Origin of the sequence: Alkanindiges illinoisensis (assembly GCF_004377485.1) — a bacterium.
Lineage (GTDB): Bacteria > Pseudomonadota > Gammaproteobacteria > Pseudomonadales > Moraxellaceae > Alkanindiges > Alkanindiges illinoisensis_A.
Genome location: NZ_SNTY01000058.1, coordinates 1 through 57,671, shown reverse-complemented (window position 1 = coordinate 57,671; position 57,671 = coordinate 1). Strand labels below are relative to the sequence as shown.

At 46.7% G+C, this 57,671-nt stretch carries 56 protein-coding genes, 3 tRNA genes, 2 pseudogenes and 1 riboswitch (1 of these 62 running past the window's edge); of the genes and pseudogenes, 43 read left to right on the top strand and 18 right to left on the bottom strand.

The window, feature by feature from the left end:
* From E2B99_RS11595 to E2B99_RS11585, 3 genes are all read right to left on the bottom strand, one after another.
* On the bottom strand, positions 1-169 hold the 5' portion of the coding sequence (locus tag E2B99_RS11595) for a Fe2+-dependent dioxygenase (RefSeq protein ID WP_134245089.1). Its footprint begins 515 nt before the window's first position; only the first 169 of its 684 coding nucleotides appear in the window; it begins with the start codon at positions 167-169; its stop codon lies beyond the left edge, outside the window.
* A gap of 173 nt (positions 170-342) precedes the next feature.
* Positions 343-2,604, bottom strand: a complete 2,262-nt coding sequence (locus tag E2B99_RS11590; RefSeq protein ID WP_134245088.1) for a TonB-dependent receptor — start codon at positions 2,602-2,604, stop codon at positions 343-345.
* A gap of 107 nt (positions 2,605-2,711) precedes the next feature.
* Complete coding sequence (locus E2B99_RS11585) at positions 2,712-4,217, bottom strand: ATP-dependent DNA helicase (protein WP_134245087.1); 1,506 nt, start codon at positions 4,215-4,217, stop codon at positions 2,712-2,714.
* Positions 4,218-4,525: 308 nt separating this feature from the next.
* Here E2B99_RS11585 and E2B99_RS11580 point away from each other — a divergent pair, with 308 nt between their 5' ends.
* Positions 4,526-4,927 carry an RcnB family protein gene (locus E2B99_RS11580; protein ID WP_134245086.1) on the top strand — a complete coding sequence of 134 codons (402 nt, stop codon included), beginning with the start codon at positions 4,526-4,528 and terminating at the stop codon, positions 4,925-4,927.
* A 47-nt stretch (positions 4,928-4,974) separates the two neighbouring features.
* Positions 4,975-5,421 (top strand): RcnB family protein, encoded by a 447-nt coding sequence (locus E2B99_RS11575; protein WP_134245085.1) that lies wholly within the window; start codon positions 4,975-4,977, stop codon positions 5,419-5,421.
* Between the two features lie 121 nt (positions 5,422-5,542).
* Here the strand turns inward: E2B99_RS11575 and E2B99_RS11570 are convergent, their stop codons facing one another.
* The 3 genes from E2B99_RS11570 to E2B99_RS11560 form a co-directional block, all read right to left on the bottom strand.
* The gene (locus E2B99_RS11570) at positions 5,543-7,324 is read right to left on the bottom strand and encodes an acyl-CoA dehydrogenase C-terminal domain-containing protein (protein ID WP_134245084.1); all 1,782 of its coding nucleotides are present in this window, start codon (positions 7,322-7,324) and stop codon (positions 5,543-5,545) included.
* Between the two features lie 217 nt (positions 7,325-7,541).
* A complete protein-coding gene (locus tag E2B99_RS11565; protein WP_134245083.1) occupies positions 7,542-9,341 on the bottom strand; it encodes an acyl-CoA dehydrogenase C-terminal domain-containing protein in 1,800 nt (599 codons plus the stop codon).
* 335 nt (positions 9,342-9,676) lie between these two features.
* On the bottom strand, positions 9,677-10,027 hold the full coding sequence (locus tag E2B99_RS11560) for a hypothetical protein (RefSeq protein ID WP_134245082.1): 351 nt from the start codon (positions 10,025-10,027) through the stop codon (positions 9,677-9,679).
* A gap of 163 nt (positions 10,028-10,190) precedes the next feature.
* Between E2B99_RS11560 and baeS the strand changes: the two genes are divergently transcribed.
* Complete coding sequence (baeS, locus tag E2B99_RS11555) at positions 10,191-11,774, top strand: sensor histidine kinase efflux regulator BaeS (protein ID WP_134245081.1); 1,584 nt, start codon at positions 10,191-10,193, stop codon at positions 11,772-11,774.
* Positions 11,775-11,816: 42 nt separating this feature from the next.
* Positions 11,817-12,500, top strand: a complete 684-nt coding sequence (locus E2B99_RS11550) for a response regulator (RefSeq protein WP_134245080.1) — start codon at positions 11,817-11,819, stop codon at positions 12,498-12,500.
* A 75-nt stretch (positions 12,501-12,575) separates the two neighbouring features.
* Here E2B99_RS11550 and E2B99_RS11545 read toward each other — a convergent pair whose 3' ends face one another.
* Positions 12,576-14,006 carry a protein adenylyltransferase SelO gene (locus E2B99_RS11545; RefSeq protein ID WP_134245079.1) on the bottom strand — a complete coding sequence of 477 codons (1,431 nt, stop codon included), beginning with the start codon at positions 14,004-14,006 and terminating at the stop codon, positions 12,576-12,578.
* Positions 14,007-14,224: 218 nt separating this feature from the next.
* Between E2B99_RS11545 and E2B99_RS11540 the strand changes: the two genes are divergently transcribed.
* Positions 14,225-14,581 carry a DUF1304 domain-containing protein gene (locus E2B99_RS11540; protein ID WP_134245212.1) on the top strand — a complete coding sequence of 119 codons (357 nt, stop codon included), beginning with the start codon at positions 14,225-14,227 and terminating at the stop codon, positions 14,579-14,581.
* 67 nt (positions 14,582-14,648) lie between these two features.
* Here the strand turns inward: E2B99_RS11540 and E2B99_RS11535 are convergent, their stop codons facing one another.
* On the bottom strand, positions 14,649-15,827 hold the full coding sequence (locus E2B99_RS11535) for an acyl-CoA desaturase (RefSeq protein ID WP_134245078.1): 1,179 nt from the start codon (positions 15,825-15,827) through the stop codon (positions 14,649-14,651).
* A gap of 211 nt (positions 15,828-16,038) precedes the next feature.
* Between E2B99_RS11535 and E2B99_RS11530 the strand changes: the two genes are divergently transcribed.
* The gene (locus E2B99_RS11530; protein ID WP_134245077.1) at positions 16,039-16,617 is read left to right on the top strand and encodes an META domain-containing protein; all 579 of its coding nucleotides are present in this window, start codon (positions 16,039-16,041) and stop codon (positions 16,615-16,617) included.
* Positions 16,618-16,639: 22 nt separating this feature from the next.
* Here E2B99_RS11530 and E2B99_RS11525 read toward each other — a convergent pair whose 3' ends face one another.
* The 3 genes from E2B99_RS11525 to E2B99_RS11515 form a co-directional block, all read right to left on the bottom strand.
* Positions 16,640-17,371: a glycerophosphodiester phosphodiesterase gene (locus tag E2B99_RS11525; protein ID WP_134245076.1), complete on the bottom strand. Its 732-nt coding sequence runs from the start codon at positions 17,369-17,371 to the stop codon at positions 16,640-16,642.
* A 205-nt stretch (positions 17,372-17,576) separates the two neighbouring features.
* Complete coding sequence (locus E2B99_RS11520; RefSeq protein ID WP_134245075.1) at positions 17,577-18,143, bottom strand: cob(I)yrinic acid a,c-diamide adenosyltransferase; 567 nt, start codon at positions 18,141-18,143, stop codon at positions 17,577-17,579.
* 144 nt (positions 18,144-18,287) lie between these two features.
* Positions 18,288-20,156, bottom strand: a complete 1,869-nt coding sequence (locus E2B99_RS11515; protein ID WP_134245074.1) for a TonB-dependent receptor plug domain-containing protein — start codon at positions 20,154-20,156, stop codon at positions 18,288-18,290.
* Between the two features lie 41 nt (positions 20,157-20,197).
* Positions 20,198-20,431, bottom strand: a riboswitch (cobalamin riboswitch).
* Positions 20,432-20,623: 192 nt separating this feature from the next.
* On the opposite strand from E2B99_RS11515, the gene E2B99_RS11510 reads away from it, so the two are divergent.
* The 6 genes from E2B99_RS11510 to E2B99_RS11485 all read left to right on the top strand — a co-directional run bounded on the left by E2B99_RS11510 (position 20,624) and on the right by E2B99_RS11485 (position 24,559).
* Positions 20,624-21,058 carry an OsmC family protein gene (locus E2B99_RS11510; protein WP_134245073.1) on the top strand — a complete coding sequence of 145 codons (435 nt, stop codon included), beginning with the start codon at positions 20,624-20,626 and terminating at the stop codon, positions 21,056-21,058.
* Between the two features lie 222 nt (positions 21,059-21,280).
* Positions 21,281-21,934, top strand: coding sequence for a phosphoribosylanthranilate isomerase (locus tag E2B99_RS11505; protein WP_134245072.1), 654 nt, complete (start codon positions 21,281-21,283; stop codon positions 21,932-21,934).
* Positions 21,935-21,947: 13 nt separating this feature from the next.
* On the top strand, positions 21,948-23,174 hold the full coding sequence (trpB, locus tag E2B99_RS11500; RefSeq protein WP_134245210.1) for a tryptophan synthase subunit beta: 1,227 nt from the start codon (positions 21,948-21,950) through the stop codon (positions 23,172-23,174).
* Between the two features lie 56 nt (positions 23,175-23,230).
* A complete protein-coding gene (locus tag E2B99_RS11495) occupies positions 23,231-23,725 on the top strand; it encodes a DUF1543 domain-containing protein (RefSeq protein ID WP_134245071.1) in 495 nt (164 codons plus the stop codon).
* Between the two features lie 239 nt (positions 23,726-23,964).
* The gene (locus E2B99_RS11490) at positions 23,965-24,246 is read left to right on the top strand and encodes a type II toxin-antitoxin system RelE/ParE family toxin (protein ID WP_134245070.1); all 282 of its coding nucleotides are present in this window, start codon (positions 23,965-23,967) and stop codon (positions 24,244-24,246) included.
* Positions 24,247-24,274: 28 nt separating this feature from the next.
* Positions 24,275-24,559, top strand: a complete 285-nt coding sequence (locus tag E2B99_RS11485; RefSeq protein ID WP_134245069.1) for a HigA family addiction module antitoxin — start codon at positions 24,275-24,277, stop codon at positions 24,557-24,559.
* A gap of 118 nt (positions 24,560-24,677) precedes the next feature.
* Here E2B99_RS11485 and E2B99_RS11480 read toward each other — a convergent pair whose 3' ends face one another.
* A complete protein-coding gene (locus E2B99_RS11480) occupies positions 24,678-25,562 on the bottom strand; it encodes a metal-dependent hydrolase (RefSeq protein ID WP_134245068.1) in 885 nt (294 codons plus the stop codon).
* Between the two features lie 96 nt (positions 25,563-25,658).
* Between E2B99_RS11480 and E2B99_RS11475 the strand changes: the two genes are divergently transcribed.
* Together E2B99_RS11475 and E2B99_RS11470 are read left to right on the top strand one after the other, a co-directional pair.
* Entirely contained in the window at positions 25,659-26,678 is a 1,020-nt protein-coding gene (locus tag E2B99_RS11475) for an AraC family transcriptional regulator (protein WP_134245067.1), read from the top strand.
* A 134-nt stretch (positions 26,679-26,812) separates the two neighbouring features.
* On the top strand, positions 26,813-27,802 hold the full coding sequence (locus E2B99_RS11470) for a DUF2804 domain-containing protein (RefSeq protein WP_134245066.1): 990 nt from the start codon (positions 26,813-26,815) through the stop codon (positions 27,800-27,802).
* 71 nt (positions 27,803-27,873) lie between these two features.
* Here the strand turns inward: E2B99_RS11470 and E2B99_RS11465 are convergent, their stop codons facing one another.
* Positions 27,874-28,542 carry an O-methyltransferase gene (locus tag E2B99_RS11465; RefSeq protein WP_134245065.1) on the bottom strand — a complete coding sequence of 223 codons (669 nt, stop codon included), beginning with the start codon at positions 28,540-28,542 and terminating at the stop codon, positions 27,874-27,876.
* A 134-nt stretch (positions 28,543-28,676) separates the two neighbouring features.
* Positions 28,677-29,867, bottom strand: a pseudogene (locus E2B99_RS11460) (Na+/H+ antiporter NhaC family protein).
* A gap of 223 nt (positions 29,868-30,090) precedes the next feature.
* On the opposite strand from E2B99_RS11460, the gene trpA reads away from it, so the two are divergent.
* The 5 genes from trpA (at position 30,091) to E2B99_RS11435 (ending at position 35,105) form a co-directional block, all read left to right on the top strand.
* Entirely contained in the window at positions 30,091-30,894 is an 804-nt protein-coding gene (gene trpA / locus E2B99_RS11455) for a tryptophan synthase subunit alpha (protein WP_134245064.1), read from the top strand.
* Positions 30,891-31,790, top strand: a complete 900-nt coding sequence (gene accD / locus E2B99_RS11450; protein ID WP_134245063.1) for an acetyl-CoA carboxylase, carboxyltransferase subunit beta — start codon at positions 30,891-30,893, stop codon at positions 31,788-31,790. The genes trpA and accD overlap by 4 nt, the downstream gene beginning before the upstream one ends.
* A 10-nt stretch (positions 31,791-31,800) precedes the next feature.
* Positions 31,801-33,177, top strand: a complete 1,377-nt coding sequence (gene folC, locus E2B99_RS11445; protein ID WP_134245062.1) for a bifunctional tetrahydrofolate synthase/dihydrofolate synthase — start codon at positions 31,801-31,803, stop codon at positions 33,175-33,177.
* Positions 33,168-34,514, top strand: a complete 1,347-nt coding sequence (locus E2B99_RS11440; RefSeq protein ID WP_134245061.1) for an SPOR domain-containing protein — start codon at positions 33,168-33,170, stop codon at positions 34,512-34,514. Before folC ends, E2B99_RS11440 begins: the two co-directional genes overlap by 10 nt.
* 192 nt (positions 34,515-34,706) lie before the next feature.
* Positions 34,707-35,105 (top strand): GFA family protein, encoded by a 399-nt coding sequence (locus E2B99_RS11435; RefSeq protein WP_134245060.1) that lies wholly within the window; start codon positions 34,707-34,709, stop codon positions 35,103-35,105.
* 207 nt (positions 35,106-35,312) lie between these two features.
* Here E2B99_RS11435 and E2B99_RS11430 read toward each other — a convergent pair whose 3' ends face one another.
* Both E2B99_RS11430 and E2B99_RS11425 read right to left on the bottom strand, forming a co-directional pair.
* The gene (locus tag E2B99_RS11430) at positions 35,313-35,801 is read right to left on the bottom strand and encodes a dual specificity protein phosphatase family protein (protein WP_166739041.1); all 489 of its coding nucleotides are present in this window, start codon (positions 35,799-35,801) and stop codon (positions 35,313-35,315) included.
* A 261-nt stretch (positions 35,802-36,062) separates the two neighbouring features.
* Positions 36,063-36,701 (bottom strand): peroxiredoxin, encoded by a 639-nt coding sequence (locus E2B99_RS11425; protein WP_134245058.1) that lies wholly within the window; start codon positions 36,699-36,701, stop codon positions 36,063-36,065.
* A gap of 311 nt (positions 36,702-37,012) precedes the next feature.
* On the opposite strand from E2B99_RS11425, the gene secA reads away from it, so the two are divergent.
* The 8 genes from secA to E2B99_RS11385 all read left to right on the top strand — a co-directional run bounded on the left by secA (position 37,013) and on the right by E2B99_RS11385 (position 44,454).
* On the top strand, positions 37,013-39,766 hold the full coding sequence (gene secA, locus E2B99_RS11420) for a preprotein translocase subunit SecA (RefSeq protein WP_134245057.1): 2,754 nt from the start codon (positions 37,013-37,015) through the stop codon (positions 39,764-39,766).
* 151 nt (positions 39,767-39,917) lie between these two features.
* On the top strand, positions 39,918-40,397 hold the full coding sequence (locus E2B99_RS11415) for an MliC family protein (RefSeq protein ID WP_134245056.1): 480 nt from the start codon (positions 39,918-39,920) through the stop codon (positions 40,395-40,397).
* 177 nt (positions 40,398-40,574) lie between these two features.
* Complete coding sequence (gene argJ, locus E2B99_RS11410) at positions 40,575-41,795, top strand: bifunctional glutamate N-acetyltransferase/amino-acid acetyltransferase ArgJ (protein ID WP_134245055.1); 1,221 nt, start codon at positions 40,575-40,577, stop codon at positions 41,793-41,795.
* A 206-nt stretch (positions 41,796-42,001) separates the two neighbouring features.
* Positions 42,002-42,583: a peroxiredoxin gene (locus E2B99_RS11405; RefSeq protein ID WP_134245054.1), complete on the top strand. Its 582-nt coding sequence runs from the start codon at positions 42,002-42,004 to the stop codon at positions 42,581-42,583.
* Positions 42,584-42,881: 298 nt separating this feature from the next.
* Positions 42,882-43,946, top strand: a complete 1,065-nt coding sequence (nadA, locus tag E2B99_RS11400; RefSeq protein WP_134245053.1) for a quinolinate synthase NadA — start codon at positions 42,882-42,884, stop codon at positions 43,944-43,946.
* Between the two features lie 151 nt (positions 43,947-44,097).
* A tRNA-Pro gene (locus E2B99_RS11395) sits at positions 44,098-44,174 on the top strand.
* Between the two features lie 68 nt (positions 44,175-44,242).
* Positions 44,243-44,319, top strand: a tRNA-Arg gene (locus tag E2B99_RS11390).
* A 59-nt stretch (positions 44,320-44,378) separates the two neighbouring features.
* Positions 44,379-44,454, top strand: a tRNA-His gene (locus E2B99_RS11385).
* A gap of 793 nt (positions 44,455-45,247) precedes the next feature.
* Here the strand turns inward: E2B99_RS11385 and E2B99_RS11380 are convergent.
* Both E2B99_RS11380 and E2B99_RS11375 read right to left on the bottom strand, forming a co-directional pair.
* Positions 45,248-46,303 (bottom strand): phage portal protein, encoded by a 1,056-nt coding sequence (locus tag E2B99_RS11380; protein ID WP_134245052.1) that lies wholly within the window; start codon positions 46,301-46,303, stop codon positions 45,248-45,250.
* Positions 46,300-48,075, bottom strand: a complete 1,776-nt coding sequence (locus E2B99_RS11375) for a terminase ATPase subunit family protein (protein WP_134245051.1) — start codon at positions 48,073-48,075, stop codon at positions 46,300-46,302. The genes E2B99_RS11380 and E2B99_RS11375 overlap by 4 nt, the downstream gene beginning before the upstream one ends.
* Positions 48,076-48,256: 181 nt before the next feature.
* Between E2B99_RS11375 and E2B99_RS11370 the strand changes: the two genes are divergently transcribed.
* From E2B99_RS11370 to E2B99_RS14935, 16 genes and pseudogenes are all read left to right on the top strand, one after another.
* Positions 48,257-49,105, top strand: a complete 849-nt coding sequence (locus E2B99_RS11370; protein WP_134245050.1) for a GPO family capsid scaffolding protein — start codon at positions 48,257-48,259, stop codon at positions 49,103-49,105.
* Between the two features lie 75 nt (positions 49,106-49,180).
* Complete coding sequence (locus E2B99_RS11365) at positions 49,181-50,185, top strand: phage major capsid protein, P2 family (protein WP_134245049.1); 1,005 nt, start codon at positions 49,181-49,183, stop codon at positions 50,183-50,185.
* 10 nt (positions 50,186-50,195) lie between these two features.
* Positions 50,196-50,933 (top strand): phage terminase small subunit, encoded by a 738-nt coding sequence (gpM, locus tag E2B99_RS11360; protein WP_134245048.1) that lies wholly within the window; start codon positions 50,196-50,198, stop codon positions 50,931-50,933.
* Positions 50,934-51,037: 104 nt separating this feature from the next.
* Entirely contained in the window at positions 51,038-51,490 is a 453-nt protein-coding gene (locus E2B99_RS11355; protein WP_134245047.1) for a head completion/stabilization protein, read from the top strand.
* On the top strand, positions 51,487-51,720 hold the full coding sequence (locus E2B99_RS11350) for a hypothetical protein (protein WP_134245046.1): 234 nt from the start codon (positions 51,487-51,489) through the stop codon (positions 51,718-51,720). Before E2B99_RS11355 ends, E2B99_RS11350 begins: the two co-directional genes overlap by 4 nt.
* Before the next feature lie 7 nt (positions 51,721-51,727).
* Entirely contained in the window at positions 51,728-51,940 is a 213-nt protein-coding gene (locus tag E2B99_RS11345; RefSeq protein WP_134245045.1) for a tail protein X, read from the top strand.
* Positions 51,941-51,945: 5 nt separating this feature from the next.
* Complete coding sequence (locus tag E2B99_RS11340; protein ID WP_134245044.1) at positions 51,946-52,299, top strand: putative holin; 354 nt, start codon at positions 51,946-51,948, stop codon at positions 52,297-52,299.
* Positions 52,296-52,565, top strand: a complete 270-nt coding sequence (locus E2B99_RS11335) for a phage holin family protein (protein ID WP_134245043.1) — start codon at positions 52,296-52,298, stop codon at positions 52,563-52,565. The genes E2B99_RS11340 and E2B99_RS11335 overlap by 4 nt, the downstream gene beginning before the upstream one ends.
* Complete coding sequence (locus E2B99_RS11330; protein ID WP_134245042.1) at positions 52,562-53,410, top strand: N-acetylmuramidase domain-containing protein; 849 nt, start codon at positions 52,562-52,564, stop codon at positions 53,408-53,410. Before E2B99_RS11335 ends, E2B99_RS11330 begins: the two co-directional genes overlap by 4 nt.
* On the top strand, positions 53,407-53,907 hold the full coding sequence (locus E2B99_RS11325; protein WP_134245041.1) for a phage tail protein: 501 nt from the start codon (positions 53,407-53,409) through the stop codon (positions 53,905-53,907). The genes E2B99_RS11330 and E2B99_RS11325 overlap by 4 nt, the downstream gene beginning before the upstream one ends.
* Positions 53,907-54,359 (top strand): phage virion morphogenesis protein, encoded by a 453-nt coding sequence (locus E2B99_RS11320; protein ID WP_134245040.1) that lies wholly within the window; start codon positions 53,907-53,909, stop codon positions 54,357-54,359. Before E2B99_RS11325 ends, E2B99_RS11320 begins: the two co-directional genes overlap by 1 nt.
* A gap of 71 nt (positions 54,360-54,430) precedes the next feature.
* Entirely contained in the window at positions 54,431-55,093 is a 663-nt protein-coding gene (locus tag E2B99_RS11315; protein WP_134245039.1) for a phage baseplate assembly protein V, read from the top strand.
* On the top strand, positions 55,090-55,434 hold the full coding sequence (locus tag E2B99_RS11310) for a GPW/gp25 family protein (RefSeq protein ID WP_134245038.1): 345 nt from the start codon (positions 55,090-55,092) through the stop codon (positions 55,432-55,434). Before E2B99_RS11315 ends, E2B99_RS11310 begins: the two co-directional genes overlap by 4 nt.
* The gene (locus E2B99_RS11305) at positions 55,431-56,342 is read left to right on the top strand and encodes a baseplate assembly protein (protein ID WP_134245037.1); all 912 of its coding nucleotides are present in this window, start codon (positions 55,431-55,433) and stop codon (positions 56,340-56,342) included. Before E2B99_RS11310 ends, E2B99_RS11305 begins: the two co-directional genes overlap by 4 nt.
* A gap of 3 nt (positions 56,343-56,345) precedes the next feature.
* Complete coding sequence (locus E2B99_RS11300; RefSeq protein WP_134245036.1) at positions 56,346-56,945, top strand: phage tail protein I; 600 nt, start codon at positions 56,346-56,348, stop codon at positions 56,943-56,945.
* Positions 56,945-57,671: pseudogene (locus tag E2B99_RS14935) on the top strand (pyocin knob domain-containing protein); the annotation flags it as partial. The gene E2B99_RS11300 and the pseudogene E2B99_RS14935, both read left to right, overlap by 1 nt.

Below are 57,671 nucleotides of genomic sequence, written 5' to 3'. Positions count from 1 at the left end.
TTAAAAAATGGGTGAGGGGAGAATCTTCTGGCAATTGCTGATTTTTCTTGACCGCAGCAGACAATGTTCCGGCAGTAAGCTTGCCATTGGTCCAGTCAGCCTGATCCATGCGCTGGCGAAATTCCTTGACTTGCTCTGCTGTCAGGACATTGGGAATGTGATGAATCAAGACTGCGCCCTCAGATAGCCCTAATAAGAATGACCATGATAAACAGTGATCAACAGGCCTTCATCCTAAATGAAGGGGATAAATAAAAATAGCCTCGCAGCGGAGGCTATTTAGGGATTACATTTCAGCATTATAGCGAAATCCCATAAAATAATTATGGGATTTTAGGCTCATTAATACTTGAAGTTCAGCGACAAGATTGCACTGCGGCCTTCAGCTTCGGTGGCATAGTGCGATGCATAGGCTTTAGTGAAATAGCGCTTGTCTGACAGGTTATTGACATTGAGCTGCAGGTTGACGTTTTTGTTCACGATATATTGTGCCATGGCGTCATAACGGGTGTAGGCCGGCACATATTTGGTGTTGGCTGGATCACCATATACTTTGTCCATGTAGAACATGCCAGCGCCCAGATTCACCTGTGGCAATACCTGATAGGTTGTCCATACAGATGCACTGTTCTTGGCAACGTTTTGTACCTGATTGCCATTATTGAGGCCAGCAACGTATTTTGGTGCAGCAGTAGTACCTATGTTTACTGCGCCACCATCAACCAGTTCGCTCTCCAGATAAGTATAACCGGCGAAGATTGCCCATTGCTCGGTAATATTACCAGTCAGGCCAAGCTCAACACCATCAACGCGGGTTTCACCAATATTCTGGGTATTACCACTGGCATCGGTAGTACGGGTATTGGTTTTTTCAGTACGGAAAATCGCAGCGGTTGCATTGAGTTTATCGTCAAGGAAATTCCACTTGGTGCCAATTTCCATGGTCTGAACTTCTTCAGGCTTCAGGTTCTGGTTGGCAGAGCTAATGTTCTCGGAACCATCGCCAGCATCCACACCCACCGGATTGGCAGAAGTTGCGTAGCTGGCATAAATACTGCCGTTTTCAACAGGCTTAAAAGTTACACCAGCCTGATAGGTGACAAAGTCATCATCACGGCTAACAGGGACTGGAGCAGGTACGCCGCGCTGGGTTGCAGTGCCTTCAGTTTCAAATTTGTCCCAGCGCACGCCAAGATCCAGTAGCCACTGGGGAGTAAGGGTAATATTGTCCAGTAAATACACGCCAGTATTTTCAGTGTTGATATAGGTGGCGCGTTTGTTGGCAATCCGGCTACCGAGCCATGGATCACTGGAGTTTGGATTAGTCAGGCTGGTACACCAGTATTCAGACGAAGCACCCGTTTGACCCAGACAACCCGTTGCAGTACCAAATGGGCCTACAACACCAGCCGAGTTTGCAACTGTATAGCTGCCACGGTCAGATTCCTGCTTGCTGTATTCAACGCCGGTATTAAAGCTGTGCTTAAACATGCCCGTATTAAACTTGCCGGTTAATGCCAACTGGTCATTAAAAGTATCGGTGTCCGTAATACGGGAATTCACGCGACGCCAAACCTGACCATTAACCACGTTGCCTTTACTGTCGTCTGGTTGGGTCCAGAGGTAATCATTTTTGGAGTTTGACCATACCGCGGTATTGGCCAGCGTTAGGTTGTCATTAAAATCGTGTTCTAATTTCAATGTGCCAATCTGGTTTTCCTGCTTCTGGAAATCACGGTCTTTCCAGCCATAGAAAATGCCCTGTTTTACACCCACTGGCTTGCCATTTGGATAGTTATAAGGCACACCGCTATCTGGCATGTCATCCGTTTTTAAATAGTAATAGCTTAAAACAGCACGGTTTTCAGTACCTAAGCCCAGCGCAATCGATGGGGCAATACCAGCACGCTTGTACTCAGCGCCATCAGTTTGGCCAGCTTTTTCATTTTGATGACCCAATACAGCCACACGGCCTGCAATTCCGTTGCCAAAATCCTTGTTGGCATCAAGGGTAATGCGCGCATAGTTGTCTGTACCACCAGATACGGTGCCTTCCAGTGCATCACCCTGATGGGCTACCTTGGACACCAGATTAATGCTACCGCCAGTTGAGCCACCACCACCAATGGTAGAGCTTGAACCTTTGATCACATCAACCTGTTCAACTGCAAACATTTCACGGTTTTGTGAAGTGGCATTGCGTACACCATCCACATAAATGGAGCTTTCAGAGGTAAAGCCGCGAATAAATGGACGGTCGCCATTCGGGTTACCACCTTCACCAGCACCCAGTGTAATGCCGGGCACAGTACGTAGTGCATCACTAAGTGTGGTGGCCTGAGTGTCTTCAAGCACTTTTTTGGGAATAACCACAACCGATTTTGGCGTATCCAGCAGCGGGGCAGTAAATTTGGAAGACTGAACGTTGTCAACTTTATAGGAATCGTTGCCTGAAGAACCCTCAGCAGTTACCTGAATGGTCGGTAATACATCAGTTTCGGCAGCAGTAGCCAGAGCAGGCAGGGCCGCTAGCGATAACATGGAAACAAGCACAGTTTTATTGTGTCTTGCCGTATTTTTCTTGCGACTAACGATATGTGTCATACGTCTATTCCAGAAGAACCCAAAGAAGTACTTGGTTACAAATTGTTGGCTATTGTAATGATAATTATTATTATTAGCAATATTTCTTAAGTATGTTTTTTCATGAATTATGATGAAATTAACACATTTCCTTCACGAAGCTGCCGATAAAAATTTACCGATTCTGTATCGACCAGAATGTCATTAAGATGAAGCTGGCGTGAAAAAGACAAGCCTTCCAGTGTGCGACAGCGGCTTAGTGCTACATAGGTCTGGCCAGTTTCAAAAGCACCTTTGCCCAGTTCCAGATGCACCTTGTCAATGGTGCGGCCCTGACTTTTATGAACCGTCATTGCCCAGGCCAGCACTAGGGGAAACTGGATGTAGCTGCCCACTTCAATACGCTCGATTTCCTGTTTGGCCGGGTTCCACTGATAATGATATTCCAGCCATTCCACCCGTTCGACGGCTACTTTTTCACCCGTACTTTGCAGGCTTACAATAATTTCATCATCATGCAAGGCAGTCATCTGGCCAACCGTTCCGTTAAGCCAGCGCCGCTGTGGGTCATTCTGGGTAAACATCACCTGTGCGCCAACTTTAAGTCGCAAATGTAGGGGAGAGGGCAGGCGGTCTTCCTTGAATTCACCTTCAAGCTTACCGCTATAACACACTTCAGATGCATCAATCCGGGCCAGTTCAGCCTGATTCTTGTGTTCAACCTCAGCGTTTCTGGGCGAGAGCCATACTGCACCCTGCGGCGGTGTTTTGGTAATCAGGCAGCGCTGGTTTAACTGTTCAATGCTATCAGCAAGATCCTGGCCTTCACGGATATTGCAGAGCAGTTGCACAAAATCCTGCTGGGTTTGCCGATAGGTGTGGGTAAGTTCAATCGCACAGTAATCGGTGGTTTTCAGGCTGCGGGCATTATAAAACTTGGGGCTGCCATACACCTGTTCAAACAGGTCACGGGTTTTTTCACTAATTACCGGGGGTAACTGGAACAGGTCGCCCACCATCACCACAGTCAGGCCACCAAAGGGTTTGTCAATACCGCGATTAAGGCGCAAATAGGCACTTATACCATCCAGCAGGTTGGCAGTAACCATGGAAATTTCATCAATAATCAGCAACTTGGCTTTCTTGATTTCACGTTTTTTACCTGGCTTGATGTCCTGCTTGACAATCCAGGCGGGTGGCAACTGAAACATGGAATGCAGGGTACGGCCACCGACATTAATGGCTGCCATGGCAGTAGGCGCGCCGAGCAGAACTTCGCCCCGGTATTCACGGCATAACCATTTAATAAAGGTACTTTTGCCGGTGCCTGCACCACCAGTTAAAAAGATGACTGGAAATTGCTGCTCAACTAGCTGCTTAACAAACAGGTATTCCGGCAGTATCTCAATGGCCCTGACAGTGCGAAGGCTGCCCTGATGCTGCGCCATCTGTGTCATGGTTTTTAGCGCATACTGAAGTTCAGCACTTTGCACTGATGGGCCACTTAACTGTTTCTGCGATGATTCAATATCATGGTCAATGAGCTGCAACTGAACCGATTTTTTAAGATGAAAAAATACATTGTTCAGGGCAAATGGTGCCGCAGTATCACTGGACGGATCATCAGGCTTCATAGAGACTTATCAGCGATTGATTACAGAGAAAATAGTAGCTCTGCCACAGCAGACAGATACCATAAATAGTTTGATGGAAAGATTTTATGCAAACCCAGTGCATGCTTGTACTTTAATGGAGTTTGATCTCCTGCACATAAAGTATTCGTTTATTCGCAGTTGTAACAAATTATGAAGAGAATTTACAGCTTGAATATTCAGACCTGCGTTAAACAGCAAAACTACCTTCACAGTTTCTCCCCAAGCCAGTATTAAATTAAAGTTATGGCGATGATTCGCGCCACTAGCAATGAGTGTTCAATCAGACCATGAAAAACACAGTAACCCTAAAAACCCTGATGCTGATTGGCTTGAGCATGGTTTCAATCCATTCCTTTGCTTACCCCAGCCATGATGACCATAACAACCACGCCTATGAACATGCTAAAGATCATCATGCAGTAGATTATCGTCCGGTTAAGGTGGTTCAGGTCAGCCACGATTTACATCGTGACCAGTATAATCGCAAGGAATTTACACCGCATACCCACTGGAAAACCGGCTATGTTTTGCCAAACCAGTACCGCGCAAAAGGGTATCAGGTTTATCGCTATAAGGGCGCTGGCCTGCAAGCACCGGGTAGAAACCAGCAATGGTTTAAGATTAAAGGCGATTATGTACTGGTTAATGTGGTCAATCATCACATTATCCGGATCATCAGTGGCCGCTAAATAAAGCCAGACGTCAACACAAAACAGCAGGGCAGGAGCATCACGCCATGAAAATTATCAATAAGGACATAACAGCAATAAAAACGGGCAGCATGCAAAACAGGATGCTGGGTCTGGGTATGCTGGTTGCTTCACTCATGCTGGCCAGTGCATCGGCCAGCGCGTGGAGCGATAATCACGCCCAGCGTTATGAGCACCGCCATGATTATCGTCATGAACAGCGTGTACAGCATGAACGTGAATTACATCGGCAGCATGTTAAGCAGCAGTTAAAACAACAGGCACGCTATCGCGCAGCACAGCGTCATGCTGCTTATCATCAGTGGCGACGAGGCGAGTATTTGCCGGTAGCGTATCATTCACCGCGTTATGTGGTGCATGACTGGCGTGCCTATCGCCTGAGTGCGCCGCCACGCGGCCATGAATGGCTGCGGATTAATGGCCGATTTGTTCAGGTTTCTGTAGGGAACCATCGTGTTTCCCGTATCTGGTAATTATAAACTTTCACAACGCCATGCACACAACAAAAAAGCCTACATCATGTAGGCTTTTTTGCTTAACACCAGTTTTTAATGACTGGATGTATTGCAATCCAGTCATTAGCTCCATGCAGGCTTAGGCATAGGTGGTGAAATATTCAGGGCTAAATTGCATCAGCAGCGCGCCACCAGCCTGAATCTTGGCAATGCGGGAATCCAGTTCTGGCAACATGCGCGCCACAAAGTACTTGGCCAGATTCAGCTTGCTCTCATAGAACTCACCGGATTTCTGGCTGGCTGCAGCACTGATTTTGGCAAACATATACGCATAGCTCACCAGACCAAAGGCATGCAGGTAATCCACAGAAGCGGCATTGATTTCATCAGGATTGCCCTGAGCATTTTCAATGACCAGTTTGGTGACCTGCTCCAGCTTATCGGCAGAATTCAGGGTTGCTTGCTTGATGAAGTCCAGATCGGCAGACAGGGTATTGGCAAACTCGCGGATTTCTGCCAGATAGGTGGCAACAAATGCACCGCCGTTTTTCACCACCTTACGACCCATCAGATCCTGTGCCTGTACGCCATTGGTGCCTTCATAAATCTGGGCAATCCGCAGGTCGCGCACGCACTGTTCCATACCCCATTCACGGATATAGCCATGACCACCAAACACCATCTGGGCATCCAGTGTGGCATTTAGGGCAACATCCGTCAGGTAGGCTTTGGCCACCGGAGTCAGCAGGGCAACCCGGTCATTGGCTTTCTTAACCGTGTCCTGATCTTCACAGAACTTGGTCATATCCAGTTGCTGGCCTACATAGACTGCAAAGGCGCGTGAGGCTTCATTGGTGGCACGCACGTTAAGCAGCATACGACGTACATCCGGATGCACCAGAATACTGTCAGCGACTTTTTCAGGCTGCTTGGCACCGGTTGCACTACGGCCTTGCAGGCGGTCAGTGGCATATTGGGCAGCATTTTGATAGGCATATTCAGACGCACCAATGCCCTGAATCCCCATGGACAGGCGCTCGTAATTCATCATCACGAACATGGCGGCCAGACCTTCGTTTTCCTTACCAACCAGATAGCCTTTGGCACCATCAAAGTTCATCACGCAGGTTGCAGAGGCCTTGATACCCATTTTGTGCTCAATAGAGCCGGGGCCAACCGGATTACGCTCGCCCACGCTGCCATCTTCGTTAACCAGGAATTTTGGTACGATAAACAGTGAAATCCCGCGTGAACCAGCAGGCGCCTCCGGGGTTTTGGCCAGTACCAGATGAATGATATTTTCGCACAGGTCATTATCACCACCGGTAATAAAGATCTTGGTGCCAGTAATGCTGTAAGAACCATCATCGTTGGCAACGGCTTTGGTTTTGATAATACCGAGATCAGTACCGGCATGTGGTTCGGTCAGACACATGGTGCCGCCCCATTCGCCACTGTAGATTTTTGGCAGATAGGTTTGTTTTTGTTCTTCAGAAGCATAGCTGTTTAAGGCCATACCTGCGCCAATGGATAACAGCGGATAAAGCTGGAATGAGGGATTGGTGGAAAACAGCATTTCATCCGTCAGTACAGTCAGCATTTTTGGCATGCCCTGACCACCCCATTGCTCATCGGCACCCAGACCAATCCAGCCGCCATCGGCAAATTGACGGAATGCATCCTTGAAGCCTGCTGGCGTATACACCTGACCATTTTCAATGCGCGCGCCCTCTTCATCACCACTGCGGTTCAGCGGCAGGGTCACGTTCTGGGCAAACTTGGCCATTTCTTCCAAAATGGCATCAACAGTGGCGCTGTCAATATGAGACAGACCAGCATTGCTTTGCCAGAATTGTTCAGCATTGAACACGTCATTTAAAATAAAGCGCATGTCTGCAAGAGGGGCATTATAAATTGGCATTATTCACCTACAGGAACAAGTTAAGAGAGATTAGAACAGCAATCAACAAGGGGCTGAAAAACAGCAACCAGATAAAATTTGCAGCATTATAAGCTAAAATCGTGCCCGAAACGTAGGGCGATGCTGGCAGATGGATAGGTGCATTACTATCCATCTAAAATACACTCCACAAACAAAACAAAAAGCTGGCATGGCGCCAGCTTCTGTTTACAACAGCTTAGAATGCAAAATGTTCTGCATCTAGTGCCATCAAGGACTCTACACCAGTAGCAATCACTTCCACGTGCGAGCGGGTACGTGGCAACAGTTTCTTGAAGTAGAAACGGGCAGTCGTGATCTTGGCATTGTAGAAGTCGGTTTCGGTGGTGTCACCGGCCAGTTTCTCCTGAGCAACCAGCGCCATGCGGGCCCACAGGTAAGCAAAGGTCACATAACCAGAGAAGTACAGGTAGTCAACCGCAGCAGCGCCCACTTCATCCGGGTTCTGCATGGCTTTCATACCAATCTGCATGGTCAGGTCACCCCATTCCTTGTTCAGTGCAGTCAGCGGCTCAATGAACTCTGCCATGGCAGCATTGTCCTTGTTTGCTTCACAGAACTTGTGAATGATTTTGGTGAAGTCTTTGAGCAGGGCACCCTGAGTTTGCAGCACTTTACGGCCGAGCAAATCCAGCGCCTGAATTTCAGTGGTGCCTTCGTATAAACAGGCAATGCGGGTATCACGCACGATCTGTTCCATACCCCATTCAGAGATAAAGCCATGGCCACCATACACCTGTACACCATGATTGGCTGCTTCATAACCGGTTTCAGTCAGGAAGGCTTTAGCAATCGGGGTTAACAGGGACAGGATGTTATCAGCGTATTTTTTCTCTTCTTCGTTGTCACCCGCTTCAACGATATCAGCAAACTGGGATAACAGGTAAACCAGCGCACGGCCACCTTCAGCAAATGCTTTCTGGGTCAGCAGCATGTTGCGTACAGCAGGGTGAACGATAATCGGGTCAGCTTCTTTTTCTGGCATTTTAGGGCCAGTGAGTGAACGCATGGCCAGACGGTCACGTGCATAAGTCAAAGCCCCCTGGAACGAGCCTTCAGCAGCTGCCAGACCCTGAATCGCCGTACCAATACGCGCTACATTCATAAAGGTGAACATGCAGTTTAGACCGCGGTTTTCTGGCCCAATCAGGAAGCCCTTGGCGCTGTCAAAGTTCATCACGCAAGTGGCGTTACCATGAATACCCATTTTGTGTTCAATCGAACCACAGCGAACCTTGTTGCGCTCGCCGATGCTGCCGTCTTCGTTCACATTGAACTTGGGCACGATAAACAGGGAAATCCCCTTGGTGCCTTTTGGTGCACCAGGCAGGCGTGCTAGTACGATATGAACAATATTTTCCGCCATATCGTGTTCACCGGCAGAAATAAAGATTTTCTGGCCAGTAATCGCATAGCTTCCATCTTCGTTTGGCTCGGCTTTGGTACGGATAATACCTAGGTCAGAACCGGCATGGGCTTCAGTCAGACACATTGTGCCAGTCCATTCGCCGGTAACCAGCTTGCTGAGGTAAACCTGTTTTTGCTGCTCATTGCCATGATGTTCAAGGGTACGGATCGCACCATGAGACAGGCCAGGATACATGCCCCATGACCAGTTAGCTGTACCAACTAGCTCAGAAATGGCATTGCCAATAGAACCTGGCAGGCCCTGGCCGCCATGTTCAGCAGATACCGCCAGTGACGGATAGCCCAGCTCGATATATTTCTGGTAGGCTTCTTTAAAGCCTTTTGGCGTGGTAACTACGCCGTCTTCGTAATGACAACCTTCCTGATCACCGGAATGGTTGATTGGGGATAATTCGTTTTCGCAAAAATCAGCAGCAGCTTCAATAATGCCATCGATCAGTTCGCGATTTGTACCAGCATAGGCAGAGATTTTGTCATAATGCTGTTCGGCATTGAGCAACTCGTGCATTACAAACTGAATGTCACGTAACGGTGCTTTGTACTGTGGCATATTTTATTTCCTCGAAACGGCAAAAAATTGCACTAAATAAATCACATCAATGGTGGCACGAAAGCGCAATCTGTATTGATGGACCGCATTATTCCCAATAGAGATTGAGCCAATTTAAACGAATGCAAGTTTGGTTCAGTCAGGGGCGGCCTACCACCATATTTTATGACTGAATAGTCAAGCATGGTAAAAAATCGCCGCATTATAAATGATTTTTTCAGGGCAGGGCGGTAAATCGGCGGGATTAAGGCGAAAACTAGGCAACAAAAAATATTTGAACTCAAAAGCCTGGCTGCAAACTGCAATGACAGGCTTTTAAGGAACTCATAAATCAATTAGGGCCGATTGCCAGCAGGCGGCAACTCAGGTTTAAAACGCAATTCACAGCTGCCTTGTAGTGTTTTGCCATTTTGTAGGGTAATTGTAACTAATTGTCCAACGGTTTTACCAGCACAGGCTTGCTGCAACTGGGCGCGAACTTCAGGATTACGCCAGCCATCCTGCATACGTGGGCCATCACCCTTATGAAAACGATGCATGCGATGCTTGCCTTCTTTATGGCCCATGTCACCTACCGGATCAGGATGTGGTGGGTTTGCTGATGGCGCAGTTTGACAACCTGCCAGCACACCTGCCAATGAAAGTGCTACCAGTGCCGGTTTAAACAGGGAAGCTGATTTCATCATAATACTCCTTGGATCACTCAAAAAAATCTGGCATAAAAATAGTAGGGATTTCCCTAAAACTTAAAATAAAAAAACAAGTTGGAGAAATGATGAAGCAGCGATATCTTGCATATTTGCCAATTTACGGGCAAGGTTTGCATCTTATGGATCTGAGTGGCTGATTGTGACCAAATTACGTCTACCCATTGCATCGCGCCTGTTTATTGCAGTGTTGATGACGACATTGATCATTAGCCTGGTGGGACTGCTCATGCTGCATTTCACCATGCAAAAAGGCTTTTCGCGTTATGTCGCTGAAGTTGAAATGCAGCGGCTGGACGTGCTGGTCGATGGCCTGGCCAATCAGTATCAGCGTTATGGCACCTGGCAGGATGCCATGAATGCCTCGGTGCGGTCGGGCGTCGTGCCTTATGACCGGGTTAAAAAACGCTGGTTGCGTTATCAGTATGAGCTGGCCATGCGCCGCAGTCTCAAGCGTCGGCTGGAAGAGCGTTACTCACGCGGCAACGCGGCCAATGGTTCTTATCTGGAAAATGGCAGTCTGGCTTCTCCATTATCCCTGGCTCCGCTGTTAATGGACGATCAGGACGCGGGTCGTGCCTATTTACCACCGTTTCAGCCATCCGGGCCACCGCCAATAATGCCAGGTCTTGACCGCCTTGAACTGGGCAAGCGACTGGTGCTTTATGATGACGAAGGCAATTATCTAGTGGGCTTGCGCTCGGCAGAAGACTTGCCCCGGCGTAGCATCAAGCTCAATGGCAAAACTATTGGCTACTTGGGTTTGCAGCCAGCACTTGATCCGGAAGATACCCTGTCGGTTAATTTTTTCTCGGCGCAAAGCCGTTATTTAATCTGGATTGGCCTAAGCTGTTTTCTGGTAAGTGCGATTGTGTCCTCGTTGCTGGCACGTAACTTTCGCCGTCCGATTGGCGAGCTACTGGAAACAGCATCTGAACTGACGCATGGCAATTATCAGCAGCATATAGAAATCCGCCGCAATGATGAACTAGGTGACCTGGCACAGTCTATTAACCAGCTATCGACCATTTTGTACCAGCATGAACAGTCACGCCGCCAATGGGTGGCAGATACATCGCATGAGCTAAGAACACCCATCAGCGTGTTGCAGGCACAGATTGAAGCCATGCTGGATGGCGTGCGTCAAGCCACACCCGCTCATTTACAAGGCATGCAAAGACAAGTACTTACGTTAAAGAAACTGGTACAAGATTTAAATGAACTTGCCAAGGCAGATGTTGGACAATTGCAATGTCACTTTAGATTATGCAATCCGTGGAATATTGTGTTGCAGGAAGTGGAAAGCTTTGAACATAAATTTGCAGCCAAGCAGCTCCATGTCAATGTAGTACCACCTATCCATGAAATTGAACTGAATATTGACCCCGACCGCATTCGGCAGGTGATTGCTAATTTTCTGGAAAATACCCGCCGCTATACCAACGATAACGGTGAACTGGCGTTAAGTGTTGAAATTACTGAGAGCAAGTGGAAACTGCATGTGGATGACAGCCCGCCTGGCCTGAGTGATGAAGAACTGGAACGTCTGGGTGAGCGTTTTTACCGGGTGGATAGCTCGCGTAACCGGGCAACCGGTGGTAGTGGACTAGGGCTGGCACTGTCACGGCAAATTGCTGAGGCGCATGATGGCAGTATTCTGTTTAGTCATTCACCACTGGGCGGACTACGTGCAACCTTGTGTTTACCCATCAAGCCCACGCAATAAATTGACACCCTGACCAATGATTTATCAATAAGGAAAACGACCATGGCAAAAATATTTATTATTGAAGATGAAAAAGAACTGGCAGAGCTGGTACGTGATTATCTGGTGCAAGCCAATTATGAGGTTGAAATCTTTAATGATGGCCAGACTGGCTTGCAGGCTGCCTTACAGGATAATCCTGACCTGATCATTCTGGATTTGATGCTGCCACGCCTAGATGGTCTGGGGGTTTGCCGCAAACTGCGCGAAGTGTCCAATGTACCAATTATTATGGTCACTGCATTAACTGAGGAAATTGACCGGTTGCTGGGCCTGAAACTGGGCGCTGACGATTATGTCTGCAAGCCTTTTAGCCCAAAAGAACTGGTGGCTCGCGTACAGGCAGTCTTGCGCCGTGCCCATAGCCAGCCTGCGCAAAAAGCCCTGTTTAAGATTGATGAAAGCCAGCAGCGCATCTGGTACAAGCAAAAAACCCTCAACCTGACACCCACCGAATTTCGTCTGCTGGCCTTATTTTTAAAGCATGTCGGACAGATTTTCTCACGTGGCCAGTTGCTGGATCACTTAAACCCGGACAGCTTTGAGGTGACTGACCGCGTGATTGATAGTCATATCAAGAACCTGCGCCGCAAGATTAGTGAAACGGCTGATACTGGCAGCAAGCACGAGTGGATTCATTCGGTGTATGGCGTGGGCTATCGCTTCGACTACGATGAAAATCAGTAATGAAAGCTAATACGTAAATCTCACTTAACCTCCCCTTAGCAGGGGAGGAAGTTTTGTATGATTTAATTTTGAGCTTTAAGAAGAACAACTCACCGCGACCTCTTCACCAAATGGCGGCAACAGGTCATTTTCCTGCTCAATATCCGGTTGTGGGGTATAGGGCGTTGTCAGTAGCTGATATAGGCGGTCAACCTCACTAAAATCATCCTGTTCGGCTTTTTCAATAGCCTGCTGCGCCATGTGATTACGCAGGATATATACCGGATTATTTTCCTGCATCAGTGCCTGACGGTTTGCTAACGGCTGCTCGCTAATGACACGCTGGTAGCGCTCTATAAACTGGTCAAAGGCTGCCACATCAATGCAGTCATCACGAAATGCCTGCCAGTGGTTTTCATCAATCAGTCGTCTAAAGCTGGTGGTATAGTCCAGTTTTTCGGCTTGCAAGAGTCGTAAAAAATCCATGCCAGTGTCAAAGCTTTCAGGATGCTCCGCGTCAATACCGAGCTTTTTGGCCATGCCTTCACGGTAATGATGCAAAAAGGCAGGCTCAAATTCAGCTAGTGCGGCCTGCAAATCTTCCTTATCCAGACCCAGCGGTAAAAGCTGACCCAGCCATACCCATAAATTCCAGTGGGCAATACTGGGCTGGTTCTGGTAGGTGTAGCGCCCACCATGATCGGAATGATTGTTGATCCATGCCGGGTTAAAGCGCTCCAGAAAACCAAACGGGCCAAAATCCAGTGTGCTGCCGGTAATGGATAAATTATCGGTATTCATCACGCCATGCGCAAAACCCACCAATTGCCAGTCACTAATGGTCTTGGCGGTGCGCTGAATTACCGCCTTGGCAAAGCACAGTACGGGATTAATACCGGTGCTTTCAGCTTCGGTTTTACATTCCGGATAATACCAGTCAATCATTTTGCTGGTGAATGCTTCAAGCAATTCGGGCTGGTATTGATTAATCCATTCAAAATGTCCCAGCCGCACATGACAATCCGCTACCCGAAGCAAGCAGGCGCCACGTTCCAGTTGCTCACGCTGCACTGGGGTTTTGGAGCTTACAAAGCCCAGTGCACTGGAGGATGCTACTCCCAGATTACGCAGCGCATGGCCTGCCAGATATTCACGAATAACCGAGCGTAAAACAGCACGGCCATCACCCATACGGGAGTAGGGCGTGAGACCCGCGCCCTTTAAATGCAAATCCTGCAACTGGCCATTGATATCAATGACCTGCCCCAAAAGCAGCCCGCGACCATCCCCAAGCTGACCCGCCCAATGACCAAACTGGTGACCTGCATAGGCCATGGCCAAAGGGTCAAAGCCTTCCAGCAGGGTTTGCCCACCCAGAATACTGACCCAGTCAGCACTTTGGGGCCAGTTGAGTTGCGCTGCCACTTGAGTATTAAAGTGTCCAGCAATGGGCTGTTGCAATGGAGAGGGCGGCTGACGATGAAACAGTTTTTCATCAAGGGTGGCATAGCGATTATCAAACTGCATAATCAGGCTCGGCAAACGGTAATTTGCAACCAGTTTAATTGATTCACGCGCATAAAATGCTAAAACTCTAATGGTTTTTCATTGCATTTTCTTGCTACAAGATTTTTTACTGTCTGATCAGTTTAAAAATCAGTTCCCAAATCCGATCGGCGCCATTGCCAGTGATTTAAAAAACAGCATGATAAAAGCTCATTATATGGTAGGGCATAAAAATGGTAATACTGGCGCAAATTCTGATTGGCCTGATTGGCGCGCTGCATATGTATTTTCTGCTGCTGGAAATGTTTTTGTGGGATAAACCGCTGGGCTTAAAAGCGTTCGGCAATACGCCTGAAAAAGCGACGCTGACCAAGGTGCTGGCGCAAAATCAGGGCTTATATAATGGTTTTCTGGCAGCCGGTTTATTCTGGGCTTTAACCTTGCAGGATGGTTTTTTTGTTCAGGTTGCCACGTTCTTTCTAGGTTGTGTTTTAGTTGCTGGTATTTTTGGTGCCATTACCGCAAGCCGCAAAATTTTATATATTCAGGCTATGCCTGCCCTGATTGCATTAATTGTGTTATATGCCGCCCGGTAAGCACTAGCAAAGTAAAAATCCCGCCGAAGCGGGATTATTGTAAAGCATTAATCATTCGATCCAGTGCTTAAACCGGATTGGTCTGGCGACGGACATAGCGTTTTAGATTCAGCATCATGGTTTCCATGCGGGCACTATGTTCATGCATGCGTTGCTCAACCAGCTGGAATTCCATTTTCAGACGCAAGTCCACCTGCTGGATTCGTTCAGCAACAGCAGCCTTTTTGGCTTCAATGCTTTGTTCCTTGAGCTTTGCCCAGTCGTTTAAGGTAGCGCTAAAGGCTTCATATTCCTGAGCAATCTTCTGGCGCATGTGCACAATATCCTCATGCATGTCGTGGCCATAGGTTTCAAGGTGTTTTTCAGCACGCTTAAACTTCATGGCAACTTCTGCCTTGCGAATGGTAAACGCCGGGATACGCTTTAAATTGCGGGTCAGGCCAACTTTGGACAGGCTTAAAATCAGCCATTTGGTAGGGTCAAACTGCCACCATTTTACGCCGTTGCGATAGTCATACTGGAAAATATGATGGAAGTTGTGATAACCCTCACCCCAGGTAAACAGCGCCAGCCAGAAATTGTCACGGGCTGTGTTTTCATCGGTATAGGGCTGGCTGCCAAACATATGGCACAGTGAATTGATAAAGAAAGTCACGTGGTGATTGGCAATCAGGCGCAACAGTCCAGCCAGCAGTACCACGCCCCAGAGGTCGCCAACCATCAGGCCCAGTGCAACTGGAAAGCCAATATTGGTCAGGATCACCATAGGAGTATAATAGCGATGCTGAAACATCACCATTTTGTCTTTTAACAGGTCAGGCGCATTTTTATAATCTGGTGTACCGCTGGAATAATCGCGCAGCATCCAGCCGATGTGTGAGTACCAGAATCCACGCTTGGCTGAATACGGGTCTTTATCAACATGATCCACATGGCGATGATGGGTACGATGGCCTGATGCCCAGAACAGGATTGTATTTTGAATGGCTAAGGTGCCACCCAGCATTAATACAAAACGAACCGGCCATGCGGCTTCATAGGCACGGTGTGCCCACAGGCGATGGTAGCCAGCAGTAATGCCAAGGCCACTCCACGCAAAAAATACCAGAAAGCTGATCCACGCGGCCATTGAAAAATCATGATTCCAGGCATACCACGGAATTAAAATCAAGGCGGCCAGTGGCGTACCCAGCAACACAATCACTGCAGGCCAGTTAATGGGAGGACGAGCAGGAGAGGAATTCATGTCCAATAAAGCTCCGCAACAAAACAGATAAGAGGGGAATACAAGGCAGGAAATGACAGCTCACTATAATCGACGTATTTAGTGCGCGGTTTATCGCCATCATAACATGGCGAACAGATGTTCACTAGTCAAACAATACCAATCGGCTGAATTTTTCGGCAAGTCGGATTTAACGATTTAACCCATTGAAAATTATTGAAAAGGAGATGATATGTCTAACCCATTACAGCAACAGGTAACAGCGTTAGATTGTCCGACCAGATTAGGGTGGCTAAAACTTGTCTTATTAAGCAGTAGCTTAGCAATTACAGCGTGTCAGTCAACATCCACACAAAAAATTGTAACTCAAAAAATCAGCACTTCAACTGCCGCCACCCCAAGATCAACATCACATCAGTCTACTGCCAGTACCACAGCTTACCGTCCGCTTGCAGTTAAGAATGCAGGTATTCCCGGCTTGACCGACTTTAGGTGGGATTTGGTGTCTATTAACAGTAAGAATCCCCAGCCATTTATTAATCGCCCATACCTGTTTTTGCAATCCGCTGCAAAAACGATTTCTGGTTCTACAGGCTGCAATGCCTTAACGGGCAACTACCAGATTGCTGAACCACAAGCCCTTAAAATTCAGGCGCTGGCCGGGCATATGGCCTGTGAGGATGCCCTGGCACAGGAAGCCGAGATTATGGATGTGTTGGGGCGGGTAACCCGTTATCAGTTGCAGCAAAATATGCTGTATTTATACGACCAGAACGGTGCTTTGCTGATGACAGCACGTGCAGGCCAATAGACAAAAATTTTATAGAAAAATGCTATAGAAAGCAGCCTTCAATGTTCGCGGCCAGCATTTGACTCGGTACATCAGTAATCAGCCCGTCAATTTTCCAGCTGGCCAGTTGCCGGGCACGCTCTACGTTATTGACCGTCCAGACACTACACAGCAGTTGTTCAAAACGGATTTTTTCAATTAAATCCTGTGTGGCGAAGCTGTCCCGCAGGCCAATGCGCTGGCAACCGAGCTGTTTGGCAATCGGAATAATGGCATCACCTAAGGGCAATTCCACCAGTAAGCCACGCTGAAAACTGGAATTTAGGCTTTTAAAAGCTTCCAGTACTTTAAGATCAAATGAGGTAAAGGTTACACGATCCTGCCAGCCTTCCAGAACCTGATGCAGTTTACTGGCTATGAGCTGGGCTTGTTGCTCATCATTGACTGCCTTGATTTCTACTTCGATATGTTCAAAATGGCGAATCAAGTCCAGTACTTCAGCCAGCAGCGGCGTTGGCTCTGCCTGTGGCCAGTGATCCCAGCCCACCCGGTTGTCCGTATGCGCCAGCTGGTAACTGCTGGTCATGGCAATGGTTTGGTCAAGTCCGGTAGTGCGCAAAAAGTTATCATCGTGGATGACTGCAAGTTGCTGATCCTGTAACAAGCGCACATCAAATTCCACTGCTTTGAGTCCAAGTGCAATGATGTGCTTAAACCCGCCCAGGGTGTTTTCCGGTGCTTCGTTACGTGCCCCGCGATGACCAATCAAGCGCATATTTATCCTTACGATCCGTATGACAATATCAATTTAATGACCGCAGTGTGCCTTAAAAGTTAGCAGTGATCATGAAAAACAGCTTAAAGCATAACAATAGGCTAAATTTGTTTATTAGACTTCTTTCATAAGTTGTACCAACTCGCCTTCGACAGGCTCAGGCAGCGTTGGTTGAGCTTGTCGAAACCAGACTTATGCAAGAGATCTATTCACTCTTAATCCATAATACTTCCGTACCGCCATCTTCACGACTAATGTGACGGGCAGCCACAAACAACCAGTCGGACAGGCGATTTAAATATTGTAAGGCAAACGGGGAAATATTGGCATCGCGCTGGCTTAGGCTATATACATGGCGTTCGGCACGCCGACAAATACTGCGCGCAGCATGGGCATACGATACCGCCAGTGAACCTGCTGGCAAAATAAAGTCTTTGAGCATCGGCAAGGCTTCATTCATGCGATCAATTTCCTGTTCAAGATGCTGGATGCTTTGTTCCTTGACCAGAATAAAATTGGGAATGCACAGTTCGCCGCCCAGATCAAACAGTTCATGCTGGATGCGACTTAACTGGCTATCCAGATCATGTGGCAGGGGAGAGCTTACAACATTAAGCTGTGCCCGCAGCACACCGACAAAACTGTTGAGTTCATCCACCGTGCCATAGGCTTCAACTCTTAAGTCATCCTTGGGTACACGGCTGCCATCACCAAGACCAGTGCTGCCGTCATCGCCTGTTTTTGTGTAAATCTTGCTTAACCGATGTCCCATGGCTAGATTAATCTCTATGCTGAGTAAGGTTCAATTAAAAAGGGCAATTCGCTTGATGTCTAGTGAATTGCCCATAAATGGGGTTTATTATTTTTTATCGTTATACGGCCATGCTTCCTTACAGATAAATGGCAATACAAAGATTTAGTAGCTTAAAGTGATGCCCGCCGTGGCTTGCCGTGGTCCAGCGATGTAATACTCGGCGCTTGGAAAGTCATTGTACAAGGCAGTTTTATACGTGTTGTCACCAATATTCTGAATATTGGCAAACACGCGAACATTAGGATTATATTGATAAAACCCACTCAGATTGGCAGTCATAAAACCCGGGGTAGGGTTGTTGGCACTATATTCTTTAGCACGGCTTTTAGCCACTAGACTGGCACTGATACCGTATACATTATTATCCCAACCTGCTGTTAGTGTGGCAGTCTGGCGTGGGCGACGGGTGAGTTCGGTATGGGTGGTTTCATTTTCTGCTTTGACATAGGCATATTCAGTACTGGCAAACCAGTTATCCTGCTTCCACTTCAAGCCTGCTTCACCACCTGTGAACTTGGCTTTGCTCACATTCTCATAAGTTGAGATTGGAGAAGGAAAGCCACTGACATAATCAATCAGATTTTTGACTTTGGTCTGATAAGCAGAAAGATAAACATCAAGGCCTTGCTTAATATTCTGGTCAATCCCCAGTTCATAAGACAGGCTTTCTTCCGGCTTAAGATCAGGATTGCCTAGAGTGATATAGGTAACACCATTATAAGTATAGGATGACAAGTAATAAAGCTCATTTGCGGTGGGTGCTTTAAATGCACTGCCAATGTTGGCATAAACACTGGTCTGAGGCGCTAACTGGAAACGCCCTGCCAATTGACCTACAGTATGTGTACCGTATTTATCGTCATCCTCAACCCGCACCCCTGCTTGTGTGCTTAAGCCATCAGCCTGATATTGGTGCTGCAAATAATATCCAGTTGTTTTAAGGTCTTTATTGTTGTAATAGACAGAGTCTACTTCAGTTTTTCGATCAGTCACACCAAACAAAAGATTTTGGGCAGGCAGAAAATCCCATTGCGCCGAAAGATCACCTTCATTGGTTTCGGTATCAAAAAAGCTCTTACTGGTTCTTTGGTTAAGCTCGTCACGGAATTGGGAGTAGCGCGCATTAACTTTAAAATCAGCACTAATATTATAATTACCTTTTAAGTTAATTAGGCGATTTAGAAAATCCTGATTTCCAGACAAGGAAGGATTATAACGAACATTCCCTTTGTTTTCCTGCAACTGAGCAGATGCGCCAAACTGTTCATTATCAATGCCAGCTTTAATACTGTAGCCCTTTTGGTCATAATCAGCATCTTTAGCAGTAGGAGCATCAGTTACTGGCGATCCAGCAGTTTCAAGACGTTGCCCACGAACCTGCACATAGGCGTCATCCTGTACCAGATCAGCGCCTACAATCGCTTTATAGGTGTCCAGCTCGCCGCCTTCAATCGTACTAAACAGTTTTTGTTTCTTAGGAGCTTCACTAATAAGCTGAATCACACCGCCAATTGCATCAGAACCATATTGTACAGAAGCTGGTCCTTTGAGCACTTCAATACGTGAAACATCTGACAGATCAAACAAGTTAATATTTGCAGCACTGATAGAGCCAGTGTTGGTACGGACACCATCTTTTAAAACCAGGGTATGGTCAGATTCTGTACCTCGGGTAAAGATAGAGGTTTGCTGGCCATAACCCCCAGTTTGCACAATGTTTAATGCTGCTTCGCGTTGCAACAGGTGTGGCAGGTCTGCAACAGGAGATTGCTGGATGATTTGTTCATCAATTACAGAAATTCGGGCAGGAACCTGTTCAATGGCTTCGGGTGTCTTGCTGGCAGTCACCACAACAACGGGCAATGATGCCGACGAATTGCCATCTAAAACTGTGGTCGCGGCGGTGGCGGATACTACGCTGGCAGAAAGAATGGCTGCCGTCAGGGCAGACGGTACAAAAATACGGGACATGGCTGTGCTCCAGGACATTCACCCCACGTGAATGTGTCAGGGGTTATAAGAAGCCTTGAGTCGGTATCCAGACTTGTGTTGGGTCGGTGCTGACCTGTTTTCAATAACCTTCCCACTTAAAGCTTAAGCAGTGGTTGCTATCTGAGATTGTCCAGATAGCGCATTGAACATTAAACACATACTGTTGCGGGGGCAGTGCTGGATTTTCACCAGCTTCCCATTTGTTTTTGAGATAAAACAAACGCTTGTTAGGCACTCAAAGCGCGCGCAGTATAGTAGTGTTGCCAATTTGTTGCAATTTATTAAGGATTAAATGCACTAGGTCTTATTTTAATCTTTTAGTTTTTTATAAAAATTATCTTGCAAAACAACTGGCTAATTTTACAGAGCATTAATAAAGTTATGGCTTAAAGCTGGGTATGCTGTAGCAGCAATATACTTCTTACTACTGCACAATGAGGTTGGACATGGCAATTGTAAAAAAAGGCTCAGCGCACTGGGAAGGCTCGATTAAAGAAGGTCAAGGTACAGTATCGACTGAAACAGGTGCCTTGAAAGAACATCCTTATGGCTTTAAGGCACGCTTTGAAGGTGGAAAAGGTACTAACCCTGAAGAAATTATTGGTGCTGCGCATGCCGCCTGTTTTTCCATGGCATTTTCCATGATGCTGGGTAATGAAGGTTTTACACCAGATTCGATTGATACTACGGCTTCGGTTACCCTTGAAAAACAGGGCGAGGGTTTTGGTATTACCAAGATTCATCTGGATACTCAGGTAGTGGCATCCGGGCTGGATCAGGCGACGTTTGATCGTATTGCGCAAAATGCCAAGGAAAATTGTCCGGTATCCAAGTTGCTTAATGCAGAAATTAGTATGGATGCCAAATTAACAACAAGCTGAACAAACTTAGGCATGAAATAATCTGGAAAGTGACTGTTCAACATTTTTATAAGCGATGGTGTTTTAAGAAGGTTGTTGACAGTCATTTTCTATTTAGGCAGATTTTTTTACAGTGTTCGACTTTTGCCAGTTCATACTTTTAGGGCAAATTGCTTTACAATAGGATCAAGTAAATTCTGATTTTTGCTGGTTTGTATTTTTATTATTTTCACCGGGTGATCCATGACTGACACGCTGCAAGTCCGCACAAAAATTTGCGGTTTAACCCGTGCTGAAGATGTGCAATGTGCTGTGGCAGCGGGCGCAGATGCAATTGGTCTGGTTTTTTATGCGCCCAGCCCCCGTGCAGTGAGTGTACAAAAAGCGCAGGCATTGCTGGCTGTAGTAACACCGTTTGTGCAAGTGGCTGGCTTGTTTGTTAATGCAACAGTGTCAGAAATTCAGCAGGTTTTGTCTCAGGTAGCCCTGGATATTTTGCAATTACATGGTGATGAAACATCGGCCCAGTGTGCAGAAATTGGTCGGGCCACAGGCCGCCGCTGGATTAAGGCCTTAGCGGTTAAACCAGACAGTAATATGCCAGAACTTATTGAACAGTATGTAACAGCCGGAGCGAGCGGAATTTTGCTGGACACTTGGCACCCACAGTTAAAGGGAGGCACCGGTCAGACTTTTGACTGGAATAGCTGGCCGCAGGCTATTGGGCAAGCAGTGCCACTCATTCTGGCTGGTGGCCTAAATCCCGATAATGTCGCAGATGCCATTGCCCAGACCCGCCCGTATGCCGTTGATGTGAGTGGCGGGGTAGAAAGCCAAAAAGGTATTAAAGATCATCACTTGATCCGGAAATTTATGCAAGGAGTCCAACGTGGCTAACGATTTACATGACATTGAGTCAAATGGTACAGCACCGATTAACTATTTTAACTATCCCGACCAAAATGGCCATTTTGGCAAGTTCGGTGGCCGCTTTGTGTCCGAAACCCTGATGGCAGCGTTACAGGATCTGGAACAGCTCTACAACCGCATGAAAGATGATCCGGAATTCCTGCGCGAATTTGATCATGACATGGCGTACTATGTGGGTCGTCCAAGTCCGCTGTACCATGCGACCCGCTGGTCCAAAGAGCTGGGTGGCGCACAGATTTATTTAAAGCGCGAAGACTTAAATCACACGGGCGCACATAAGGTCAATAACACCATTGGTCAGGCATTGCTGGCCAAGCTGTCTGGCAAAAACCGCATTATTGCTGAAACCGGTGCCGGGCAGCATGGTGTCGCGACGGCAACGATTGCCGCGCGTCTGGGAATGGAATGTGTGGTATACATGGGCGCAGAAGACGTCAAGCGTCAGGCCATGAATGTATACCGTATGCGTTTGCTGGGCGCTACTGTAGTGCCGGTAACGAGTGGCTCTAAAACCCTGAAAGACGCCATGAATGAAGCCATGCGCGACTGGGTAACCAATGTCGACAACACCTATTATGTAATTGGCACTGTAGCCGGGCCGCATCCGTATCCGCAACTGGTACGTGATTTTCAGTCGATTATTGGCCGTGAAGCCCGTCAGCAGATCTTGGATATGACTGGCAAGCTGCCGGATGCATTGGTGGCTTGCGTAGGCGGTGGCAGTAATGCAATGGGCTTGTTTTATCCATTTCTAAATGATGCAGAAGTTAAAATGTATGGCGTTGAAGCCTCCGGTTTTGGAGTGGAAAGCGGCAAACATTCTGCGCCACTTAATGCCGGACGGGTTGGCGTGCTGCATGGTAACCGCACCTATTTAATGAGTGATGATGAAGGCCAGATTATTGAAACCCATAGTATTTCTGCCGGTCTTGATTATCCAGGAGTCGGCCCTGAGCATAGCTTTCTAAAAGACATGAAACGTGTGGAATATGTACCGATCAGTGATGAAGAAGCCTTGCGTGGTTTCCGCGACCTGACCCGGATTGAAGGCATTATTCCAGCGCTTGAAAGTTCACATGCGATGGCTTATGTGACCAAGCTGGCACCCACCATGACCCCCGATCAGAGCATTATTGTGTGTCTGTCTGGCCGTGGTGACAAGGACTTGATGACGGTAGCCAAACTGGATGGGATGGAAATCGTTTAACTGGCAGGTTTAGGTAAATAATCATGCCTAAACCCTAACCTGATAAGGTCAAATCCATGCTGTATGCCGTAATGCTTGGCGGTAAACATTCAAAAGCCCACATTGAAGTGCATGATGTGGTGTTTGCATTTGGGGAGTCATTGCAAGATATTTATCCGCAGCTCAAGCAGCAATGGTTTGGCCTTGCCAAGGGACTGCATATTGATGCCTGGATGGCTATTGATGGTATTGAACAGTATCAGGTGCAGTTGAGCACCGTTGCGCCCCAGCCTGATGCGCCGCGCCTGTATTTTATTAATCTGGGTGGGTATCTGCCGGATGAGTTTGGCGAGGCGCATCGCTATGTGCTGATTGTTGCAAATAGCAAAATGCAGGCACGCGGCAGGGCACGTAAATATCTAATAAAAACTTGGCAACAACCGCATGTTGATGCTGTGCTGGATGTGGATGACTGTTTGCTGATTGATCAGGTGGATGGACGTTTTGTACACCTGGTTGAAGGCAGCCATCAGGGTGTGAAGTTTGAAAATTGCTATGTGGTGATTGGTTAATAGTTCGATAAGGCTTTTAACCCAATATTCTTTATGCTCTTTAATATTTCAATAGAATCAATAAATTATAATTTGTAGTTATTTGATTAAATAGGGTATCCAAATTGAGAATAAACACCTGTTGTAACTTGTTACTTTGAAGTTACTGTTCACTGCCATATAGGCAGCTTAGGAAATTGAATTAAAGTATATTTAGCCGTATACTGTGTACATACAGTATACGATAAAGGCTGAATACCTTGATCAAGAGTTTTAAACATAAAGGTCTTCAGAGCTTTTTTGAAAGTGGTACAACTGCTGGCATTCAGGTTTCTCATTCGCAAAAATTGAGAGTTCTGCTTGCCGCACTTAATACCGCCACGGCTGCTAATGATTTAAGAACTCCGCCAAGCTGGCGTTTGCATAAATTAAGTGGTGATCGTAAAGATTACTGGTCACTTACAGTGAACGGCAACTGGCGTATTATCTTTATATTTAAAGATGGTGATGCCTATATCGTGGACTACCTTGATTATCATTAAATCTTCAACCAGCGCATGAGTGCTAACCATGAATATTATGTTTAATCCCCCTCATCCGGGGGAAGTATTGCGAGAGTATCTTGATGGAGTGTCCGTGACTAACACAGCTAATGCGTTAGGTGTAACTCGTACCAATATTTCACGAATTCTTAACGGCCATACTGGCATTTCCGCCGACATGGCAATTCGCCTAAGTATGGCTTTGGATACTTCTCCTGAATTTTGGCTTAACCTGCAAAATCAGTATGATCTTTGGGCGGCTAGCCAGCAGCAACATGACAATGTTCAAAAAATTTTTGCTCAGCCTGCTTGACGTCAATCAAATAAGTAACTTGTTGTATAGCCAATATAAAAAAGCACCCTGTAAATTAGACGGGGTGTCTAACTTTCAGGGTGCAGTTCATTTCTAACTAGCCTTCTTATTAATCAGATTACTTCCCGGCTGCCCATAAGGCTTCACCAGCTTTAATTGGATCTCCGGTTTTTTCCAGCGTTTCCACCCAAACCGGATACTGCGCCAGTACCGGATGCTGGCTGGGATGAAAGTCGCGTTTGTACCAATCCATATAGGGTTTTTTCATCGAAGACAAAATGCCTTTTTTGCCAAACAGCCACGGCATACCCTGGGCAAACATCTTGATGCGTTCGCGTTTATTAAAACCGTCAGTTTTTAACATGATATTGGTGCGATACAGGGTAAAGCCATACATCATCACGCTAGTTAATGCCAAGGCACGGGCACGCACGGCATAAGGAACCTTGGCTACATTTTGCATCACATCAAAAGCCACGTCCCGATGTTCCATTTCCTCAATGGCATGCCATGCAAACAGGGCACGCACATAAGGATCAACTTCGGCCAGCGTTTCTTTTTTGGCATAAAAGCATTCAGCCATTAATGCAGTCAAGTGTTCGCTGGCGGCGGTAATGGCAATATTGATTTCAGGGCTTTTGTGCTTGAGCCAGTAATCAAAGCGCGATTTCATTTCGCCAATCATGGCATCCACCGGCATGCCCTGATCTTTCATGATCTGGTTCATTTTGTCATGCGCAATGCCATGCTGTGCTTCCTGCAATATAAAATCTTTGACCTTGGCTTGCAGTTCGGGGTCAGTAATCTGGTCGCGGTATAGCCGCACGCTACTAATAAAATAGCGTTCACCATCCGGGAAGGTCAGGCTAAGCGCATCAAACACACGGGTTTTAAAAGGATGGCCACCAAACCAGTAACGTGGCATATGCTGTTCAAGCTGAAAGTCCAAATTTTTTCTCACCTGCATGTCAGCAGCGTATTGAGCGTTTAATGGCGCATTCATGTTAATGCCCTCATTTTTCATGTTGATGCATACAGTATTGATTTTTTATGGTAGAAAGTTTTGACAGCTTTCGCCAAAATTTATACAAATTACGCCATGCAACATACAGCAATCGTCAATAGTAACCAGTTACAGCTCATGGTGCAGTTTATGCAACAGCGCCAGATTGCCTTGTCTGAGGTATTTGATGCCGAACAATTGGCACTGGTGAGTGCGGCCTGTGCTGGCCAGCAAATCAGCCATGTGCCTGTGGCCCAGTTTGTACTGATGCTGGAGCAATTGGCAGAATATTTACAGGAACCGACTATTTCCCTGTCCATTGCACAGGGGATCAACACGGCTAATCTGGGAATTCTGGGCTATTTACTGCATGCCTGTGAAAATATGGGCGAGGCTTTATTGCGCTTGCAGCGTTATGGCAAGTGGATTAGCAACAACATGGAATATATGCAAATTATTCAGCAGGGTAGCCAGATTGAGCTACGCTGGCCAAAACCCAAACTGGCAGAAGGCATCATGCATGAGCTAGGCATGGCGGTGATTCAGCAATTTAGCCTGCAACTGGTTGGGCGGCCCCTCAATGTCAATCATGTGCATTTTGTGCATGCCTTGCGGGGCGCCCCCGAAAACCTGAAAATTTACGAGCAGTTTTTTGGCTGCCCTGTGTTGTTTGAGCAGCCCTATTCTGCATTTAATTTTCCAGCCAGTACGCTTAGTGTTCCTATCGAAAAACCGGACAAGGCCTTGCTGGATATTCTACAGCAGCAGGCAGAGCAGGCACTAAACAGCATGCCCAGCACTGATATTTTCTTGCAGCAGGCCCAGCGCAAGCTGATTGAATTGTGCCAACTGGGTGAGCCAACACTGGCACAACTGGCGCGACAATTGCATTTAAGTACCCGTACCCTGCAACGCCGCCTGATGCAGCATGAAGTAAGTTTTCAGCAATTGCTGGATGAGGTACGTCAGCAGTTGTGTACGCAGTACTTGCATCAGCATGTGCCCTTGAGCGATATTGCGCAGTTGCTGGGCTATTCTGACCAGAGTGCGTTTACCCGCGCTTATAAGCGCTGGACGGGTAGTACCCCACTTCAGCAGCGCCGGTTAAAACATTAAATGGCAAGCAGGAAAAATGGAATAAACCTGCTTTCTCAATAACTTGGGTAGTTATAAGTAATGCTGGGTTTTTGGTTGTATAACCCAATTGGCACAAAACAGGACAAGCTGAACCATATTAAGGACAATAAACCATGAAAAATTTATTTGAGAGTGGCAAGCCACATTATGGCCGCTTTAAGGTTGTGCCACAGTGCATTGATATCCATGACTTTCATTATATATCACCTTTTAAACGCCATATTACTGGCCTTGAAAAAAACCTGCGCTTTAAAAGTTTCCAGTTTATTAGCTTGAACAACAGCCAGTATATGGTGGGCTTGGCAGTAGTTGACCTGGGCTGGGTTGGTCATGGATTTTTTTATTGCTATGACCGGCAAAGCGGCAAGGTATTAGAAAAATCCTTTTTGCAGCCTTTTGGGCAGCATACTCATGTCTGTAATCATCAGGTGGGCAGTTCATCGTTTAAAAAATCCAGCTTTTTGATTGAAATCAAAAAAACTGCCAGTGGACGCATGGTAAAGGTACGGCGTGGCAAGCACTTGCTACTGGATGCAAGTATTGCGATTGAAGATACTGAACCACTGGTACTGTGCAGCCCAACGGGTGCATCAGGCTGGACATATACCCACAAGCAAACGGCGCTGTCCGTAACTGGAAACCTGTATTTTAACCAGCAGGCCATTGATTTAAAAAGCCAGCAGTTTGTGGCGGCTCTCGATGATACCTGTGGCATTTTGCGGCCGGAAACCGCATGGCACTGGTTGTCACTTTCTGGCGTGGAAAGTACAGGCCAGCGCCTGGGGCTTAATCTGGCCAGCGGGGTAAATGAAACCTTTGTGAGTGAAAATTCACTCTGGCTGAATGGCAAAATTTTTGAGCTGCCTGCCGTGCTGTTTGAGCAACAGGCCAAAAACCAGTGGCGTGTATACAGTGCTGATGGCCGTGTTGAGCTGAGTATTGAAACCCAGTGGCGTCGGCATGAGTCCAAGAATTTTGGTGTGGTGGCCAGCCAGTTTAACCAATGGGTGAGTGCTATCTCGGGGAGGGTAGGTTGCCAGGATAAAACCGTTAAGATTGAGGCGCAACCGGGTTTGCTGGAACAGCATTATGCACGGTGGTAAATTTGGCTTGCTGAGGAAAAGTGCTTAATTGATCTAAGGATGGTTCAACCGTACGCTTATCCGTTTAATGGTTAAAGTACCACCGCTAATGTAAAACCATCATGGCCTTTGCAGCCCACGGTTTGCAGGGTGGTGCTGGTGAGTTTTTTCTGCTGAGCCAGATGTTCAAAGTATTCCCGCAGGCCAGTCATGGTGCGGGTGTTGTTGTCAAAATTAACAATGCCACCACCGCGGATCACATTATCCAGAATAATCACAGTGCCCGGACGCGACAGCTTGAGCGCCCAGTCTACATAGTCCTTGTAGCCGGATTTGTCGGCATCAATAAAAATAAAGTCAAACGGGGCAATGCCAGATTGTTCAATCTCTGGAAAAATATCCAGTGCCTTGCCGGCATGAATCTCTACCAGATGCGAAAGTCCGGCAAATTCGATATTCTTACGCGCCAGCGTGACATTGGTGGGCACTGCTTCAAGGCTAATTAAGCGGCCATCTTCTGGCAATGCGCGCGCTAGCCAGATGGTGCTATAGCCAGCCAGTGTGCCAATTTCCAGAATTTTTTTGGCCCCATGAATTTGTGCCAGCATTTGCAGGAACTTGCCTTGCAAACTGGACACGGCAAGGTGAGGCGGCAGGCCAGCATCCAGTGTGGTTTGCAGTACATGCTCAAGCGCCGGATCAGCAGGCATAAAATGCGCTTCCAGATAATCATCTACGGCTGTCCACATTGGCTGGCTCATCGGCACATTCACACATATTGCAAAAATTAGGCGCGGTATTGTGTCATTTTTAGCCCTAAAATTAAAGCCAGCAGCAATATTTGAGCGCTTATCCAAACGTATAAGCGCTGGGTTTGCTCCTGGCTTTATTGTTTTTAGTCCTGCAAAGTCTCTGGCTGTGTAATTGTTTCTGGCAGTGGTTTTAGGCGGGGATATTGGAAAATAATACTCAGCACAGCCACAATGCCCAGAATCCAGCAATAATAGGTGGTTCCAGTAAGTGCAAGTGGAGAGATTTTACCAATGGCACTGGCCAGCAGGATTTGCGCGCCATACGGAATCAGGCCCTGCACCACGCAGGAAAAAATGTCCAGATAGCTGGCCGAGCGTCTTAAGTCTACCAGCTGCGCAATGGCAATATCTTTGGCAACATCTGCTGCCACCACAATGGCCACCACATTATTGGCAACAAACAGGTTGGCGGCAATAATCAACGCAGAAATACCAAATTCACCTGCGCGTTTGCCTGTCATTTTCAGGCGACGGGTGAGCGCAAGAATAGCATTCACCAGCCAGCACAATGCCAATCATTAAAATGGCCAGCACATGCAGGCCGGTAAATGCCAGTGCAAATACCACCACATAGGGAATAATCAATAGTGGCGATAGTGGCTCACTATTAATATGGTGCTGGCCATTGCTCAGAAGCATAAACACCAGAAAGGTAACTACAGCAGCAGGCAGCGCAATCCAGACATTAACCCTGAACTTGTCGCGCAGGCTCACGCCCTGACTGCGGGTGGCTGCAATGGTTGTGTCTGAAATCATCGATAAATTATCGCCAAACATGGCACCGCTAATGATTGCGCCTAGTGCCAGTGGAGCAGCAATACCCGTGGCAGTGGCAACACCGCAATGGGGGCACAGGCAGCTATCGTGCCCATCGACGTGCCCATGGCCGTGGCAATAAACGCAGCAATTACAAACAGTGCCGGCAATACCAGACTAGCGGGAATAAACTGCAAGCCAAACTGTACAGCGGCATCCACGCTGCCAATACTTTTGCTCACGCTGGCAAATGCCCCGGCCAGCATAAACACCATGCACATTAAAATAATATTGGGAGGGGCAGCACCTACCAGAAAGCGCTCAATGGAGTCATTGATGGATTGTTTGTTTAGCATAATGGCCAGCACAATGGCAGGCAGGGCAGCAACCGGGGCTTTTAACTGATAAAAGGCAAATTCAGTGCCTTGCAGGGTGTGATAAATACCACTGCCTAAAAACAGGGCTAGAAATAGCAAAATCGGCAATAGTGCCGTAAAGCGGGGCAGGGGAGCAGTCATGCAGGCAAGAAAAATCTGGAAAGGCTAAGAACTTTGATGATGTTAAGCAATTTGACTTAAAACACCAAAGTCATTCTGCCTGAAAGCTTATAGAAAATTGTTAAATGGCTTGTGGCTGTCAAGGCAGGCATATAAACCCGCTGATAAATGCACGAGCAGATTGTTGAATGGCGTCATTTCAGGCTAGAATCATACCCTTTATGGGAACACAGAAAAATCAGTTATGTCACGTCTTGCTGCGCGCTTTGCTTCTTTAAAAACCACAGGTCGAAAAGCACTGGTATCTTACGTTATGGCCGGTGATCCAGCCCCGCACGTAACTGTACCACTATTGCATGATCTGGTGGCAGCAGGGGCAGACGTACTGGAAGTGGGCCTGCCATTTTCTGATCCCATGGCTGATGGCCCAGCGATTGCACTGGCCGCAGAACGCGCACTGGCTGGCGGCACCAATACCCTAAAAGTGCTGGACATGGTGGCCGAGTTTCGTCAGTCCAATACTGAAACTCCTATTGTACTCATGGGCTATTTAAACCCGCTGGAAATTATTGGCTATGAAAATTTTGCCAAACATGCCAGTAGTGCCGGCGTTGATGGCCTGCTGCTGGTAGACTTGCCGCCCGAAGAAGCTGGCGAGTTGGATGTCGTTTTAAAGCAGTATGATCTAGATCCGATTTTCCTGCTGGCGCCAACCTCAACCGACACCCGTATCCAGCATGTGCTCAATCAGGCACGCGGCTTTATTTATTATGTGTCGCTCAAAGGGGTAACTGGTTCAGCCGCACTGGATACCACTGAAGCAGCTGCACGTATTGCCAAGGTCAAGTCACAAACCAGTCTGCCGGTTGGTGTAGGTTTTGGCATTCGTGATGCCGCCACTGCCAAGCAAATGGGACAGGTTGCCGATGGCGTGATTGTCGGGACTGTGCTGGTACAGCCTTTTGGTGAACATTCTCCTGAAATCGCCCACCAGATGGCGGTTGAGAAGATCAAGGAGCTTCGGGCTGCGCTCGATGAAATTGTATGACCCCAAAAATCAAATCGCCTGTACTGGAAAAAAGTGATGTAACCCCCTGGATTGAGCGTCCGGTGCCGGGTGTGGCACCGCGTGATTATCCGCAAGGCCCGATGTCGCTACACACTGAACCTACGATTGAATGTCCCGAATGTCATTCGGTGGTAACCCGTACAGCGATGGCATTTAATGCCTATGTGTGCCCGCAATGCGATGAACATTTGCGCATGAAAGCCCGTGACCGCCTGAACTGGTTTTTTGATCAGGTGGAGTGCGAACTGGGACAAGAATTTACGCCCAAAGATCCATTGGGTTTTATCGACAGCCAGCCTTACCCTGAGCGACTGGCCAAGGCACAAAAACAAACCAATGAAACTGAAGCACTCCTTGTGATGCAGGGTTTGGTGGGTGCCATTCCCATGATAGCCTGTGCCTTTGAGTTTGATTTTATGGGCGGGTCAATGGGTTCAGTGGTGGGTGACCGTTTTGTGCTGGCTGCCGAAACCGCCATTAACCTGCAACAGCCGCTGATCTGTTTTGCTGCTTCTGGTGGCGCACGCATGCAGGAAGGCATGATTTCCCTGATGCAAATGGCACGTACTGCCGCAGCGACTGAGCGCTTAAAACAGGCCCGGCTACCGTATATTGTGGTGCTCACTCATCCGGTGTATGGCGGGGTAACCGCATCCTTAGCGATGCTGGGCGATATTCATCTGGCTGAACCCAAGGCCATGGTTGGTTTTGCGGGCAAGCGCGTCATTGAACAAACTGTACGTGAAGTGCTGGACGAGCCATTCCAGCGTGCTGAGTTCTTGCTGGATCATGGGGTGATTGACCAGATTGTGCATCGGCATGCGCTCAAGGACACCGTGCAGCGTCTAATTGCAAAACTCATGAACCTGCCTTAAGTATGCGTGCATGAATACTGAAAATACCGCAACAATAGCGCCCACCATTACCTCTTCATTACAGCAGTGGCTGGATTACTGGAGCAGTATCCACGTCACCGCCATTGATCTGGGGCTTGAGCGTATTCGCCCAGTGGCTGAGTATTTGCATCTGCTTAAGCCATTAGCGCATGTAGTAACAGTTGCTGGAACCAATGGCAAAGGTTCAACCACCACTACGATTGCCGCCATTTATCAGGCAGCGGGCTATCAAGTAGGGTTATACCAGTCACCACATATTTACCGCTTTAATGAACGCATCAAAAAGAATGGTGCCGAGGCCGAAGATGCCACGTTAATTGCTGCATTTGTTGCCGTAGAGCAGGCAAGGGTGGCTTGCCAGTTAACGTTGTCATTTTTTGAAGCGACCACGCTGGCTGCGTTTTGGATTTTTCAACAGCAGGCCTGTGATATCTGGGTGCTGGAAGTCGGGCTGGGTGGCCGTCTGGATGCCGTTAACCTGATTGATCCCCATGTGGCCGTGATTACCAATATTGGCCTTGATCATGTCGAATGGCTGGGCAACAGCATTGAAAAAATTGCCTTTGAAAAAGCTGGCATCATGCGTACTGCCATTCCAGTGATCTATGCGGAACCGGCAGGACAAGGTCCAGAATCAAATCCAGTACCACAAGCCATTATTGAGCGGTCACAGCAGTTAAATTGTCCATTATATGTGGCAGGCCGTGATTATAGCTGGCAAACCACCGATGACACATTTTACTATGCCAGTCCATCCTGTACGCTGGCCTTGCCTATACCCAAGCTGGCTCCTGTGAATGTAGCTGCTGCCATTAGTGCCGTATTGCTGGGTACGCCGTCAGTAAATCAGGCTGCTATTATTCACGGTGTGAACGCAGCCTATATTGCAGGGCGTTTTGAGGTGCGACAATTTCAAGACCGCACCCTGATCCTTGATGTTGCGCATAACGTGCATGGCGTACAATTTCTGCTTCATCAGCTACAGTCTCATCAGCAGCAGTTATCAGCTAAAGGCATGAATGACAAAACCCCAAAGATTCACTTGGTTTTTTCCATGCTTGCTGATAAAGATATGGCAGGCGTTGCCAACCTGCTAAAGCCAGTTGTAGCGCACTGGTATATTGCTGCACTGGACAATGAGCGTGCTGCCAGCCTGACACAATTGCGCCACGCCATTACAGGTTTGGAAGCTGTTCAGCAAAGCCCTGAGAGCCAAGATCAGGCACAACCCGTTAGCGAACATGCAACAATCACGGCAGCATTTAGCGCTGCCTTAAATCATAGTCAACCACAAGATATTATTATGGTGTGTGGATCGTTCTACACCCTAGAGGCAGTCTGGGAGTCCTTAGCAACATGGCAATGAACAATAAACAGCGTTGGATGGGTGGCGTTGTATTGCTGGGTGGTGGGGCACTTCTGGCGGCTTTGTTGTTACAGGGACAAGGCGAGCAGGCACTTAGTAATACCACGAGCCAGCCGACCCAAACGATTAGCCAGCAACAGGCACGACCCTCCCAGAACTGGGGTGATGCTGAACTACAGCCCCTGTCCATTGATGTGGAAACCGAACGTCGCCTGCTGGAAAAACAGCGTGCCCAGCGTGAAAAAGCGGTGGCCGAACAGGAAGCCAAAACGGCTGAATATCTGGCTTTGCAACAAAAAGCTGAAGCAGAGGCCGCACGCCGGGCTGCTGAAGAATATGCCAGCCAGCTCGCCAAGCGTCAGGCCAAGCTGGATGCCCAGATGGAAAGTTCTTATTCCATTCCCCCTGAACTGGTGGATGACGACACCCAGCAGAAAACTGCCGAACAGCGTGCTGAGATAGAACGTCTGGCTGCACAGGCCAATGTGCGCGCCGATGAAGCACAAAAAGCCAGTTTACAGGCCGAACAAGCTGCTCAGGCTGCACGCGACAGGGCCGAAAAAGCCCGTAGCGAAAAAGAAGCCCTGCAAAAGGCACAGGCAGAAAAGCTGGAAAAAGATCGTCTGCAAGCCATTGCTGACCGTAAAGCTGAAGCAGAAGCCAAAAAGAAAGAAGCTGAAGCCAAGAAAAAAGAAGCCGAGCTAGCAGCCAAACGCAAAGCGGAAGAAGAGGCCAAGCGTAAAAAAGAGGATGCATTGGCAGCCAAGCGCAAGGCTGAAGACGACGCCAAAACTAAAAAGGAAGAAGAGCAACAGGCCAGGCGCAAAGCAGAAGATGAAGCCAAACGCAAGAAAGAAGCCGAGCTGGCAGCCAAGCGTAAGGCGGATGAGCTAAAAAAAGATGAAGCCAAAAAGGAAGAAGCTAAAAAAGAGCAAGTAAAAAAGGATGAGGCCCGCAAAAAGCAGGAGACTGAAACTGCCCAGCGTAAAAACGCCAGTGGTGATGAAAAAGACTTGCAGGCAGCCAGCAAGAAACTGGAAGAAGAGCGTGGTCGGGCTATTCTGGAAGGGGATACCAAACCGTGGATGGTACAGGTGGCGATTGCTTCCAGTCAGGCCAATGCTGATTCCGTGGTTGCCAGATTACGGGCCAAAGGCTACAAGGTAAAAACCAGCCAGACTTCCAAAGGGGTGCGGGTCATGGTTGGGCCTGAAAAAGGCCGGGCTGCTGCTGATGCCCTGCGTAATCAGGTTGCAAAAGATGATAGCTTAAATGCCAAGAGTGCCTGGGTCATTGACTGGCAGCCGCCTGAAACCAGCGCCAGTTCCAAAAATTAAACCCCGGGCTAATTGGCTAGCCCTAAAATATAATAGATCTCTTGCATAAGTCTGGTTTCGACAAGCTCAACCAACGCTGCCTGAGCCTGTCGAAGGCGAGTTGGTACAACTTATGAAAGAAGTCTAATAACTAACATCAGAGGCTGGGTTTATAGAGCCAAGCCTCTACAAGAAATCCCGAGGATAATTTCAATGATTAAAGGCCACTGCTTGTGTCAAGGTATTCAGTATGAGTATCACGGTGAAATTAATGAAGTGGCCATTTGTCATTGTTATCAGTGCAAACAGGCACAGGGCACGCCATTTGCCACCAATGCACCTGTTTCAACGGCTGCTTTTCAGGTTGTGCAGGGGCAGTCACTATTAAAATCCTATTTTGCATCGCCCAATAAACGCCGGGTATTTTGCAGCCAGTGTGGTAGCCCGCTATTTAGCCAGCGGATGGATCACCCAGAAACAATCCGGTTACGGCTGGGCACAATTACCGAGGGTCATATTCCAGCGCCACAATACCAGATTTACTGTGACTCTAGATCAGCATGGTTTGAACTGGATCAACAAACACCTTGTTATCCAGCTAATAAGCCTTGAAGGTCTAAGCGCTATAAACAATCCTTTACCTGAATCTGATGGCTCAATCTGACCGTTGCCTGAATTTCAAAAATATCAGCCAAGTACCGAACTTGCTACATCAGGATTAAGGCTTGCGTTGGTTACTGTGCGCATTTGGCATAGTGGTATTGGCAGTGGTAGAGATAGCTTGCTGGCTAATCAGATGACGAATGGCTTCGACATGCTTTAGCGTGAAAAAGTGGCCAATATTCTTCCAGATCCCATGAAACCCATAACCCCCTGTTTCATTTCCAGTTCTGCCTTTTCAATCGGCCAGTGCTGATAAATGATTCGGTACATGGCAATAACCAGTCCGGTACGGTCTGAACCATGCTGGCAATGCACCAGCACATTGCCGTACAGATTCCCTTTTTCAATTTCCACCAATGCCTGCGCAATCTGCCAGTCATGGATATTCCAGGTTTTGATGGGAATACGAATCAAGCGAATCCCGGTTTTGCCCAGCACCTCATCATCACTATGCCATTCGCGCAGGTTAATCACCGTTCGAATGTTGAGTTTTTCCAGCTCTAGCGCACTTGGGCGGTTAGGCTGTTCGCTTCGATATAGAGTTGGGGTAACTTGATAAAAATTCCGGCTCTGATCAATTGACGTGGCCCAGTCCAGTGGCCGCTGCTCAGAGATCACCCTGCTGGCCATGCAGGAAAATGTCATCAATCCTGCGAATAAAACACAGAATCGGTAATAAAGTAATTTAGTCATGTTTATTATCTTGATGCATTTAATTGGAATAATAATTATTTTAGAGATATGTTTTTTTAATAAACAGTAGGATGTAGTGAAATATTGCTAAAGCAACTGTTGCTTAGGTTATTTTGAAACATACTTGGGCAGTCGTTAAAAACAGATTTTATTAAAATAGAGTGATGATAAAAAATGCCCTGCATAGCACAGGGCATTTTTATGGTGAACTTATTATTTATTCGGCTGTGGGGTCAGGCGCAGGTAAGGGGTGACAGCCTTGTAGCCTTTGGGAAAGCGCTGCTTGATTTCTTCTTCATCCTTAATAGACGGTACAATCACCACATCATCGCCATCCTGCCAGTTGGCTGGAGTGGCTACTTTATAGTTGTCCGTCAGTTGCAGGGAATCAATCACGCGCAACACTTCATGGAAATTACGGCCAGTACTGGCGGGATAAGTAATAATCAGGCGTACCTTCTTGTTGGGATCAATAATTACCAGCGAGCGTACAGTCAGGGTGTCACTGGCATTCGGGTGAATAAAGCCATAGAGTTCTGATACCTTGCGATCCTGATCGGCAATAATCGGAAAATTCACCGTCGTATTCTGGGTTTCATTAATGTCATTAATCCAGCCTTTGTGCGACTCGGCATCGTCAACAGACAGGGCAATGGCTTTAACATTGCGCTTGGCAAATTCATCTTTTAGTTTTGCAGTAAAACCCAGTTCGGTAGTGCAAACTGGCGTGTAGTCTGCTGGATGAGAAAACAACACGCCCCAGCTGTCACCCAGCCACTCATGAAACTTAATCGTGCCTTCGCTGGAATCCTGTTCAAAATCAGGGGCGGTATCGCCTAAACGAATGGTCATGCTCATGCTCCTTTTATTGTCTGTGTACTCATTTGAGTATTTTAGCAAGCTGTACTATGCACCCAATCTTATTGAATTGAAAAGCAATGTTTCTGCATTTTTATATCATTTTTGTAGATAAGCAAACTGCTAAAACCGTGTGTCAAACAGTAATATCACGCCCAAGATAAAGTGGGAGCGACAAAATAAAATCAGCTTTTTGCAGTTTCTTTGTCATCTAGTACTTGCACTTATTTAAGCTGCCACCATAATAGCCAACAGGCAAAAATAACGCTGTTCATATTAAGTTAGGGTATTTGAGAGTTTAGTCCATGTTAGCAAGTCTTATCGGAGGTATCTTCGGTACTAAAAATGAGCGTGAGCTCAAAAGAATGCGCAAAAATGTCGAAGCCATTAATGCACTAGAACCGACGATATCAGCGTTAAGCGATGCTGAATTATCCCAGAAAACCGTAGAGTTCAGGCAGCGCTATCAGCAGGGCGAAACACTGGACAAACTGTTGCCAGAGGCGTTTGCCGTATGCCGTGAAGCGGCAAAGCGTGTGCTGGGCATGCGCCATTACGATGTACAGCTCATTGGCGGTATGACCCTGCATGAAGGCAAGATTGCCGAGATGCGCACGGGTGAAGGTAAAACCCTGATGGGAACGCTGGCGTGCTATCTCAATGCCATTAGTGGTGCCGGTGTACATGTCATTACAGTTAACGATTATTTGGCGTCACGTGATGCCGAGCTGAACCGTCCGTTATTTGAATTTTTGGGCTTAAGCATTGGTGTGATTTACTCCATGCAGCCACCGCCGGAAAAGCATGACGCTTACCGCGCAGACATTACTTACGGCACCAACAACGAATTTGGCTTTGATTATCTACGCGACAACATGGTGTTTTCGCTGGATGAAAAAAAACAGCGCGGCCTGAATTTTGCCATCATTGACGAAGTAGATTCCATTTTAATTGATGAAGCCCGCACGCCATTAATTATTTCTGGCCAGAGCGAGGATTCCTCGCGCATGTATGCCATGATCAATCTGCTGGCGCCTAAATTGAAACGCCAGAAAGAAGAAAAAGTGCCAGATGGTGGCCATTTCTGGATTGATGAAAAACAGCGCTCTATTGAAATGACCGAAACCGGTTATGAGTTTGTAGAGCAGCAACTGATTGAAATGGGCTTACTGGCTGAAGGCGAGAGCCTGTATTCGGCTGCCAACCTGAATCTGGTGCATCATGTCAATGCTGCGGTGCGTGCCCATCACCTGTTCCAGCGCGACGTGCATTATATTGTGCATGATGGCGAAATTGTGATTGTGGATGAGCACACTGGTCGTACCATGCAGGGCCGTCGCTGGTCAGAAGGTTTGCATCAGGCGGTTGAAGCCAAAGAAGGCGTCAATATTCAGCCGGAAAACCAGACACTGGCCACCACCACTTTCCAGAATTATTTCCGCTTGTACACCAAGCTGGCTGGTATGACCGGGACTGCGGATACCGAAGCCACTGAATTTCAGCAAATTTATAATCTGGATGTGGTGATTATTCCAACCCATCGCCCGATGGTGCGTAATGACCAGAATGACCTGATTTACCTAACCCGTGAAGGCAAATACAACGCCATCATTGAAGAAATCAAGCAAATCAAGTCGCAAAAAAATGCCCCGATTCTGGTCGGGACTGCCACGATTGAAGGCAGTGAATACCTGTCACACAAACTGACCCAGGCCGGTATTCCACATGAAGTCCTGAATGCCAAGCAGCATGAGCGCGAAGCGGATATTATTGCCCAGGCTGGCCGTCCCGGTGCCGTGACCATTGCCACCAACATGGCAGGCCGTGGTACAGACATTCTGCTGGGCGGTAACTGGAAGGCGCTGGCCAGTCATCTGGAAAACCCGACACCTGAACAGCTAGAGCAGCTCAAGCAGGAATGGGAAGTCAATCACCAGCAGGTACTGGAAGCAGGTGGCTTACATATTATCGGTTCCGAGCGGCATGAATCACGCCGGATTGATAACCAGCTGCGTGGCCGTGCAGGGCGTCAGGGTGATCCGGGCGTTTCACGTTTCTACCTGTCGCTTGAAGATGACCTGATGCGTATTTTTGCCGGTGACCGTGTGGTTGGCATGATGCGTGCGATGGGTCTTAAGGAAGATGAAGCCATTGAACATAAAATGGTGAGTCGCTCCATTGAAAATGCCCAACGTAAAGTGGAAGCCCGCAACTTTGATATCCGTAAAAACCTGCTAAAGTATGATGATGTTGCCAACGAACAGCGCAAGATCATCTATAGTCAGCGCGATGCCATTTTGGCAGAAAGCTCGCTACAGGATGGCATCCTTAATATGCACCATGATGTGATTGCCGGGCTGGTCGGTAACTATATTCCACCGGGTAGCATTGAAGATCAGTGGGATGTACCGGGTCTGGAAGCTGCTTTAAAACAGGAATTAAGCCTTGAGCTGCCGGTCCAGCAATGGCTGAATGAAGACCGTCGCCTGGATGAAGAAGCCTTGCTTGAAAAAGTCATTCAGGCAGGCACAGAGCGCTATCTCGCGCGTCGTGAGCAAATGGGTGAAGACACGGCACCCATGCTGGAACGGCATTTTATGCTGCAATCACTGGACAAGCACTGGAAAGAACATCTGGCAGCTATGGATTACTTGCGTCAGGGCATTCATTTGCGTGGTTACGCGCAAAAGAATCCGGAGCAGGAATACAAGCGTGAAGCCTTTAGTCTGTTTCAGGCCCTGCTGGGTGGCATCAAGACAGAGGTGGTACAGGATCTGGCGCGTGTTCATTTGCCAACCGCTGAGGAGCTAGCCGAACTGGAAGCGCAGCAGCAACGTGATGCAGAAGCCATGAAGCTGTCATTCCAGCACAGTGAAATGGATGGCCTAACCGGTGAAATGCATCAGGACCCTGAACTGGCTGCCTTAAATGAGGCAGAAGCCCAGCGCGCGTTCCAGCAACAACAGGCCAATAATCCCTATGCCAATGTCAGTCGCAATGCACCATGTCCCTGTGGCTCTGGCAAGAAGTTCAAGCAATGTCATGGCCGTTTGGCTTAAAGTATGATGCTGCTTTTGAGTAGCACTGGAAAAACGGGCAAATAGCCCGTTTTTTTATATAAGATTTTAGATAGGCTAAACAATATCATGTCGTCCAGTTTGGCCTGTTTAGCGTTAACAGTACATTGCTAGCTGTAATTTGGAAAAGTGAATGAAAGTGGCTAAAAATCTGTTACCGTGGTTATTGATTGCAAGTAGCATCATTATTGCCTCAATAACCTATCGTCATCAGGCTAGTCTTGATGAAACCAAAGCAGCAGATAAAGCAGCTCAACAGGATAACAAGCAATCAGCAGCCACGGCAAATCAGGCTAATGCATCCAGTTCCCCTGAAGTACCCATTCAGGTCACTTATCAGTGTGATGATCAAAACCCAATTCAGGCCACCTATTCTGCCATTAACTCCAACCCATCCAATGTGACACTATATATTAATGGACAGCAGTATCAGCTGTATCGTGTGCCTTCGCAGGTGGGCAAGCTGTATGCCACTGAGCAGGGAATCAATCCGGGGCAGGGCATGCGCTGGCATGTACAAGGACTGGAAGCGCGCCTGGTTACTATGACGCTTGACCACACGGCCACAGCCGATAAAGAACAATTGCTGATGCGCTGCCAGCAACCGGTATAGCACAGGAAATTTAACTTCTTAGTCATTGAGCACAATCGGCAGAATAACTTCGGCAAAGCCGCTCAAGAAAAAGCATGAGTTTTTTTTAAAGCCTGCCCATGCTTATTCAACAGTTTTTTGTATACTAGCAACACGAAAAGCCCAATTCTTTAAACTAACGATAACAGGAATTAAATCATGGCGGTTGGTGATCTTTCGATGCCGGAAATGCTTCCCATACGAGGCATAAAAATCGGAATTAGTGAAGCGTATATTCGGTATAAAAATCGCCGTGATCTGGTGGTGTTTGAGCTGGCGGAAGACTCCACTGTTGCTGCCGTATTTACTAAAAATGCGTTTTGTGCTGCACCCGTGCAATTGGCGCGTCATCATTTACAAGTCGCTGCACCACGCTATCTAGTGATTAACACAGGAAATGCCAATGCCGGAACCGGGTTGCGCGGGCTGGAAACCACTGCTGAAACCTGTCAGGCACTGGCCCAGTTGACTGGTGTTCAAGCCAGCCAGGTGTTGCCATTTTCAACTGGGGTCATTGGTGAGCAACTGCCGGTTGACCGTCTGATTGCTGGCCTGCCAGCTGCCCTAAAAGACCTGTCCATTGATGCCTGGCGTGATGCTGGTGCTGGCATTATGACCACTGACACCCTGCCAAAAGGGGCGTCGGAAGTGATTGAAGTGGAAGGCCAGCGCTATACCCTTACCGGAATCAGCAAGGGCGCCGGTATGATTCGTCCAAACATGGCCACCATGCTGGGCTTTGTCGCAACGGATGCTCCAATTGCCAAACCATTGCTGGAACAGCTATTAAAAGCAGTGGTTGAGCAATCCTTTAACCGCATTACCATTGATGGTGATACCTCAACCAATGATGCCTGTGTTCTGGTGGCAACAGGCAAGGCCGGCGGTACAGTGATAGAAACCGCGCAGGATAGCCGTTATGAAGCGTTGCTTGCTGCCCTACAGCGTGTGTTTACCCGTCTGGCGCAACTGATTGTACGTGATGGTGAAGGCGCCACCAAATTCATTACAGTACGGGTTGAACAAGGCCAGAATACGCAGGAATGCTGTGACATTGCCTATAGCGTGGCGCATTCTCCATTGATTAAAACCGCTTTTTTTGCCTCAGACCCAAACTGGGGCCGTATTCTGGCGGCAGTGGGCAAGGCTGGCGTAGCGGAACTGGACGTATCCAAAATCCAGGTCTGGCTGGATGATGTCCAAATCTGTCGTGATGGCGGTGCTGCCCCGGACTATACCGAAGCACAAGGTGCACGCGTCATGCAGCAGGAAGAAATTACCATCCGTATTGCACTGGGACGTGGCGAGGCTAGCGATACCGTATGGACCTGCGATTTGTCCTATGATTATGTCAAGATCAATGCAGACTATCGTTCCTAATAAGCTGATTGCTAAAATCATCAAAAAAACGATCTCAACAGGGGTCGTTTTTTATTGAAACTAGAAAATTGAAATAGGCTATTTGACATAGAGAATTAAAAATAAAGATGCAAAACAAAGCGTGTTTAATACTAAACCACAATCAAAAAAAAGAATTTCTCTGTTTCAATGTTGTTTATTTAAAACAGCAGAAGGACAACATCATCATGACTCAAGCAAACGAGCAAGCTCAGCAGCCACAAAACGAAAGCCGTGAGTTTCCAGATTATGTGCCAGACGTCGTGTTTAAAACCCGGGTACGTGATGAAAGCATTGGTGGAGAAAACCCGTTTCGCTGGCAAGAAGTGAGCACCGATGATATTTTCAAAGGCCGTAAAGTCATTGTCGTGGCGTTGCCCGGTGCGTTCACGCCAACCTGTTCCAGCACGCATTTACCGGGTTATGAAGAACAATATGATGCCTTTAAACAACATGGCATTGATGATATTTACTGTATCGCCGTTAACGATGCCTTTGTGATGTACCAGTGGAGCAAAAAACTGGGTGTTGAAAAGGTCAAAATGCTGCCCGACGGCAATGCAGATTTTACCACTGGCATGAATATGCTGGTGAAGAAAAACAATCTGGGCTTTGGTGACCGCTCATGGCGCTATTCCATGCTGGTGGATGACAAGAAAATCGTTAAAATCTTTGCTGAACCCAACATGTCTGACAATTGCCCGAGTGATCCGTTTGAGGTATCTGATGCACAAACCATGCTGGACTTTCTGGCCCAGCAGCAAGCCTGAAATTATCCATTGGTTTGAGTAACTAATAAAATTCTGGTGCAGGTAAGATGATTTAGTAATGCCTGCGCCAGTTTTGTGTTTTTAAAATTTTGTATGTTCACTATATTTTTTCATGCTTCAAAAACTCGCAGCATTGAAATTGATAAAATTTGCCCTATAAAAACAGCATAATCTGCTCGTATACTATCAATCCTGCCATCCTTTGATTAAAGCCCGTCACGCGTGTTTAGCCAGCCTGCGTGCTTTATTGCAAAGCCAGTCTACTGTTTCACCCCTTGCCTAAGAGATATTTACGTCCATGACAGAAACTATCCTGATAGAAAATGAAGCCAAAGCACTGGTACAGGAGCATCTGGATCGTTTGGGACAACCCAAGGAAATTCAGCTTAATGATGCCGAAAAGCAGGCGCTGTATGACGAAATTGCTGCTGAATTAAAACAGCGTAATGCTGTACTGGTGGCACATTATTACTGTGACCCTGAAATTCAGGCACTGGCTGAAGCAACGGGCGGCTGTGTTTCAGATTCACTGGAAATGGCCCGCTTTGGCCGTGACCATCCGGCAACCACCCTGATGGTAGCAGGCGTCAAGTTTATGGGTGAAACCTCCAAAATCCTGTCTCCTGAAAAAACTGTTCTGATGCCAACTTTAGAGGCCACCTGCTCACTGGATCTAGGCTGTCCGATTGATGAGTTTAGTGCGTTTTGTGACCAGCACCCTGACCATACCGTGGTGGTCTATGCCAACACCTCGGCAGCAGTAAAAGCGCGGGCAGACTGGGTAGTGACCTCCAGCTGTGCCGTTGAAATTATTGAGCATCTGGACAGTCTGGGCGAAAAAATCATTTGGGCACCGGATCAGCATCTGGGTCGTTATATCCAGAAAAAAACCGGAGCAGATATGCTGCTATGGGATGGCGCCTGCATTGTGCATGAAGAATTTCGTGCACGGGGCATTGCACAAATGAAGGCCTTGTATCCCGATGCTGCGGTGCTGGTGCATCCAGAATCACCAGAATCTGTGGTGGCCATTGCCGATGCGGTAGGTAGCACCAGCCAGCTGATTAAGGCCGCGCAAACTTTGCCACATCAAACCATGATTGTGGCTACGGATCGCGGGATTTTTTACAAAATGCAGCAGGCTGCACCAAGCAAAACCCTGATTGAAGCACCAACCGCAGGCGAGGGAGCAACCTGTCGTTCCTGTGCCCATTGCCCGTGGATGGCCATGAATGGTCTGGATAATATTTTGCACGTTTTAAAGACTGGTGATCAGGAAATTTTTGTTGATCCTGCATTAGCGCAGCGTGCAAAACTACCGCTGGATCGTATGCTGAACTTTACAGCCAGTTTAAAACGCTGAAAAAATCTGCAATATCAGTTGTTTTGATGGATAAATAAACGGTTGATGTATTAAAACGTATTTTTTTAAATACAGGTGTTGACGAGTGACGCGCTCACGCCTAGAATGCACACCGTACCGCACACAGTGTGATACAAAAAGCTGAGATGATCGGAGTATGGCGCAGTCTGGTAGCGCACCTGCTTTGGGAGCAGGGGGTCCAAGGTTCGAATCCTTGTGCTCCGACCAGTTAATCGGCGGTTTATTGTAGTGCAGCCGCGTGATAACCTAAATAATTGTTAGGCATCAGCAATCATGCGCCTGTAGCTCAGTTGGATAGAGCACCCGCCTTCTAAGCGGGTGGTCACAGGTTCGAATCCTGTCAGGCGCGCCACATCATGCCGCCAGCTTTTATATTAAAGCATCAAAACAATGCATCTTGCATTATCTATGGTGGCTATAGCTCAGTTGGTAGAGCCCCGGGTTGTGATCTCGGTTGTCGTGGGTTCGAGTCCCATTAGCCACCCCATTTCCTTATTATAAAGCATTGTAAAACAGCAAGTTAGTGTATTAGTACGTTGCTAGTAGCTGCCTTTCTATTCCCATTCCATTCCCATCGTTTTTGAAAGTTTTGAATGAAAAACCAACAAAACAGCCAGATATTGGGATTTTAAAAAAAGTTGGGGACTAGCGTTTTTTTGAGGTAATAAAGTAATATTTTTTAAATACCACAATATAAACAATAAGATGCAGTTAATTAGTGAAGTAACAATCAGGTAATATTGAAGTAACTTATTACTGTATAAAAAGGCAATACCTACTAATATATATTTATAGTAAAAACAGCTACTTATAAAACATTACCTATAAAATTACAAAAAAATACCTCAAAATGTAATAAATATTTGTTATTAAAATCAGTAGCTTATGCCTAATTATTACTTTATTACTTCAAATCCCTGCTAATCCATCATTACAAACATTCCTGTGGTCTTTTCATCTTTTACTGGTGATACCAATATGCTTTGTAAAACTGCCTAAAATGAGCGAATTTTTGTCAGTTCAGCGAATGTAGGGTGGTGTAGTAAAATGCAGTACAGAAAAAACCTATATTTCTCTTAAAAGCCCTAATACCAGCCTACTTTTCCCTAATTTTTTGGCATATCTGGTCTTGCAGTAAAACAGCCCTATTTAGACAACGCAGGTGGGGTGGGGCAACTGCCCGGGGCCAGGTCAGCTGGTCGTCTGATGCCCCATTGTGGTGCATTTTCTTTAGGCAAAAAAAATCCCTCAAATATCGAGGGATTTTTTATTGGTTGTGCTTATAGCTTTGGCAATTCCTTAAACCGGATGATTTCTTCACCCGCCCATTCATTAAACTGCATCAGGCGTGACTGCAGGGGAATAATTTCATTTTGGTAAAATACATCACGCGCTGTCTTCGGATCGCCAAAGCCACCCGTGTTACTGGGGATAATGCCCATCAGTTGTGGTGGCACCCGGATGCCAGCCAGTACATCATCACGTGATATGGATTTAATATGGGCAAAATCATCCTTGGCTGCGATTTCTGATACTGGAATAATCTGGATGCCATCCTTCTTGCCATTGGGACTATAGAAAAACAGGTTACGGAAATTCCCTGGGCCCTTGCTATCCTTTAAGGCCTGACGTAATGCAGTAATGTCATTTGGATCATTGGCTGGGTCATTCACATACATAATAAAACCGGCATGGCTGCCATTGTTGTAATACTTGCGCCGGAATAAAGTGGCAGCTTCATTAAGCCAAGCGCTTTGTAATACAGAAATATATTCTGGTGTCCCGTAAATTTCCTGATCGATGTCCGTTTCTTTGATATGGCAAACACTGCCAGGCTTGAACTCATATTCCTGATAACCAGTATGGCTTAGGTTCAACATAAAGAACTGGTCATCATATTCACCACGGCGCATATATTTAGCCAGGGCTGGTTGATAGCTCATGGTTGATCCGAGCCGTGATGGGATCTTCTCAAGATACGCATTACCACACCAGATAAAGTCCAGTGCGACCTGTTCAAAGTCTTTACGGTTTAGTAACCGATGTGGTTCAAATAAATTGGCCAGAAAATTACGTTTGAAAATAATGCCACTGGATAAATAAGGCGTGGCTTTAAAGGTTTTGGCCAAGCCCGTCATGCTGACCTGTGGTTCGTAAAAACGGCCATTAAACCAGCATTCCATATAGTCCAGCAGCTCGCGGCCATCATTGACTGGTACTGGATCGCCAAAGGTAAAGGCTTCTGCCTTATGGCTGGGCAGGGCATGCTGTACTGGTGCCGGTAAATGACTTAATGCTGTGGTAAGCAAATTTTTTGCTGATGAAAATGGATTCATGAATAAATTTCCAGAATGGATGAATTGGTTTGGGTTAAGCCTTCTAGTGGCTCGTTATAAATCGCGTGCATAAGTGCCCAGGCTAAATCGGCGTGTCCGGTTTCTTCGGATCGTCCAGCCACGAAGGTCATTTGCCGTTGTCCTGGTGTCATGGTTTTTTTGATGCTCATCAGGGATGAAGCAATATCAGTATGACCGGCATCAAATTCCAGTCGTCCATTGCGGACAACATCCAGGGTTTTTAAAACCAGCTGGGTTTTAACTTCAGGGGTATATTTGAATGTCTTAACAGCAGGGAAGAACTGGCGCACCAGCTGGGCAACACCAGTACCCATACCAGTTGTATCAATGCCGATATAACTAACATAATAACGTAGTGTAATTTGCCGGATATGCTCTGCCTGTGCCTTAAAATCCAGTCCACGGAACTGATGGCGCTCCAGTACCCGGAACTTGCCACCAGCCACAGCTGGCGGGGCCACTACAATTAATCCGGCACTGTCCCCGGATTCAGCCGGATCATAACCAATCCATACAGGGCGGCTGGCAAAGGGGCGGGCATGCAATGGTTTATAATCTTCACGCCATACTTCCCAGCTATCCACCATGCACGGCTGCAGTAAATTCAATGGAAAAATGGACTGGCCATCATCCACAAACTCACACATCAGCAAGTTGGCAAATTCTTCAGCTGAATATTCCAGACGTAATTCATCAATATCAAACAAATCACAGCCACCGGCTTCAGCATCCAGCAGGGTGACAATTTGCCGCCATTTGCGATCCTCACAGGTACGGCCACGCTTTAAGGCATCATGTGATACATCAAGGGTAATACGTTTATCCTTGGGACGACCTTTATTGGATCTCTCACCAGTCCAGAAATCATAAGCCTGGTGTGTCATGGTGGATGGAGTAGAAAAATAGGTCTTGCGCCATTTCTTGTGCATGGCCATGCCGGACGCGACTTTATTTAACTCGTTAAAGCCATAAGTCCAGAAAAATTCATCAAAATAAAAATTACCAGTGTGGCCCTGGGCGGTTCTGGCATTCGTCCCCAAAAAAGTCATTTCGGCGCCATTCGGTAAAACAATTGGATCGCCGGTTAATTCCACGCCACAGCTATCAAGGGCAAAGCGTTTAATATAATTCTTGAAAATATGCGCCTGGGCTTTGGATGCAGATAGGAAAATCTGGTTACGTCCGGTTTGTACGGCATCCACCAGGGCTTCACGGGCAAAATAATAAGTAGCACCGATCTGTCGGCTTTTTAGAATGACACGGGTGCGCTGATCGCCAGCCCTGTACCAGTCCCATTGATAGTCAAACAGGTTTTCTTCAAAGGCAATAACCAGCTGATCCGCCTGTTCCTGGGTAAATTCATTGGTGGCCTTTTTCTTTTTATCGCCTGCATTACGCCGAATAATATTGGGATTAAGGTCAGCTTCAGTACCACCATCACTATATTTATTAATGCGCGCTATGCGCTCCAGCTGGCGGCCGAGTAAATCAATCTCCTTAAAATCATTACCTGATTTTTTATCCTTAAATGTCAGGCAGATCAGGCGCACTTCAATCGCATCACACACCCGGCTATTGGGTTTGGTTGCATCCCAGTCTTCACGGGTTTTCCATGCCTGCACTGTTTTTTCATTTTCATTTAGGACTTTGGCAATATCCACGAACTTCCAGCCCAGCCAGTATAAAAACTTGGCCTTGCTTCGGTTATCCAGGAGCGTGTTTAAATTCGCCAGTTGCGAGAGTTCAATCATTGGAAAATAAAGGTTTGCTGTAATGTGCAAACATTGGCAGCACGCAAGCCATTTATCAGTCCAGGGCGGTTGTATAACTATTTATAACAACCCAGTGCAATTGCAGGCCTTATGCCTGATTGCTCATTCTGCACCTATTGACGAATACACTTTTTTATACGGTTTACGAATAGGTTTGCACATGAGCAAAGAAAAGCAGCAGCAAAAAAAATTCAAGTCCAACTGGTTCCGCATTGCCACCGCCGGTGATACCAGCGATGGCCGCCAGATTGAAGCCAGCTGGATCACCCAGATGGCCAAAAACTACAATCCTAAAACCTATGGTGCACGGATCTGGAATGAACACATGCGTTCCATGATGCCCGATGGCCCATTTGGTGCGTATGGTGATGTACTGGCGCTCAAGACTGAAAAAGTTACCATTAATGGTGAAGAAAAAGACGCGCTATTTGCCCAGATTGAACCCACTGATGCCTTGATTGTTCTTAATCAGAAAAAGCAAAAAATCTATACCTCTATTGAAGTATCTGAAAAATTTGCCAATACCGGTGAAGCCTATCTGGTCGGCCTTGCCGTAACTGACAGCCCAGCATCGTTGGGCACTGACATGCTGCAATTTGCTGCTGGTGCTGCCAATAACCCGCTGGCATCCCGTAAGCAACACAAGGACAACCTGTTTACTGCTGCCTGTGAAGCCAGCATCCAGTTTGAAGAAGTTAAGGAAGTTAAATCCTTTTCAGCTGGCCTGGTGGACAAGGTTAAAAAAATGTTCAAGGTGGAAGAAGAAGAACCAGAGCAGGAGCAATTTTCTGATAGCGAGCAGGCCATTCTTGCCATTGCTCAAGAAACTGCCGAGCAGGGCGAAGCTGTAACCAATCTTGGTAATGATTTCAATGAATTAAAGGCACAGCATGAGCAGCTGCAAACCAGCTTTAATGATTTGAAAAACCAGCTGGAAAAAACCCCGGATTCCAGCCAACGCCGCCCAGTGGCAGGCAATAGCAATTTTTCTGAAGAAGTGGACTGCTAATTCGCAGTTCACCACAGGTTTTTATTCCCTGATTTATTAACCCCAGTTTATTGACAAAATTATAGAGTAATTAATATGCGTCCAGAAACCCGATTAAAATATACCGCTGCAATGGTGAAGTTGGCCAACATCAATAGCGTTGCAAGTGTTGGTGAAAAATTTACTGTTGCGCCATCAGTGCAGCAAAAGCTGGAAGAAAAAATCCAGCAATCTTCCGAGTTCCTGAAAAAAATTAATATTTTTCTGGTGAACGATCAGTCCGGTTCCCGCGTTGGCCTGGGCATTTCCCGTCCAATTGCATCCCGTACCAATACGGATACTACGGATCGTCAGGCCATTGACCCAACTGGTCTGGATGAGCGTTTTTATTTCTGCCGCAAAACTGATTTTGATACTGCTATCAAGTATCAAAAACTGGATCAGTGGGCGAAGTTTCAGGACTTTTATGCCCGCTTCCGTAATGTGATTATCAAGCGTCAGGCGCTTGACCGCATTATGATCGGCTTTAATGGCACCTCTGCTGCTGCAACTACCAATATTACTGCTAATCCAAAATTGCAGGACGTCAATAAAGGCTGGTTGCAAAAGCAGCGTGAAGAAAATCCTTCACGTGTACTGAAGGAAGGTGCTACCGCTGGCAAACTCAAAATCGGTGCAACTGGTGACTATAAAAACCTTGATGCGCTGGTGATGAACCTGGTTGATGAAATGATTGATGAAGTTCACCAGGATAATCCAGATCTGGTCGTTCTTTGTAACCGCAAGCTGTCAGCTGATAAGTATTTCCCATTGGTCAATAAGGATCAGGATAACAGTGAAAAGCTGGCCGCTGACCTGATTATCAGCCAGAAGCGTATGGGCAACCTGCCACTGTATGCTGTTCCGTTTTGCCCTGAAGGTGCGCTGGTAATTACCACCTTTGACAACCTGTCTATTTATGTCCAGGAAGGCGCACGTCGCCGCACCGTGATTGACAATCCAAAACGTGACCAGATCGAAAACTACGAATCTTCCAATGAAGATTATGTAATTGAAGATCTGGGCCTGATGGCAATGGCTGAAAACATTGAGATGGTTTAAGGAGTAGTCCATGAACCTAGCCCGTCAGCATTTCCAGAAACATGCTGCAAAGGCAGCGGCATCACTCGCCACTGACTTTGGCAGCATGCAAAACCTGAACGCGTATGAGCTGCAATTACTGCAGCTCAACAATGATCGTGCGCGTTTAAAGCAGATCCAGTCCACTGAAGGCAAGGTCAAATTAAAGCAGGCCTTGCTACCGGCTTATATGCCGTATGTTGAGGGGATTTTGGAAGCCAATACGGGTGTGCAGGATGACATCCTGATGACCATTTTGGTCTGGTGTATTGATATTGGTGATTACACCATAGCATTAAAACTGGCCGAATATGCCTTACAGCATAACCTGACCATGCCAGAACGCTTTTCCCGTACTACGGCCACGCTCATTACTGAAAATATTAGTAACGAGTTTTTGAAAGTGCTGAAAATGGATGAGCCAGTGGATTTGGCGATTTTGCATCATCTGGCAGAGCTGGTGCTACATAGCGACTTGCCACTTGCCGTTGTGGATATGCCGGATCAGGTTAAGGCCAAGCTGTACTTGGCTTTAGGCAAGGCAACCATTCAGCAAATCGCAGATGACACAGTATCACCGCATATTGTGCTTGAAGCCCAGTCCTATCTATCCCGTGCCCTGGCACTGGATGATAAATGCGGTGGCAAAACCGATTTAAACAATGTCGTTAAATTGATTGCCCGTTTGACACCTGCCGCCAATGACGATGCTCCACCACCAGCATCATAACGAGTGCCCACGCACCGCACTGGCGAACAGTGGCAAGTGTCATTACATCGTAATTCACATTTAGCCACTGTTCCCACCAGTGCACCAATTTTAAAGGCAAAATCATGAGCTTTGTCGCCAATGGCAATAAAACACCAAGTCAGATCACCATCAGCAGTGACCCGTTTTATCCAGAAATTGCTCTTGATGATATTCGAGAAACCGTGCGAATCGACGGAACCGTCACCAACGAGCGATTAAATCAGATTGCCATTGAAGAAGTGATTGATGTCAATCGCTTATTGATTAGCCTAAAAACGCCTGAAGCCCAAACGCTGGCCCATTATTCAGCCGGATTTATTGCGGGTAAACCCTACACCGACTACCTGTATTTATCAGCAGTGGCCAATGGGGTAGCCGCCAAGGTCAATGAAAAATACCGCAGTTATGACAGTTCAAACAGTGGTAACAAGCGTGCTGATGATCTCACGCCCAGCATTGATGAATCCCGGCGTAATAAGAATTGGGCCATTCAGCAGATCCTTGGCAAAAACCATACCGTGGTAGAACTAATATGAAAATGAGTATTTCATCTGTAGAGACACATCAGCGTGTACATAGCTATCGATTTGATCAGCGTGAGTTAGAGCAGCTTGCGCTTGAAAAAGTTGCTAAAGAACTTGGGTTTAATCTGCCTCAAGGTAATTTGAAAACAGAATCAAGAATTATTTCAAATTCATCTGGGATTAATCCGACCACTTATGAATGCCGTATTCAAATTGTAGAAAATTTGGATTGTAAGGAATAAGAGTTCAATGCCTAAAACTATTGCTGCAATCCAGAATGACACCATTGATGCCATTTGCTGGCGTTATTACGGCCGTAGCACGGGTGTCGTTGAACTGGTACTTGCAGCCAATCCAGATATTGGAAGCCTGGGTGTGTTTTTACCGATGGGGACTGCTGTAATTCTGCCGGATATTGAAACGCCACAACAAACCAAACAAACCATACAACTTTGGAATTAGAACAAATGGCAGAACCAGCAACAACAACCGCAACTACAGCACTGGCCATTAGCGTTGCATCACTTTTGCCGTTTGTAAATGGCAATGCCCTATTGGGTGCCGTACTGGGTGCAGCATTATTTGCTACCACCAAAAAAGATTTACGGGCATTTGCACGCCTTGGCACCATGCTGTTGTCCACCGGCTTTGGCTATTTGCTGGCGCCTGAAGTCACGGCACGTACCTTCATCACCAGTGATGCCACAGCAGGCCTATTGGCCGCGATTTTTGCACTTCCTATCCTCATTAAAATGATGGTGTGGGTGGATCAATCCCCACTGGCAGATATTTTTTCAAAGTTCCCCGGAGGACGTAAATAATGGAAGCTTTATTCCAGTTTATTGCAGTAGCTGCTTATCTATTTTGTGGCTTCCGTATTATTTGCTTTAACCCAGCTGGCAATCATCATTCCGGCTATGCCTTGCTTGCTGCATTTTTAATAGCATCATTTATGGGCCAGACCGTCCATATCCTGTTTTTTAAAGATCCTGTCACTTTATGGGATGCCGTATTTGCAGTACTGCTGGCAGTCATTATTTATCGTGCCCGTGGCAACGTGTGCAAGCTGATCTGGAGCGCAGCATGAATTTATTAAAATTTGGTGCAAAGGGTGATGCTGTCATTGCCTTACAAAAGCAGCTGCTTAACCGTGGCTTTAATGGCAAAGACGGTAAGCCGGTCAAAGCTGATGGTAATTATGGTTTAAACACTGAATATGCCGTGCGCCAGTTCCAAAAATCAGTTGGCCTGGTGGATGATGGCAAGGCCGGTGATAAAACCCTGGCGGCACTGGCCGATAAACCAATATCCAAGTTTTTACGTGATGAGGATTATAAAAAAGCGGCTTTACGCCTAAAAGTACCTGAGCTGGTCATTCGTGCTTTTGGTGCTACTGAATCACTGGGTAAGGGCTTTTTGAATAATGGAAAGGCTAAGATCCTGTTCGAACGCCATAAAATGTACGCCCATATCAGTAAAGCCAAGGGCAAGGCTTTTGCAGTTGAGCAAATGCGCCTTTGTCCCAACCTAGTCAATATTACAACCGGTGGCTATAAGGGCAAGGAAGCTGAATATGTCCGGTTAAATCTGGCCATGAATATTCACCCTGAATCTGCACTTATGTCCTGCAGCTGGGGCGCATTCCAGATCATGGGCGAAAACTGGAAGGATTTAGGCTATCAATCAGTATTTGATTTTGTAGAGCAAATGCAAACCAGTGAATCACTGCAGCTGGAAGCCTTTATCCGTTTTATTGAAACCAAGACAGGGCAGGTGGACGGAAAGCCCTGCAAACTCATTGATGCTTTACGCCAGCAGGACTGGCATGCTGTATTTAGCCTGTATAACGGTGCTGCTTATAAAAAACTGGGTTATCAAACCAAGTTCCAGGATGAGCTGGATCATCTTGAAAGCCTGGGTTATGCCGCATGAAAAAACCAAACAGCCTGCGTGACCATCTGCTAAGTGCAATCCGGGAGCTTAACCGCGACCCGGATCGCATGCTGATTTTTGTAGATGAAGGTAAAATTCGCTGCACCATGAGCAGTGGCCTGTCATTTGAGTATGAATACAAGCTCAATTTACTGCTGACTGATTACGCAGGAGAGCTGGACGCAGTAATGATTCCACTGTTTGACTGGATTCGTACTAACCAGCCTGAACTAATGGCCAATCTGGATAAAAACAAGGATTCCTTCAAGTTTGAAGCGGTGCTGCAAAATAATGATGCAGTAGATTTAGAACTGTCTATTCCTTTAACCGAGCGTGTTATCGTCAAGCGGCTGGATGATGGCACCCTGGATATTAAATTCCCGGACGAACCACAATATACCCGTGCTGAACCGGCGCAACCTTATCGCTTACTGGATAAGCAGGGTAATGTTATGGCCGAATGGCTATCTGCTGAACCTGGTGAGCAGTATTTCTGATGGCAGATCTAGACGCGCTGGTTGACCACCTGGGCACTACACTAAACCAGCTTAGTAATGCCGAGCGCCGTAAATTATCAATGGCCATTGGCCGTAAAATTCGTGCAAGTCAGAAAACCCGCATTACTACCCAAAAAAATCCAGATGGTTCAGCCTATATTCCGCGTAAATTTCGCCTGCGTAACAAACGCGATAAGATTAAAAATAAAATGTTTAATCTTATTAAAAATGCCAAGTACATGCGCCTGCAGCATACCGAGCAGGGTATAGCCATTGGGTTTGTTGGCCGTGTATCACGCATTGCCACTGTGCACCAATATGGTTTGCGGGATCGGGTTTCAAGCGATGGCCCACAGGTTAAATATGCTGCCCGTGAATTGCTTGGCTTTACGCCACAGGAAATTGCCATGATTGAAAGTGACTGCCTGGCTTATCTCTCAACCCGTCTATAAATCAGTTGTAACCCTCATTTAAACAACTGCCAGCACATGCAAAGCATAAGCAACTGCAACACGATTGCAGCATGAGCGCAGATACCAACCGTCGCCTTGAAAACCTGATCCGACTAGGCAAAATCAAGAGCATTCAACCGGGCCAACCCTTTACGACAGTCACCGTCAATTTAGGCGATATTACGACTGCGAATATCCGTTACTTGAATTTACGTGCCGGGAAGGATCGCACCTGGGACCCGCCCAGCATTGACGAGGAAGTTATTGTCCTGTCCCCAGGTGGCGAGCTGGCACTAGGCGTAGCTGTCAGTGGCTTAAATAACATGCTGTATCCGGCACCATCTGAAGAACTTAATAAGAAAATCCGGCTATTTGAAGATGGCTGCCTGATTTCCTATGACATTCAGACACATGACCTACAGGCCATTTTACCTGCAGACGGTACAGCCACCATTACCGCACCAGGCGGATTAACCATTAATGCAGATACCACCATTAATGGCGATGTAAATATTTCTGGTACTACGCATTCAGCCAAATCCATATCAACCGATCAGAATATCTCAGCTGCAGGCAGCATCGCATCAGCCGGCAATATCAGCACAGAAGGCAGCGTGGCTGCAGCTGGGGATGTAGCGGCGGCTGGGGACGTGACAGCTGGTTCAATTAGCTTGACAGGTCATAAGCACGGTGGAGTTAAAGCCGGTACAGATGATTCAGGTGGCCCAAAATGATGTCACGTAATTACGGCACCTCATTAACTGAAATTGAGCACATCAATCAGTCCCTAGCTGATTTGATTTCAACCCCAGTCGGCTCAAGGGTAATGCGGCGGGAGTATGGAACTTTGCTGGCCAATTTGCTGGATCAGCCCACCAGTGAAGCCCTGTATCTAAAGTGCTACAGCACAATTTATTTGGCAATTTTGCGCTGGGAACCCCGCATTGAAATTAGCAAGATTTTTATCAGTAGTCTTAATCAAGGAAAACAAGTAGTCGATATTGAAGGCAGGCTTATCAATACCGGTCAAAGTTTAAATTTAAGCATACCTATCTCAATTGGAGCTTTAACGTGAGTAGTAATACTTATACGGCTATTGACCTATCACAAATCGCGCCACCTGAAGTCATCCGCCAGATTGATTTTGAAACCATCCTGAATGAAGCACTGGCCGACTTTTATGCACGTATGGAAGAAGTAGATCCGGAATTTCCCCGGCTGCTTGAATCAGATCCAGCAATGAAACTGGCTGAAGCTTTTGCATATCGTGAAATGCTGGTGCGTGCAGAAGCAAATAATCAGGCCTTAGCTGTGTTATTGGCTTATGCCGCCGGTTCAGATCTGGATCATAAAGCCGCTGAACGCAGATTGCAGCGTCGCATTATTAGTCCTGCCACATCAACCACACCAGAAGTAACAGAAACTGATGAATCATTGCGCAGGCGTGTCCAGCTGGCACCAGAAGGCGAGACCACAGCGGGTAGTGAAGGCTCATATATTTTTCATGCCATGAATGCAGATCCACGGGTTAAAGACATCTTTCCCTATGCGCCATTGAACCAGGATGGCAACCCAACGGGTATCTGTAATATCTATGTGCTATCAACTGAAGGGGATGGGGCAGCGTCAGAAGAACTTTTAAATATCGTTAAAGCAGCGTTAAACAGCAAATCTGTCCGGCCATTAACCGACAAGCCCATGATTTATTCAGCATCTATTCTGCACTACCAGATCGAAGCGCAGATTGAAATTGCTGATGGGCCTGATAGGGGCATCATTCTTGAGAGCTGTTACCAGGCTGTCCGGAATTATGCTGATAGCGTTCATTCCTATAATGATGGTGTAAGTTTATCCGGGATCTATCAGGCCCTGCACCAGCCTGGTGTGAAACGTGTCAATTTGACTAAGCCTGCTGCCAATATTGATACATCACTTGGCCAGGTTGCATTTTGCGATAATTTCACTTTGGTTGCAGTGGGGTAGTCAGTGAATAAGTTACTTCCCCCAAATTCGACCAAATTTGAAATGAATTATGAGAATACATTTTCTCGTATTTCCAGTGTTGAGATTAAAACCCGAACTTTCAATGATGCAGAACAGGCACCAGTTCAGGTTCTGCCCTGGCTTGCCTGGGAAAGGTCAGTTGATATTTGGGATAACAGCTGGACTGAAGAACAAAAGCGGAATGTCATCAAAAACGCTTTATATAACCACAGTATCAAAGGAACGTTTGGTGCCTTAGAGCTGGCGCTAAATTCCCTTGGATTCCCTGTGATCGTCCAAGAATGGTTCAATATGGTTCCCATGGGCAAGCCATATACCTTCAAGCTGTTCATTAAAACCAGTGAAGACAATGTTTCAGTCACTGATTACAAAGAGTTGTTAAAAGTCGTACGTGCTTATAAAAATTTACGTTCCCACCTCATTGACACCACAGTGATGCTGAACAGCCCATCAAATTTGCAAGTAAATGCCACAACCCAAGCTGGTCATGAAGCTGAATTTGTGAAGTCTGCTGGCGGTCTGCATTTGGATGGAACTTGGGCATTAGATGGTACAAAAAAATTGAATGGAGTAGATATGTAATGGCAAATATTCAAGGTCAAAAAAAATGGTCAGACGTCCGTTTACTTGAAACACATGAACTTGCACGTGGCGGTGTGAATGGCAATTTAAATGAACAAGCCAAAGCCCTTGCTGACCGTACTGAGTTTTTAAATCAGGAAAAAGCGAGTAAATCTGAAATTGTGCAAGGTGTTTATGAGTTTGGGACTTATGCAGAATTTAATGCGGCAAAGACATCATTACCTGCTAACTGTACTGTAGTGATTGGTCAAGAAAATACGACTGGTTCTGGTCAGTGGGGAATTGGTAATAATAGTTGGAATGGTTCGATTTTAAAGAAAAGTGCTTTTGATCCAGCTGAACTTATCAAAGTTTGGTCTAATGAAAATGCATTATTTAAACCAAAAAGTATTATTAATAATGAATCTACTGCAGTTGATTTAAATTCTATTGAATATCAAAACGGCTATTTTCTTTTTACATTAACATCAAAACCCCAATTTCATTTAAATTTTCCATATTATGGTAATACTGCGGGTGTGCGTGGAGCAGGTGCATTAATTGCAGTGAAAGAACCCAGCGGATCATTTGCACGTCAGATCTATATTGCGCCTGACAATATCTATTTTCGAGCAACTACGAGTGGTGTTTTTGAGAACTGGATTAAATTAACATCTGAAAAAGACTTAGAAAGATTTTTAGTTAAGCCAATTGCAATTAAACAAAATATCAATGCAAACGATTTGA

Excerpts from the sequence above, each read along its gene's own strand:
- E2B99_RS11425 (WP_134245058.1), bottom strand. The coding sequence starts at position 36,701 with ATGACCATTCGTTTAGGCGATACCGCCCCTGATTTTGAACAGGATTCC.
- argJ (WP_134245055.1), top strand. The coding sequence starts at position 40,575 with ATGGCGGTTGGTGATCTTTCGATGCCGGAAATGCTTCCCATACGAGGC.
- secA (WP_134245057.1), top strand. The coding sequence starts at position 37,013 with ATGTTAGCAAGTCTTATCGGAGGTATCTTCGGTACTAAAAATGAGCGT.
- E2B99_RS11535 (WP_134245078.1), bottom strand. The coding sequence starts at position 15,827 with ATGAATTCCTCTCCTGCTCGTCCTCCCATTAACTGGCCTGCAGTGATT.
- E2B99_RS11570 (WP_134245084.1), bottom strand. The coding sequence starts at position 7,324 with ATGCCAATTTATAATGCCCCTCTTGCAGACATGCGCTTTATTTTAAAT.
- E2B99_RS11470 (WP_134245066.1), top strand. The coding sequence starts at position 26,813 with ATGAAAAATTTATTTGAGAGTGGCAAGCCACATTATGGCCGCTTTAAG.
- E2B99_RS11435 (WP_134245060.1), top strand. The coding sequence starts at position 34,707 with ATGATTAAAGGCCACTGCTTGTGTCAAGGTATTCAGTATGAGTATCAC.
- E2B99_RS11525 (WP_134245076.1), bottom strand. The coding sequence starts at position 17,371 with ATGCGCTTGATTGGTCATCGCGGGGCACGTAACGAAGCACCGGAAAAC.
- E2B99_RS11310 (WP_134245038.1), top strand. The coding sequence starts at position 55,090 with ATGATGTCACGTAATTACGGCACCTCATTAACTGAAATTGAGCACATC.
- E2B99_RS11430 (WP_166739041.1), bottom strand. The coding sequence starts at position 35,801 with ATGACATTTTCCTGCATGGCCAGCAGGGTGATCTCTGAGCAGCGGCCA.
- E2B99_RS11495 (WP_134245071.1), top strand. The coding sequence starts at position 23,231 with ATGCTGTATGCCGTAATGCTTGGCGGTAAACATTCAAAAGCCCACATT.
- E2B99_RS11510 (WP_134245073.1), top strand. The coding sequence starts at position 20,624 with ATGGCAATTGTAAAAAAAGGCTCAGCGCACTGGGAAGGCTCGATTAAA.
- E2B99_RS11545 (WP_134245079.1), bottom strand. The coding sequence starts at position 14,006 with ATGCAGTTTGATAATCGCTATGCCACCCTTGATGAAAAACTGTTTCAT.
- E2B99_RS11485 (WP_134245069.1), top strand. The coding sequence starts at position 24,275 with ATGAATATTATGTTTAATCCCCCTCATCCGGGGGAAGTATTGCGAGAG.
- E2B99_RS11520 (WP_134245075.1), bottom strand. The coding sequence starts at position 18,143 with ATGGGACATCGGTTAAGCAAGATTTACACAAAAACAGGCGATGACGGC.
- E2B99_RS11515 (WP_134245074.1), bottom strand. The coding sequence starts at position 20,156 with ATGTCCCGTATTTTTGTACCGTCTGCCCTGACGGCAGCCATTCTTTCT.
- E2B99_RS11320 (WP_134245040.1), top strand. The coding sequence starts at position 53,907 with ATGGCAGATCTAGACGCGCTGGTTGACCACCTGGGCACTACACTAAAC.
- E2B99_RS11550 (WP_134245080.1), top strand. The coding sequence starts at position 11,817 with ATGGCAAAAATATTTATTATTGAAGATGAAAAAGAACTGGCAGAGCTG.
- E2B99_RS11340 (WP_134245044.1), top strand. The coding sequence starts at position 51,946 with ATGGCAGAACCAGCAACAACAACCGCAACTACAGCACTGGCCATTAGC.
- gpM (WP_134245048.1), top strand. The coding sequence starts at position 50,196 with ATGAACCTAGCCCGTCAGCATTTCCAGAAACATGCTGCAAAGGCAGCG.
- E2B99_RS11350 (WP_134245046.1), top strand. The coding sequence starts at position 51,487 with ATGAAAATGAGTATTTCATCTGTAGAGACACATCAGCGTGTACATAGC.
- trpA (WP_134245064.1), top strand. The coding sequence starts at position 30,091 with ATGTCACGTCTTGCTGCGCGCTTTGCTTCTTTAAAAACCACAGGTCGA.
- E2B99_RS11330 (WP_134245042.1), top strand. The coding sequence starts at position 52,562 with ATGAATTTATTAAAATTTGGTGCAAAGGGTGATGCTGTCATTGCCTTA.
- E2B99_RS11580 (WP_134245086.1), top strand. The coding sequence starts at position 4,526 with ATGAAAAACACAGTAACCCTAAAAACCCTGATGCTGATTGGCTTGAGC.
- folC (WP_134245062.1), top strand. The coding sequence starts at position 31,801 with ATGAATACTGAAAATACCGCAACAATAGCGCCCACCATTACCTCTTCA.
- E2B99_RS11405 (WP_134245054.1), top strand. The coding sequence starts at position 42,002 with ATGACTCAAGCAAACGAGCAAGCTCAGCAGCCACAAAACGAAAGCCGT.
- E2B99_RS11590 (WP_134245088.1), bottom strand. The coding sequence starts at position 2,604 with ATGACACATATCGTTAGTCGCAAGAAAAATACGGCAAGACACAATAAA.
- E2B99_RS11565 (WP_134245083.1), bottom strand. The coding sequence starts at position 9,341 with ATGCCACAGTACAAAGCACCGTTACGTGACATTCAGTTTGTAATGCAC.
- E2B99_RS11560 (WP_134245082.1), bottom strand. The coding sequence starts at position 10,027 with ATGATGAAATCAGCTTCCCTGTTTAAACCGGCACTGGTAGCACTTTCA.
- E2B99_RS11375 (WP_134245051.1), bottom strand. The coding sequence starts at position 48,075 with ATGATTGAACTCTCGCAACTGGCGAATTTAAACACGCTCCTGGATAAC.
- E2B99_RS11505 (WP_134245072.1), top strand. The coding sequence starts at position 21,281 with ATGACTGACACGCTGCAAGTCCGCACAAAAATTTGCGGTTTAACCCGT.
- E2B99_RS11530 (WP_134245077.1), top strand. The coding sequence starts at position 16,039 with ATGTCTAACCCATTACAGCAACAGGTAACAGCGTTAGATTGTCCGACC.
- E2B99_RS11325 (WP_134245041.1), top strand. The coding sequence starts at position 53,407 with ATGAAAAAACCAAACAGCCTGCGTGACCATCTGCTAAGTGCAATCCGG.
- E2B99_RS11380 (WP_134245052.1), bottom strand. The coding sequence starts at position 46,303 with ATGAATCCATTTTCATCAGCAAAAAATTTGCTTACCACAGCATTAAGT.
- E2B99_RS11365 (WP_134245049.1), top strand. The coding sequence starts at position 49,181 with ATGCGTCCAGAAACCCGATTAAAATATACCGCTGCAATGGTGAAGTTG.
- E2B99_RS11315 (WP_134245039.1), top strand. The coding sequence starts at position 54,431 with ATGAGCGCAGATACCAACCGTCGCCTTGAAAACCTGATCCGACTAGGC.
- E2B99_RS11575 (WP_134245085.1), top strand. The coding sequence starts at position 4,975 with ATGAAAATTATCAATAAGGACATAACAGCAATAAAAACGGGCAGCATG.
- E2B99_RS11370 (WP_134245050.1), top strand. The coding sequence starts at position 48,257 with ATGAGCAAAGAAAAGCAGCAGCAAAAAAAATTCAAGTCCAACTGGTTC.
- accD (WP_134245063.1), top strand. The coding sequence starts at position 30,891 with ATGACCCCAAAAATCAAATCGCCTGTACTGGAAAAAAGTGATGTAACC.
- E2B99_RS11475 (WP_134245067.1), top strand. The coding sequence starts at position 25,659 with ATGCAACATACAGCAATCGTCAATAGTAACCAGTTACAGCTCATGGTG.
- E2B99_RS11465 (WP_134245065.1), bottom strand. The coding sequence starts at position 28,542 with ATGAGCCAGCCAATGTGGACAGCCGTAGATGATTATCTGGAAGCGCAT.
- E2B99_RS11585 (WP_134245087.1), bottom strand. The coding sequence starts at position 4,217 with ATGAAGCCTGATGATCCGTCCAGTGATACTGCGGCACCATTTGCCCTG.
- nadA (WP_134245053.1), top strand. The coding sequence starts at position 42,882 with ATGACAGAAACTATCCTGATAGAAAATGAAGCCAAAGCACTGGTACAG.
- E2B99_RS11355 (WP_134245047.1), top strand. The coding sequence starts at position 51,038 with ATGAGCTTTGTCGCCAATGGCAATAAAACACCAAGTCAGATCACCATC.
- E2B99_RS11415 (WP_134245056.1), top strand. The coding sequence starts at position 39,918 with ATGAAAGTGGCTAAAAATCTGTTACCGTGGTTATTGATTGCAAGTAGC.
- E2B99_RS11345 (WP_134245045.1), top strand. The coding sequence starts at position 51,728 with ATGCCTAAAACTATTGCTGCAATCCAGAATGACACCATTGATGCCATT.
- E2B99_RS11480 (WP_134245068.1), bottom strand. The coding sequence starts at position 25,562 with ATGAATGCGCCATTAAACGCTCAATACGCTGCTGACATGCAGGTGAGA.
- E2B99_RS11440 (WP_134245061.1), top strand. The coding sequence starts at position 33,168 with ATGGCAATGAACAATAAACAGCGTTGGATGGGTGGCGTTGTATTGCTG.